General features: G+C 65.6%; 46 protein-coding genes (1 of these 46 running past the window's edge). 18 read left to right on the top strand and 28 right to left on the bottom strand.

What is annotated here, in order from left to right; translation table 11 throughout:
* Position 1: 1 nt before the first annotated feature.
* The 6 genes from SR870_RS01290 to SR870_RS01265 all read right to left on the bottom strand — a co-directional run bounded on the left by SR870_RS01290 (position 2) and on the right by SR870_RS01265 (position 8,781).
* Positions 2 to 775 carry a glucose 1-dehydrogenase gene (locus tag SR870_RS01290; protein WP_322516250.1) on the bottom strand — a complete coding sequence of 258 codons (774 nt, stop codon included), beginning with the start codon at positions 773 to 775 and terminating at the stop codon, positions 2 to 4.
* Between the two features lie 236 nt (positions 776 to 1,011).
* Complete coding sequence (gene pimD / locus SR870_RS01285) at positions 1,012 to 2,154, bottom strand: pimeloyl-CoA dehydrogenase small subunit (protein ID WP_322516249.1); 1,143 nt, start codon at positions 2,152 to 2,154, stop codon at positions 1,012 to 1,014.
* Between the two features lie 131 nt (positions 2,155 to 2,285).
* A complete protein-coding gene (gene pimC / locus SR870_RS01280) occupies positions 2,286 to 3,476 on the bottom strand; it encodes a pimeloyl-CoA dehydrogenase large subunit (protein WP_322516248.1) in 1,191 nt (396 codons plus the stop codon).
* A 152-nt stretch (positions 3,477 to 3,628) separates the two neighbouring features.
* Positions 3,629 to 4,816 (bottom strand): acetyl-CoA C-acyltransferase, encoded by a 1,188-nt coding sequence (locus SR870_RS01275; protein WP_322516247.1) that lies wholly within the window; start codon positions 4,814 to 4,816, stop codon positions 3,629 to 3,631.
* Entirely contained in the window at positions 4,813 to 6,498 is a 1,686-nt protein-coding gene (gene pimA, locus SR870_RS01270) for a dicarboxylate--CoA ligase PimA (protein WP_322516246.1), read from the bottom strand. Before pimA ends, SR870_RS01275 begins: the two co-directional genes overlap by 4 nt.
* A gap of 183 nt (positions 6,499 to 6,681) precedes the next feature.
* The gene (locus SR870_RS01265; RefSeq protein ID WP_322516245.1) at positions 6,682 to 8,781 is read right to left on the bottom strand and encodes a 3-hydroxyacyl-CoA dehydrogenase NAD-binding domain-containing protein; all 2,100 of its coding nucleotides are present in this window, start codon (positions 8,779 to 8,781) and stop codon (positions 6,682 to 6,684) included.
* Between the two features lie 141 nt (positions 8,782 to 8,922).
* Between SR870_RS01265 and SR870_RS01260 the strand changes: the two genes are divergently transcribed.
* From SR870_RS01260 to SR870_RS01225, 8 genes are all read left to right on the top strand, one after another.
* Positions 8,923 to 9,801, top strand: a complete 879-nt coding sequence (locus tag SR870_RS01260; protein WP_322516244.1) for an IclR family transcriptional regulator — start codon at positions 8,923 to 8,925, stop codon at positions 9,799 to 9,801.
* A 63-nt stretch (positions 9,802 to 9,864) separates the two neighbouring features.
* Positions 9,865 to 10,662 carry an ABC transporter ATP-binding protein gene (locus SR870_RS01255; RefSeq protein ID WP_322516243.1) on the top strand — a complete coding sequence of 266 codons (798 nt, stop codon included), beginning with the start codon at positions 9,865 to 9,867 and terminating at the stop codon, positions 10,660 to 10,662.
* On the top strand, positions 10,659 to 11,372 hold the full coding sequence (locus SR870_RS01250; RefSeq protein ID WP_322516242.1) for an ABC transporter ATP-binding protein: 714 nt from the start codon (positions 10,659 to 10,661) through the stop codon (positions 11,370 to 11,372). Before SR870_RS01255 ends, SR870_RS01250 begins: the two co-directional genes overlap by 4 nt.
* An 11-nt stretch (positions 11,373 to 11,383) precedes the next feature.
* Entirely contained in the window at positions 11,384 to 12,262 is an 879-nt protein-coding gene (locus SR870_RS01245; protein ID WP_322516241.1) for a branched-chain amino acid ABC transporter permease, read from the top strand.
* A gap of 2 nt (positions 12,263 to 12,264) precedes the next feature.
* Positions 12,265 to 13,275, top strand: coding sequence for a branched-chain amino acid ABC transporter permease (locus SR870_RS01240; protein WP_322516240.1), 1,011 nt, complete (start codon positions 12,265 to 12,267; stop codon positions 13,273 to 13,275).
* A gap of 225 nt (positions 13,276 to 13,500) precedes the next feature.
* Positions 13,501 to 14,742 (top strand): ABC transporter substrate-binding protein, encoded by a 1,242-nt coding sequence (locus SR870_RS01235; RefSeq protein ID WP_322516239.1) that lies wholly within the window; start codon positions 13,501 to 13,503, stop codon positions 14,740 to 14,742.
* A gap of 159 nt (positions 14,743 to 14,901) precedes the next feature.
* Complete coding sequence (locus SR870_RS01230) at positions 14,902 to 16,134, top strand: ABC transporter substrate-binding protein (protein ID WP_322516238.1); 1,233 nt, start codon at positions 14,902 to 14,904, stop codon at positions 16,132 to 16,134.
* Between the two features lie 347 nt (positions 16,135 to 16,481).
* Positions 16,482 to 17,711: an ABC transporter substrate-binding protein gene (locus SR870_RS01225; protein ID WP_322516237.1), complete on the top strand. Its 1,230-nt coding sequence runs from the start codon at positions 16,482 to 16,484 to the stop codon at positions 17,709 to 17,711.
* Positions 17,712 to 17,900: 189 nt separating this feature from the next.
* On the opposite strand, the gene SR870_RS01220 is transcribed toward SR870_RS01225, so the two are convergent.
* Positions 17,901 to 18,401: a ferritin-like domain-containing protein gene (locus SR870_RS01220; RefSeq protein ID WP_322516236.1), complete on the bottom strand. Its 501-nt coding sequence runs from the start codon at positions 18,399 to 18,401 to the stop codon at positions 17,901 to 17,903.
* Between the two features lie 250 nt (positions 18,402 to 18,651).
* On the opposite strand from SR870_RS01220, the gene SR870_RS01215 reads away from it, so the two are divergent.
* Complete coding sequence (locus SR870_RS01215; protein WP_416221114.1) at positions 18,652 to 19,683, top strand: transporter; 1,032 nt, start codon at positions 18,652 to 18,654, stop codon at positions 19,681 to 19,683.
* Between the two features lie 70 nt (positions 19,684 to 19,753).
* On the top strand, positions 19,754 to 21,043 hold the full coding sequence (locus SR870_RS01210) for a carbohydrate porin (protein WP_322516235.1): 1,290 nt from the start codon (positions 19,754 to 19,756) through the stop codon (positions 21,041 to 21,043).
* Between the two features lie 28 nt (positions 21,044 to 21,071).
* Here SR870_RS01210 and SR870_RS01205 read toward each other — a convergent pair whose 3' ends face one another.
* Positions 21,072 to 22,244, bottom strand: a complete 1,173-nt coding sequence (locus SR870_RS01205) for a M20 aminoacylase family protein (protein ID WP_322516234.1) — start codon at positions 22,242 to 22,244, stop codon at positions 21,072 to 21,074.
* Between the two features lie 149 nt (positions 22,245 to 22,393).
* Between SR870_RS01205 and SR870_RS01200 the strand changes: the two genes are divergently transcribed.
* From SR870_RS01200 to SR870_RS01185, 4 genes are all read left to right on the top strand, one after another.
* Positions 22,394 to 24,013 (top strand): GMC family oxidoreductase, encoded by a 1,620-nt coding sequence (locus SR870_RS01200; RefSeq protein WP_322516233.1) that lies wholly within the window; start codon positions 22,394 to 22,396, stop codon positions 24,011 to 24,013.
* 267 nt (positions 24,014 to 24,280) lie between these two features.
* Positions 24,281 to 24,808, top strand: a complete 528-nt coding sequence (locus SR870_RS01195; protein ID WP_322516232.1) for a hypothetical protein — start codon at positions 24,281 to 24,283, stop codon at positions 24,806 to 24,808.
* Positions 24,809 to 24,822: 14 nt separating this feature from the next.
* Positions 24,823 to 25,428, top strand: a complete 606-nt coding sequence (locus tag SR870_RS01190; protein ID WP_322516231.1) for a hypothetical protein — start codon at positions 24,823 to 24,825, stop codon at positions 25,426 to 25,428.
* Positions 25,425 to 26,054 (top strand): hypothetical protein, encoded by a 630-nt coding sequence (locus tag SR870_RS01185; RefSeq protein ID WP_322516230.1) that lies wholly within the window; start codon positions 25,425 to 25,427, stop codon positions 26,052 to 26,054. The genes SR870_RS01190 and SR870_RS01185 overlap by 4 nt, the downstream gene beginning before the upstream one ends.
* Here SR870_RS01185 and SR870_RS01180 read toward each other — a convergent pair.
* From SR870_RS01180 to SR870_RS01170, 3 genes are read right to left on the bottom strand one after another with little or no spacing between them, the layout of a single operon-like run.
* Entirely contained in the window at positions 26,049 to 26,822 is a 774-nt protein-coding gene (locus SR870_RS01180) for an ABC transporter ATP-binding protein (protein ID WP_322516229.1), read from the bottom strand. The genes SR870_RS01185 and SR870_RS01180 overlap by 6 nt on opposite strands.
* A complete protein-coding gene (locus tag SR870_RS01175; protein ID WP_322516228.1) occupies positions 26,819 to 27,904 on the bottom strand; it encodes an iron ABC transporter permease in 1,086 nt (361 codons plus the stop codon). The genes SR870_RS01180 and SR870_RS01175 overlap by 4 nt, the downstream gene beginning before the upstream one ends.
* Positions 27,901 to 28,956, bottom strand: a complete 1,056-nt coding sequence (locus SR870_RS01170; protein ID WP_322516227.1) for an ABC transporter substrate-binding protein — start codon at positions 28,954 to 28,956, stop codon at positions 27,901 to 27,903. Before SR870_RS01170 ends, SR870_RS01175 begins: the two co-directional genes overlap by 4 nt.
* A 701-nt stretch (positions 28,957 to 29,657) precedes the next feature.
* Between SR870_RS01170 and SR870_RS01165 the strand changes: the two genes are divergently transcribed.
* Complete coding sequence (locus tag SR870_RS01165; RefSeq protein WP_322516226.1) at positions 29,658 to 31,667, top strand: TonB-dependent receptor; 2,010 nt, start codon at positions 29,658 to 29,660, stop codon at positions 31,665 to 31,667.
* Positions 31,668 to 31,783: 116 nt separating this feature from the next.
* Here SR870_RS01165 and SR870_RS01160 read toward each other — a convergent pair whose 3' ends face one another.
* The 3 genes from SR870_RS01160 to SR870_RS01150 form a co-directional block, all read right to left on the bottom strand.
* Complete coding sequence (locus tag SR870_RS01160; protein WP_322516225.1) at positions 31,784 to 32,626, bottom strand: universal stress protein; 843 nt, start codon at positions 32,624 to 32,626, stop codon at positions 31,784 to 31,786.
* A 147-nt stretch (positions 32,627 to 32,773) separates the two neighbouring features.
* A complete protein-coding gene (hpnO, locus tag SR870_RS01155) occupies positions 32,774 to 34,165 on the bottom strand; it encodes an aminobacteriohopanetriol synthase HpnO (protein WP_322516224.1) in 1,392 nt (463 codons plus the stop codon).
* 277 nt (positions 34,166 to 34,442) lie between these two features.
* Positions 34,443 to 37,049 (bottom strand): MMPL family transporter, encoded by a 2,607-nt coding sequence (locus tag SR870_RS01150; protein WP_322516223.1) that lies wholly within the window; start codon positions 37,047 to 37,049, stop codon positions 34,443 to 34,445.
* 298 nt (positions 37,050 to 37,347) lie between these two features.
* Between SR870_RS01150 and ispH the strand changes: the two genes are divergently transcribed.
* Positions 37,348 to 38,292, top strand: a complete 945-nt coding sequence (ispH, locus tag SR870_RS01145) for a 4-hydroxy-3-methylbut-2-enyl diphosphate reductase (RefSeq protein WP_322516222.1) — start codon at positions 37,348 to 37,350, stop codon at positions 38,290 to 38,292.
* A 55-nt stretch (positions 38,293 to 38,347) separates the two neighbouring features.
* A complete protein-coding gene (gene hpnH, locus SR870_RS01140) occupies positions 38,348 to 39,514 on the top strand; it encodes an adenosyl-hopene transferase HpnH (protein WP_322516221.1) in 1,167 nt (388 codons plus the stop codon).
* A gap of 162 nt (positions 39,515 to 39,676) precedes the next feature.
* Here the strand turns inward: hpnH and SR870_RS01135 are convergent, their stop codons facing one another.
* The 7 genes from SR870_RS01135 to SR870_RS01105 form a co-directional block, all read right to left on the bottom strand.
* Complete coding sequence (locus SR870_RS01135; protein ID WP_322516220.1) at positions 39,677 to 40,699, bottom strand: S41 family peptidase; 1,023 nt, start codon at positions 40,697 to 40,699, stop codon at positions 39,677 to 39,679.
* 321 nt (positions 40,700 to 41,020) lie between these two features.
* Positions 41,021 to 41,779, bottom strand: a complete 759-nt coding sequence (locus tag SR870_RS01130) for a phosphorylase (protein WP_322516219.1) — start codon at positions 41,777 to 41,779, stop codon at positions 41,021 to 41,023.
* On the bottom strand, positions 41,776 to 43,740 hold the full coding sequence (gene shc, locus SR870_RS01125; protein ID WP_322516218.1) for a squalene--hopene cyclase: 1,965 nt from the start codon (positions 43,738 to 43,740) through the stop codon (positions 41,776 to 41,778). The genes SR870_RS01130 and shc overlap by 4 nt, the downstream gene beginning before the upstream one ends.
* 40 nt (positions 43,741 to 43,780) lie before the next feature.
* Positions 43,781 to 45,037, bottom strand: coding sequence for a hydroxysqualene dehydroxylase HpnE (gene hpnE / locus SR870_RS01120; RefSeq protein WP_322516217.1), 1,257 nt, complete (start codon positions 45,035 to 45,037; stop codon positions 43,781 to 43,783).
* Positions 45,037 to 45,876: a presqualene diphosphate synthase HpnD gene (gene hpnD / locus SR870_RS01115; protein ID WP_322516216.1), complete on the bottom strand. Its 840-nt coding sequence runs from the start codon at positions 45,874 to 45,876 to the stop codon at positions 45,037 to 45,039. Before hpnD ends, hpnE begins: the two co-directional genes overlap by 1 nt.
* Complete coding sequence (gene hpnC / locus SR870_RS01110) at positions 45,873 to 46,751, bottom strand: squalene synthase HpnC (protein WP_322518374.1); 879 nt, start codon at positions 46,749 to 46,751, stop codon at positions 45,873 to 45,875. The genes hpnD and hpnC overlap by 4 nt, the downstream gene beginning before the upstream one ends.
* Before the next feature lie 237 nt (positions 46,752 to 46,988).
* A complete protein-coding gene (locus tag SR870_RS01105; RefSeq protein WP_322516215.1) occupies positions 46,989 to 47,231 on the bottom strand; it encodes a hypothetical protein in 243 nt (80 codons plus the stop codon).
* Between the two features lie 409 nt (positions 47,232 to 47,640).
* On the opposite strand from SR870_RS01105, the gene SR870_RS01100 reads away from it, so the two are divergent.
* Complete coding sequence (locus tag SR870_RS01100) at positions 47,641 to 48,138, top strand: hypothetical protein (protein WP_322516214.1); 498 nt, start codon at positions 47,641 to 47,643, stop codon at positions 48,136 to 48,138.
* Positions 48,139 to 48,224: 86 nt separating this feature from the next.
* Here SR870_RS01100 and SR870_RS01095 read toward each other — a convergent pair whose 3' ends face one another.
* From SR870_RS01095 to SR870_RS01065, 7 genes are all read right to left on the bottom strand, one after another.
* A complete protein-coding gene (locus SR870_RS01095; protein ID WP_322516213.1) occupies positions 48,225 to 50,591 on the bottom strand; it encodes an efflux RND transporter permease subunit in 2,367 nt (788 codons plus the stop codon).
* Between the two features lie 200 nt (positions 50,592 to 50,791).
* On the bottom strand, positions 50,792 to 51,571 hold the full coding sequence (gene eutC / locus SR870_RS01090; RefSeq protein ID WP_322516212.1) for an ethanolamine ammonia-lyase subunit EutC: 780 nt from the start codon (positions 51,569 to 51,571) through the stop codon (positions 50,792 to 50,794).
* 56 nt (positions 51,572 to 51,627) lie between these two features.
* A complete protein-coding gene (gene hpnP / locus SR870_RS01085) occupies positions 51,628 to 53,211 on the bottom strand; it encodes a hopanoid C-2 methylase (protein ID WP_322516211.1) in 1,584 nt (527 codons plus the stop codon).
* 253 nt (positions 53,212 to 53,464) lie between these two features.
* On the bottom strand, positions 53,465 to 54,847 hold the full coding sequence (locus SR870_RS01080) for an ethanolamine ammonia-lyase subunit EutB (RefSeq protein WP_322516210.1): 1,383 nt from the start codon (positions 54,845 to 54,847) through the stop codon (positions 53,465 to 53,467).
* Positions 54,848 to 54,916: 69 nt separating this feature from the next.
* Complete coding sequence (locus tag SR870_RS01075) at positions 54,917 to 56,620, bottom strand: HAMP domain-containing methyl-accepting chemotaxis protein (protein WP_322516209.1); 1,704 nt, start codon at positions 56,618 to 56,620, stop codon at positions 54,917 to 54,919.
* Between the two features lie 61 nt (positions 56,621 to 56,681).
* Entirely contained in the window at positions 56,682 to 57,137 is a 456-nt protein-coding gene (locus tag SR870_RS01070) for a cache domain-containing protein (RefSeq protein ID WP_322516208.1), read from the bottom strand.
* A 175-nt stretch (positions 57,138 to 57,312) separates the two neighbouring features.
* A protein-coding gene (locus tag SR870_RS01065; RefSeq protein ID WP_322516207.1) for a transglutaminase family protein crosses the window boundary here: on the bottom strand, positions 57,313 to 57,671 show its 3' end. It continues 520 nt past the right edge of the window; only the last 359 of its 879 coding nucleotides appear in the window; the start codon falls outside the window, past its right edge; the stop codon is at positions 57,313 to 57,315.

Here is a 57,671-nt window from a genome sequence, read left to right as displayed (position 1 = left end):
ACTACACCGACGCCGTCGTCACGCCGCCGTCGATGACGATGGTCTGGCCGGTCATGAAGGTCGAGGCGTCGGAGCCCAGATACGCGACGGCGCCGGCGATTTCGTGGGGTTCGCCGATGCGGCGCAGCGGGGTCGAGGCGGTGCGGCGCTTGAGATTGGCTTCGTCTTCCCACAGCGCGCGGGCGAAGTCGGTCTTGACCAGGCCGGGCGCAATGCAATTGACCCGTACGCCCTTCTCGCCCCATTCGCCGGCGAGGCTGCGGCACAGCGCGAAGTCGGCGGCCTTCGAGATGCCGTAGGCGCCGATGACGGTGGAGCCACGCAGACCGCCGATCGACGACACGATCACCACCGAGCCGCCGCCGCGCTCCGCCATCTGCGGGATCGCGCGGGCGCACAGCCAGATGTTGCTCTTGACGTTACTGGCCATGATCTTGTCGAACGCCTCGTCGGCGATGTCGAGCAGCGGGCCGTAGTAAGGATTGACCGCGGCGTTGCAGACCAGGATGTCGACCTTGCCGTATTTGGCGTTGGCGCCGTCGATCAGCGCCTCGACCTCTGGCTTGCGCGAGATGTTGCAGGCGATCACATGGGCGTCACCGCCGTCCTTGCGGATGCCGTCGGCGACCTCCTCGCAGGCATCGGCCTTGCGGCTGGAGATCACGACTTTCGCCCCGAGCTTCGCCAGCAATTCCGCCGACGCCCGCCCGATGCCGCGCGACGAGCCGGTGATCACCGCGACCTTGCCGGTGAGATCGAACGGGTTGGCGGTCATGTTAGCGCTCTCCCTAAGGTTGTTATTTGCGGTTATTCCGCATTCTGGCCGTCATGCGCGGGCTTGACCCGCGCATCCATCTCTTCCGAAGAAGATGGATTGCCGGGTCAAGCCCGGCAATGACGTTGATACAAGTCATTCCGGGGCTCGCGCTACGCGCGCCCCGGAATGACGAAAGTGAGAGATTCCGGGTTCGCTCACTGCGTGAGCGCCCCGGAATGACTCGTTGAGAGCGTTCAGATCAGCCCGCCGGCCTCGCTGACGCGGGCGAGGTGGTGGTCGGTGTCGCCGAAGGTCTGCTCGATCATGGTCAGCCGCTTGAAGTAGTGGCCGATCTTGGCTTCCATCGTCATGCCGATGCCGCCGTGGAGCTGGATCGACTGCTGGCCGACGAACTTGGCCGACTTGCCGATCTGCACCTTGGCGGCGGCGATGGCGTTGGCGCGTTCTTTCGCGTCGTCGAAATCCGCCGCCATGGTGGCGAACATCGCCATCGAGCGGGCCTGTTCGGCGGCGACGAACATGTCGGCGGCGCGATGCTGCAGCACCTGGAAGCTGCCGATCGGCACGCCGAACTGCTTGCGGGTCTTGATGTACTCGACCGTGGTGGTGAGCGATTCATCCATCGCGCCGACCGCTTCCGCGCACAGCGCCGAGCGGGCGTCGTCGACGACCTGCTCGACCAGCGGCAGGCCATTGGCGGGATCGCCGATCACCGCATCGGCGCCGATCTCGACGCCGGTGAATGTGATATCCGCGGCGCGCTGGCCGTCCTGGGTCGGGTAGCCCTTGCGCGACACGCCCTTGGCATCGGCCGGCACCAAAAACACACCGACGCCGTTGCGGTCACGCTGCGCGCCGTTCGTGCGCGCGGTGACCACCAGCGTATCGGCGGCCTCGCCGTTCAGCACCACGAACTTCTCGCCGTCGATGATCCAGCCGTCGCCTCTCTTCTTGGCGGTGGTGGTGACGTCGCCGAGATCCCAGCGCGAGTTCTTCTCGAGCTGCGCGAACGCGAAGGTCTTGCTGCCGTCGATGATGCCGGGCAAATGCGCGGCCTTCTGCGCGGCCGATCCGGCGCGGCGCAGGAAGCCGCCGGCGATGATCACGGTCGGCAGATACGGCTCGATCACCAGCGAATGGCCGAGCGCTTCCATCACGATCATGGTCTCGACCGCGCCGGCGCCGAAGCCGCCGTCTTCCTCCGAGAACGGCAGGCCGAGCAGACCCTGCTCGGCGAACTTGCCCCAGATCTCGCGGCTCCAGCCGTCCTTCTCCTTGGCGTATTTCTTGCGGCTGTCGAAATCGTACGAGGTCTTCAGCAGACCCTCGACGCTCTCCTTGAGCAGCCGCTGCTCCTCCGACAAATCAAAATCCATGGTGATGCTTCCTTGAATAGCAAAATCGAGCGGGCGTCATTGCGAGGAGCGAAGCGACGAAGCAATCCAGCTTCGAGGCGTGGATCTGGATTGCTTCGCTTCGCTCGCAATGACGGAGAGCGTGCCGGCCCTTACAGCCCGAGCACCGCCTTGGTGATGATGTTGCGCTGGATCTCGTTCGAGCCGCCGTAGATCGACACCTTGCGGTTGTTGAAGTAGCTCGGCGCGATCTGCGCGGTCCAGTCCATCGTCTCGTTGCTGTCGTCGTCACCGTGCACGTCGTAGGGCGCGGCGAACGGGCCGATCACTTCCATCAACAGCTCGGTGGTCGCCTGCTGGATCTCGGAGCCCTTGATCTTCAGCACCGACGACGCCGGGTTGGGCTTGCCCTTGCCGTGCTTGCCCTCGTCGGCGACGACGCGGAGCTGCGTCAGTTCCAGCGCCTTCAGCTCGATCTCGACCGCGGCCAGCTTGTCGCGGAACTTCGGGTCCTCGATCACCGGCTTGCCGCCGGATTCGACCGACGCCGCCAGCTCCTTGATGCGGCGGATGCGCTCCTTCGACATGCCGACGCGGGCGATGCCGGTGCGCTCGTTGCCGAGCAGGAACTTGGCGTAGTCCCAGCCCTTGTTCTCCTCACCGACCAGATTCTCCAGCGGCACCTCGACGTCATCGAAGAACACTTCGTTGACTTCCTTGCCGCCGTCGATGGTCTGGATCGGGCGCACCGTGATGCCCTTGGTCTTCATGTCGACCAGGATGAAGGAGATGCCCGACTGCTTCTTGGCGGCGGGGTCGGTGCGGCACAGGCAGAAGATCCAGTCGGCGTATTGCGCCAGCGTGGTCCAGGTCTTCTGGCCGTTGATGATCCACTTGTCGCCGCGCTTCTCGGCCTTGGTCTTGAGCGAGGCGAGATCGGAGCCGGAGCCGGGCTCGGAGAAGCCCTGGCACCACCAATCCTCGACGCTGGCGATGCGCGGCAGGAAGCGCTTCTTCTGCTCCTCGCTGCCGAAGGTGTAGATCACCGGGCCCACCATCGAGACGCCGAAGGCGAGCGGCTGCGGCGCCGGCGCGGCCTGCAGCTCCTCGTTGAAGATGTAGTGCTGCACCGAGCTCCAGCCGGTGCCGCCATATTCCTTCGGCCAGTGCGTGACGCCCCAGCCCTTCTTGTGGAGGATGCGATACCACTCCACCATGTCGTCCTTGGAGGGATGCCGGCCCTCGACCAGCTTCTGCCGCGTCTTCGCCGGCACGTTGTCCTTGAAGAACTGCCGCACCTCGTCGCGAAACGCGATTTCTTCCTTGCTGAAATTCAGATCCATCGGATCCTCCTTGTGAATACCAATGCCGTTCGCCTTGTCATTCCGGGGCGCGCGGAGCGCGAACCCGGAATCTCGAGCTGTTCATCCGGCCTGAATCTCGGGATTCCGGGTTCGCGAGCTGCGCTCGCGCCCCGGAATGACGGTGTTAGTCGTTAGTGCACGATCTCGAACAATCCCGCCGAGCCCATGCCGCCACCGACGCACATGGTGACGACCGCGTATTTCGCCTTGCGGCGGCGGCCTTCGATCAGCGCGTGGCCGGTCAGGCGGGCGCCCGACATGCCGTAGGGATGGCCGACCGAGATCGCGCCGCCGTTGACGTTGAGCTTCTCCGGATCGATGCCGAGCTTGTCGCGGCAGTACAGCACCTGCACGGCGAAGGCTTCGTTCAGTTCCCAGACACCGATGTCGTCGACCGTCAGGCCATGGCGCTTCAAGAGGCGCGGCACCGCGAACACCGGGCCGATGCCCATCTCGTCCGGCTCGCAGCCGTGCGAGACCATGCCGCGGAAGATGCCGAGCGGCTTCAGGCCCTTCGCCGCCGCGGTCTTGTCGCTCATGATCACCGTGGCGGAGGCGCCGTCGGAGAGCTGGCTGGCGTTGCCGGCGGTGATGGTGAAGCCGTCGCCACGCACCGCCTTCAGGCCGGCGAGGCCTTCGGCCGAGGTCTCGGGCCGCGGGCCTTCGTCCTGCGACAGCGTGATGTCCTTGAACGACACCTCGCCGGTGGCCTTGTCGACGACACCCATCTTGGTCGCGATCGGGGCGATCTCGTCACTGAACTTGCCGCCCTGCTGCGCCGCCGCGGTGCGGCGCTGGCTCTCCAGCGAGTACTCGTCCTGGCGCTCGCGCGAGATGCCGTAGCGCTTGGCCACGGTTTCGGCGGTGTCGAGCATCGCCATGTAGACGTCGCCCTTGATCGCCTGCAGCGCCGGATCGACGGCGTGGAAGCCGTTCATCTTGTCGTTCTGCACCAGGCTGATCGACTCGCCGCCGCCGCCGACCGCGATCTCGACGCCGTCGAACAGCACCGAGCGCGCCGCGAGTGCAATCGCCTGCAGGCCGGAGGCGCACTGCCGGTCGATCGTGGTGCCGGCGGTGGTCACCGGCAGGCCGGCGCGGAGCAGCGCCTTGCGGGCGATGTTGCCGCCGGTGGCGCCCTGCTGCATCGCCGCGCCCATCACCACGTCCTCGACCTCCTTCGGGTCGATGCCGGCGCGCTTGACCGCGTGCTCGATGGCATGGCCGAGCAAGGTTGCGCCCTCGGTGGCGTTGAGGGCGCCGCGATACGCCTTGCCGATCGGCGTGCGCGCGGTGGAAACGATTACGGCGTCGGTCATGGGCGGACTCCCTGTGCGGTTTGCTGTTGGCTCTGGTTGGTGGATTTGGGTAGCTGATTGCGCAATTCGTGGCGCGAGAGTTTGCCGACCGGCGTGCGCGGCAATTCGTCGACGAATTCGACCGCGGCCGGCAGTTCGTGCTTGCCGAGCTTGCCTTTGAGGAAATCGCGTAGTTCCTCGACGCTGAACGGCTTCGCGCCGTCGCGCAGCTTGACGAACGCCTTCGCCGCCTCGCCGCGATAATCGTCGGGGATGCCGATCACGATCACTTCCTGCACCGCGGGATGTTCATAGATCGCCTGTTCGATCATCTGCGGATAGACGTTGAAGCCTCCGGAGATGATCATGTCCTTCTTGCGGTCGACCAGGAAGAAATAGCCGTCGGCGTCCATATAGCCGATATCGCCGGTGAGAAAACGGTCGCCGACGAACGACTCTGCGGTTTCCTCAGGCCTGTTCCAGTAGCCCTGGGTGACGTTCGGGCCGCGGACGCGGATCTCGCCGACCTCGCCGGGCGGCAGAACCTTCTTCGGATCGGCCAGCGCGACGACGTCGAGTTCGATCCCCGGCAGCATCAACCCGATCGAACCGGGCTTGTCCGGCCCGTCCGGCGGATGGCCGGTGCCGGGCGAGCAAGTCTCGGTCATGCCCCAGCCGCTCTTGAGTTTGAGATTGGTCTTGCGCTCGAACAATCGCGCGACCTCGACCGGCAGCGGCGCGCCGCCGGAGCCGGCCATCGTCAGCGACGACAGATCGCGGCTCTCCAGCGACGGATCGTTGGCGAGCGCGATCCACATCGTCGGCACGCCCGGGAATACGGTGGCGCGCTTCTCCTCGATGTCGCGGAACACCGCGCCGACGTCGAAGCGCTGATGCAGCGAGATCAGGTCGCCCTGCTTCAGGCAGCGCAGCAGGATCACGGTGAGCGCGTAGATGTGAAACAGCGGCAGCACGCAGATCACGCGATGCACGACGCCGTCGCCGCCGCGCACCAGGCCCCAGACGTCGTAGATCGACACCGCCGAGGTGAGATTGGCGTGGGTCAGCATCGCGCCCTTCGGCAGGCCGGTGGTGCCGCCGGTGTATTGCAGAAGCGCGATGTCGTCGGGCGAGATTTGGGGCCAGTTCGCAGGCTGCGGCGCATCCTTGAGGAAGTCGGCATAGCGGATCACGCGGGGATCTTCCGGCAGCGGCGCCAGCGGCGTGGCGGACTCGCCCCATGCCGCGTCGGCGCAGACGATCAGGCGATCGAGCAGGCCCTTGGCGAGAAATTTCAGCGCCATCGGCAGCAAGGCTGCGGAATCGGTGGTGATCAGCACGCGCGCGCCGGAATCGCTGAGCTTGTGCGACAGCGCGCGCTCGCCGTCGAGCGGCGACAGATGCACCACGCGGGCGCCGGCCTTCAGCGCGCCAAAGAAATTGATCGGATGATCCGGCGTGTTGCCGAGGAACAGCGCGACCGAAGCGCCGGGGCCGTAGCCGGCGCGTAGCAACGCCGAAGCGGCGGTGTCGGCGCGTTCCTTCAGCCCGGCGTAAGTTATCTGCCGATCGCGGAATTCCAGCGCCGGCCGCGCCGCGTAGTCCGCAGCCGCCTTTGCCAGCAGATCGGGCAACGTGCCCTTCGCGATCTCCGCATCCCAGCGAACGCCGGGCGGGTAGTACTGCTCACCGGGATGGGTCATGTGGTCACATTCACGATTGGAATGATACTATCTACTCGTCGCTCCGGAGCGCGGATGACGCGGCGTGGTCGGCTCCCCTCCCCCTTGCGGGGAGGGGTCGGGGGTGGGGGGCAACGAGGCGTAGCGCCCGTGGCTACCCCCCACCCCGACCCTCCCCCGCAAGGGGGGAGGGAGAAGAAAAAATCACGCCGCCGCCTTGTTGGGCTGCCCGAGCGAGGCGAAGGTCTTGCCTTCGGCGGCGAGGCGCTGCAGCAGCGGCGCCGGCTCCAGCGACGGGTCGTTGGTGGCCTTGGCGTAGTAAGCTAGACGCTCGGCGATGTGCTTCAGGCCGACGCCGTCGGCGTAGTGCATCGGGCCGCCGCGATAGATCGGCCAGCCGTAGCCGTACAGCCAGACCACGTCGATGTCGCTCGGCCGCGCCGCGATGTTCTCCTCGAGGATGCGCGCGCCCTCGTTGATCATCGGATACATCATGCGCTCGAGGATCTCGTCATCGCTGACCTCGCGGCGCTTGAGGCCGAGCTTGGTCAGCGTGTCGTTGATCAGCGTTTCGACTTCGGGATCCGGCAGCGGCGAACGCGAACCGGATTCGTATTTGTAGTAGCCCTTGCCGGTCTTCTGGCCGAAGCGCCCGGCCTCGCACAGCGCGTCGGCGATTTCCGACTTGATGCCGCGGTCCTTGCGCGAGCGCCAGCCGATGTCCAGGCCGGCGAGATCGCCCATTGCGAACGGGCCCATCGGCATTCCGAATTTGGTGACGACGGCGTCGACCTGCTGCGGCAGCGCGCCTTCGAACAGCAGCTTCTCCGACTGCTTGGAGCGGGCCGCGAGCATGCGGTTACCGACGAAGCCGTCGCAGACGCCGACCACGACCGGGACCTTGGCGATCTTCTTGGCGATCGACACCGCTGTGAGCAGCGCGTCGGGCGCGGTCTTGGCGCCGCGCACGATCTCGCACAGCTTCATCACGTTGGCGGGCGAGAAGAAGTGCATGCCGAGCACGTCCTGCGGCCGCTTGGTGGTCGCCGCGATGTCGTCGACGTTGAGATAGGAGGTGTTCGAGGCCAGCACCGCGCCCGGCTTGGCGTAGGCGTCGAGCGCGGTGAACACTTCCTTCTTCACCGCCATGGTCTCGAACACCGCCTCGATGATCAGGTCGGCGTCCTTGACGTTTTCGAGGCCGACCATGCCGGTGATCAGGCCCATCCGCTTGGCCGGCGCATCCGCCGGGATGCCGCCGCGCGCCGCGGTAGCTTCGTAGTTCTTCTGCATGATGCCCATGCCGCGATCGAGCTGCTCCTTGCCGGTCTCGATCAGCGTCACCGGAATGCCGGCATTGGCGAACGACATCGCGATGCCGCCGCCCATGGTGCCGGCGCCGATGATCGCGACGCGCGACACCGGGCGCGGCTTGGTGCCGTCCGGCACGCCGTCGACCTTGGCGGCCTCGCGCTCGGCGAAGAAGGCGTAGCGCTGCGCCTTGGACTGGTCGCTGACCACGAGCTTGAGGAAGCCCTCGCGCTCCTTCTTCAGACCTTCCTCGAACGGCAGGTCGATCGCGGCGCCGATCGCGTCGGCGCAGGCGAACGGCGCTTCGAGTCCCCTCGCCTTCTTGGTCATCGCCGCCACCGCATTGGTGAAGATCGAACGATCGGCCTTGGCCGCGGCGAGCTTGCTGTCGTCGTCGCGCAGCCGGCGCGTCGGCCGCTTCTCGGCCAGCACCTTTCGCGCGAAGGCTTCGCCGCCTGCGACGCGGTCTTCGACGATCTCCTCGATCAGGCCGTGCTTCAGCGCTTCAGCGGCACCGATCGGATTGCCGCCGACGATCATCTGCACCGCGAGCTCGGGGCCGACCGCGCGCGGCAGCCGCTGGGTGCCGCCGGCGCCCGGCAGCAGGCCGAGCTTGACTTCGGGCAGGCCGAGCTTGGCCTCTTTCACCGCAACGCGGAAATGGCAGCCGAGCGCGACTTCGAGGCCGCCGCCGAGCGCGGTGCCGTGAATCGCCGCGATGGTCGGCTTCGGCGAATTCTCCAGCGCGGCGATGACGTCGTTGAGCGCCGGCGGCTGCGGCGGCTTGCCGAATTCGGTGATGTCGGCGCCGGCGATGAAGGTGCGCCCCGCACACGTCAATACGATCGCCTGCACTTCGGGATCGGCGACCGCCGCGTTGACGTTCTCCAGAATGCCGCGGCGAACAGCCGCACTGAGCGCGTTGACCGGCGGACTATTGACGGTGACGATCGCGATCGCATCATGGCGTTCGCGCGTGACGACTTCGCTCATTGCATTCTCCTCGGGCTACGTTTCTTGATTGATCTAAATCTATTTCGCAGTGCGAAATTTAGTTTCACATCTTGACAGCGAGGGATATTTTGAAGAGCGTCGCTTGTCAACGACGACCATAATCAATCAAACGTGCCGGGAATGAAACGTCCGCCGAAAAAAGCCGCGACCGATCGCAGTTTCGTCGTCGCGCTGTCGCGCGGCCTCGAAGTCTTGCGCGCGTTCGGCCCCAATGACGGCCTGCTCGGCAACCAGGAGATCGCGGCGCGCACCAAATTGCCGAAGCCGACGATTTCGCGGCTGACCTACACGCTCACCAAGCTCGGCTACCTCACCCAGGTGCCGCGATTCGAGAAGTATCAGCTCGCGCCGGCGGCGATGTCGCTCGGTTATGCGGCGCTCGCCAATCTCGGCGTCCGTCACCTGTCGCAGCCGTTTCGCGACGAATTGATGCAGCAGACCGGCGGCGCGGTCGCGGTCGGCGCGCGCGACCGGATCAGCATGATCTATGTCGGCCAGGCGCGCTCCAGCCTCACCGTCGGCGTGCAACTCGACGTCGGCTCGCGCATTCCGATCGCGACCACCGCGATGGGGCGCGCTTACTTGAGTGCGCTGCAAGGTGATGAACGCATGTCCTTGCTGCGCGACATGCGCGAGCACTACGGCAGTCGCTGGCCGCGCATCAAGGAAGGAATCGAGCGTTCCGAGGAGATGGTCGCAAAGTACGGCTTTGCCATTTCGGCCGGCGAGTGGCAGGACGACGTGCACGCCGCGGGAGTCGCTCTGACGTTGAACGACGGTACGGGCCCTTACGCATTCAATTGTGGAGCGCCTGCATTCCGCTTCACGGAAGATCGTCTGCTCAACGACATTGGACCTCGTCTCGTGGCGATGGTAAGGAAAATCGAAGCGGCGCTCGGCGGGACAGCGGCGCCGCAATCAAGAAGACCAGACAAATCCGACAACAAGAAAACTAAGTCAGGAGGGAAAGTTGCGCGTGTCGTCGAGGGGATCAGGTAGCATCCGTCGTCGCGAAGCGTCGCCGATGATCATGCTTGGCAGCCCGTTTCAGGGCAGCAGCAAATGATGCAGGCACATTCGGGACAAACCGCGTCACCGCTGCTCGCGGTGCGCGACGTCAGCGTCGTGTTCGGCGGCATCGTCGCCTTGAACGGCATTTCATTCGACATGTTGAAGGGCCAGATCCTCGGACTGATCGGCCCGAACGGCGCGGGCAAGACCACGCTGTTCAACTGCCTGTCGCGGCTATATCAGCCGAGCAAGGGTGACATCCTGCTCGAAGGCGACAGCATCCTCACCCGTCCGCCGCACCGCATCGCGGAAGTCGGCATCGGCCGCACCTTCCAGAACGTCGCGCTGTTTCCGAATCTGACGGTGCTGGACAACGTCCGCGTCGGCACGCATTCGCGCACCAACAGCGACATCGTCTCGGACTCGCTGCGCCTGCCCTGGATCCGCAACGGTGAAAAGGCGATGAACAAGCGCGTCCACGACATCCTCGACTATCTCGAACTGGGCAGCGTCGCCCACACCGTGGTGTCGGGCCTGCCGTTCGGCACCCAGAAGCGCGTCGAACTGGCGCGCGCGCTCGCCGCCGAGCCGAAGATCCTGCTGCTCGACGAGCCGGCCGGCGGTCTCAATCACGAGGAGGTCTACATCCTCGGCGACCTGATCCGGAAGATCCGCGACGACCGCGGCATCACCGTGCTTCTCGTCGAACACCACATGGGTCTGGTGATGTCGATCGCCGACCATGTCGTCGCGCTGAATTTCGGCCGCAAGCTCGCAGAGGGAACGCCCACGCAGGTGCAGAACGACCCGGATGTGATCAAGGCCTATCTGGGGAGCAAGGACCAATGACGGCGATGCTCAACGTTCGCGACCTGCACGCCTATTACGGCCAGGTCCAGGCGCTGCACGGCCTCGAATTCGATCTGCAGGAAGGCAGCCTCACCACCCTGCTCGGCGCCAACGGCGCCGGCAAGACCACGACGCTGCGCGCGATCTGCAACATGGTCCGCTCGACCGGCTCGATCGAATTCGAAGGCAACAAGCTGTCCAGCCGCTCGACCGAATCGATCGTCCGGCTCGGCATCGCGCATGTGCCGCAGGGCCGCGGCACCTTCACCACGCTCAGTGTGCACGAGAACCTCGAGCTCGGTGCGATCAGCCGCAAGGACCGCAAGGCGATCCCCGGCGACATCGAGCGGATGTACGCGCACTTCCCGGTACTGAAGCAGCGCCACACCCAGCAGGCCGGCACCCTCTCCGGCGGCGAACAGCAGATGCTCGCGGTCGCCCGCGCGCTGATGCTGCGGCCGCGGCTGATGCTGCTCGACGAACCGTCGTTCGGTCTCGCCCCGCTGGTGGTGCGCGATCTGTTCAAGATCCTCGGCAAGATCAATCGCGAGGACAAGGTCACCATCCTGGTGGTCGAGCAGAACGCGCAGCTCGCGCTGGAGCTCGCCGACAAGGCCTACGTGATCGAGACGGGACGCATCGTGATGTCGGGCAAGGCGGACGACATCGCCAACAACGAAGACGTCCGCAAATCGTATCTCGGATACTGAGGAGACCGGCCATGGAACTTCTGCTGAATCAGGTCCTGGCAGGTATCGCCACGGGCGCCATCTACGCATGTATGGCGCTGGCCGTGGTGATGATCTATCAGGCGATCGACCACCTCAACTTCGCCCAGGGCGAAATGGCGATGTTCTCGACCTTCATCGCCTGGCAGATGCTGCAGTGGGGCGTGCCGTATTGGGGCGCCTTCGTGCTGACGCTGGCGCTGTCCTTCGCGGGCGGCATCGTCATCGAGCGGGCTCTGTTCAAACCGCTCGGCAACGCGCCGGTGCTGACCCACGTCGCGGGCTTCATCGCGCTGTTCGCGATCGTCAATTCGGTCGCGGGCCTGACCTGGGACTTCACCATCAAGCAGTTCCCGTCGCCGTTCGGCTCGTCGCCCTTCCTCGGCAGCCAGCTGATCTCGACCCACCAGGCCGGCATGATCGGCGTCACGCTGGTGCTGCTGCTGCTGCTGTACTTCTTCTTCCAGTTCACCCGGATCGGTCTGGCGATGCGGGCGGCGGCGGCGCAGCCTGAATCCGCACGTCTCGTCGGCGTCAACACCTCCTGGATGGTGGCGCTGGGCTGGGGCATGGCGGCGGCGATCGGTTCGATCGCCGGCATGCTGATCGCCCCGGTGGTGTTCCTCGAGCCCAACATGATGGGCGGCGTACTGATCTACGGATTCGCCGCGGCGGTGCTCGGCGGTCTGACGAGCCCGCTCGGCGCCGTGGTCGGCGGCTTCCTGGTCGGCATCTTCGAGAATCTCGCCGGAACCTACATCCCGGGCGTCGGCAACGAACTGAAACTGCCGATCGCGCTGGCGCTGATCATCACCGTCCTGGTCGTCAAACCCACCGGCCTGTTCGGCCGTTCCATCGTCAAGCGAGTCTGATCATGAGCGCCTTGCAGGAAATCGTCGAAACCCCGCCGATCGAGACCACGCCGAAGAAGTACATGGCGCTGGGCACTTACGCCTCGGTCGTGGTGGTGATCTTGCTGTGCGCCGCACCGCTGATCGCCAAGAACTTCGTCATCTTCCAGATGACGATGGTCCTGATCTACGCCATCGCCGTTCTGGCGCTGAACATCCTCACCGGCGGCAGCGGCCAGTTCTCGCTCGGCCAGAGCGCGTTCTACGCGCTCGGCGCCTACACCTCCGCGATCCTGATGGAGACCTTCGGCGTCAACTACGCTTTGACGCTGCCGGTCGCCGGCGGGATCTGCTTCATCGCGGGCTATTTGTTCGGCCTGCCGGCGTTGCGGCTCTCCGGCATCTATCTGGCGCTCGCGACCTTCGCGCTCGCCACCGCGATGCCGCAACTGCTGAAGCTGCACTACTTCGAAGCGTGGACCGGCGGCGTGCAGGGCCTGGTGATCACCAAGCCCGACGCGCCGTTCGGCCTGCCGCTGTCGCAGGACATGTGGCTGTACTACTTCGTGCTCGTCGTCTCGATGCTGATCTACGTCGCCTCGGTGAACCTGCTGAAGTCGCGCTCGGGCCGCGCCATGATGGCGATCCGCGACAACGAGATCGCGGCGTCGGCGATGGGCGTCGACGTGGCGCTGTACAAGACGCTGGCGTTCGGCGTCTCGGCCGGCATCACCGGCGTCGCCGGCGGACTCGGCGCCATCGCGGTGCAGTTCGTGGCGCCGGACAGCTACACCATCCAGCTCGCCATCGCGCTGTTCCTCGGCATGGTGGTCGGCGGCGTCGGCTGGCTGCCGGGCTCGATCGTCGGCGCGGCGTTCATCGTGTTCGTGCCGAACATCGCCGAGCACTTCTCCAAGGGCCTGTCCGGCGCGGTGTTCGGCCTGATCCTGGTGCTGATCATCTTCGTGCTGCCGCACGGTTCGCGGCAGATCGCCTACACGGTGCAGGGCTGGGTCCACAAACTCAGAAAATGATCCGTCTCGCGTGACGGACGCGACAGCCTCGGCCCCCTGCGGAGCTTCCGCAGGGGGCTTTTTCTTGCGATCCGCTTCGGCCGTCTCGTGCCCGCATCGGCCGCGGCGCCGCCGCCCGCCGGTGACGCGGGGCTGCCCCACGATCGGATGACGGGTCGGGTCGCACGATCCGGCGTATGCAGGGCGGATTCCGCCGCGCGATGCGGCCCGATGCGAGACCCGACCATGCTTTCCAATGCCTTCCGGCGCGCGCCGTTCACCGCGATGCTCGCCGTTGTTTCAGCCTTTGCCTCCCTCGCCGCTGCGCCGTCCGCACTGGCCCAGAAGAGCTACGATCCCGGCGCAAGCGACACCGCGATCCGGATCGGCAATCTGATGCCCTATTCGGGCCCGGCCTCGGCCTATGCCATCGTCGGTCGGATCGAGCAGGCTTATTTCCGGATGATCAACGACCAGGGCGGCATCAACGGTCGCAGGATCGAGTTCATTTCCTATGACGACGCCTACAGCCCGGCCAAGGCGGTCGAGCAGACGCGCAAGCTGGTCGAGAGCGACGAGGTGCTGCTGATGTTCAGTCCGATGGGCACGCCCTCGAACGCCGCGATCCAGAAATATCTCAACACCAGGCGCGTGCCGCAATTGTTCGCCGCCAGCGGCGCGACGCGGTTCGGCGACCCGAACGGCTTTCCCTGGACGATGGGCTGGCAACCGCCCTACCAGGTCGAGGGCCGCGTCTATGCCAAATACATCCTCGCCAACAAGCCCGAACCTCGGATCGCGGTGCTGTATCAGAACGACGATCTCGGACGCGACCTGCTGAAGGGCTTGAAGGACGGCCTCGGCGACCTGACATCGCTGATCGTCGCCGAGGAGAGCTACGAAGTCGCCGAGCCCTCGGCCAACAATCACATCGCCCGGCTGAAGGCCTCGGGCGCCGACGTGTTCGTCAGCATCACCACCCCGAAATTCGCCGCGCAGAGTATTCGCAAGGCCGCCGAGATGGCGTGGCGGCCGCTCTATCTGCAGGCGCTGGTGTCGGCCTCGATCGGCGCGGTGTTGCGGCCGGCGGGACTCGACAACGCACAGGGACTGGTCTCGGCGGCCTACAACAAGGACGCCGCAGACCCGCAATGGATCGGCGATCCGGGCATGAAGCGGTTCCATGCCTTCCTCGATGCCTACGCGCCGGACGTCAATCGCGGCGACAATTCGGTGGTGTACGCCTACGGTGCGGCGCAGTGCCTCGTCGAAGTCCTGCGCCGCGCCGGCGACAACCTGACGCGCGCCAATGTGATGCGCGAAGCCGCCAATCTCGACGGCTACGCGCCCGACACGCTGCTGCCGGGCATCACGATCAGCACCGCTCCAAACGACTTTCATCCCATCGAACAGCTTCGAATGATGCGTTTCGAAGGCGACCACTGGCGACTGTTCGGACCGGTGATCGACGGCGATCTGCGCAACTGATCCGCCGCATAATCCGCGACACGGGATATTCGCGACGGGGAGCCGGCGACGATGTCGCCGCTACCGACTATTGCTGCACGCGCGAGAAACGTGTTCAATTCGTTTCGAACTCAACGAAGTTCGAACAAGAAAAAACCCACGACCAAGGAGCCTTCTGCAATGCAAACTTCGCTTTCGCGCGCGCTCGTCTTTTCAGCAGCCGCCGCGGTCAGCCTCGCAGCGTTCAACGGCGCGGCCTTCGCTCAAAAGAAATACGATACCGGCGCCTCCGATACCGAGATCAAGATCGGCAACATCATGCCCTATTCGGGCCCGGCGTCGGCCTACGGCACGATCGGCAAGACCGAAGAAGCCTACTTCCGGATGGTGAACGACAACGGCGGCATCAACGGCCGCAAGGTCAATTTCATCAGCTACGACGACGCCTATTCGCCGCCGAAGGCGGTCGAACAGGTCCGCAAGCTGGTCGAGAGCGACGAAGTGCTGGCGGTGTTCAACCCGCTCGGCACGCCCTCCAACACTGCGGTCCAGAAGTACCTCAACGTCAAGAAGGTGCCGCAACTGTTCGTCGCCACCGGCGCCACCAAGTGGAACGACGCGAAGAACTTCCCCTGGACGATCGGCTGGCAGCCGTCCTACCAGAGCGAAGCGCAGATTTACGCCAAGTATCTGTTGAAGGAGAAGCCGAACGCCAAGATCGGCATCCTTTATCAGAACGACGATTTCGGCAAAGACTATCTCAAGGGCACCAAGGACGGCCTCGGCGCCAAGGCCGCCTCGATGATCATCGCCGAAGAAACCTACGAAATCTCGGCGCCGACCATCGACAGCAACGTCGTCAAGCTGAAGTCGGCCAATCCCGACGTCGTGCTGGTCTACACCACGCCCAAATTCGCCGCCCAGACCATCAAGAAGATCGCCGAGCTGAGCTGGAAGCCGATGGTGATCCTCACCAACGTCTCGGCTTCGGTCGGCAGCGTGATGCAGCCTGCCGGCTTCGAAAACGCGCAGGGCGTGCTGTCGGCGAACTACGCGAAGGATCCGACCGACCAGCAGTGGGCGGACAATCCGCAGTTCAAAAAGTGGCATGCCTTCGTCGAAAAATACATGCCCGGCTCCAACAAGAACGACAGCAACATGGTCTACGGCTACGGCGCCGCCCAGACCCTGCACAAGGTGCTCGAGATGTGCGGCGACGACCTGACCCGCGCCAACCTGATGAAGCAGGCCGCCAGCCTGAAGGACTTCGAGCCCGACACGCTGCTGCCCGGCGTCAAGATCAACACCTCGGCGACCGACTTCGCGCCGATCAGCCAGCTCCAGATGATGCGCTTCAAGGGCGACAGGTGGGAGCTGTTCGGAGAAATCATCTCCGGCGACATCACGCAGTAAGAACGGGCGGCCGGACGCAGGTCCGGCCACTCTCCCGATCCAGACGATCACCCCGGCAACGCAGTTGCCGGGGTTTTTGTTTGCCCACTCGCGACCCGCCGCCCTGCTTCCGTGCTGCAACATCACACGACCGAGCGCCGCAGTCGGGCGGTCGGCCGAGCAGCGGACCTCGGCGTGCACCGCACCACGGATAGTCGTTACTTCGCACTGCAGCAAGTCGACCTGTGGCTTTCACGCAAGGGCTTTTCCTTGCTGCTAACCGCCGAAAGGTGTTGAATGTCCGCAGGAGCCACCAAGAGCTCCGCGATCAAACACAACAATCACACATCAAGAAAAGGGAGTCCGAAATGCCTTCACTCCGTTCGCACGCGGCTGCCATCTCGGCTGCGCTCGCGGTGACACTCGCAGCCTCGAGCGGCGCGCTCGCGCAGAAGAAATACGACACCGGCGCCAGCGACACCGAAATCAAGATCGGCAACATCATGCCCTACAGCGGACCCGCCTCCGCCTACGGCGTGATCGGCAGGACCGAGGCCGCGTACTTCAAGATGATCAACGACAAGGGTGGCATCAACGGCCGCAAGATCAACTTCATCACCTACGACGACGCCTATTCGCCGCCGAAGACCGTCGAACAGGCACGCAAGCTGGTCGAGAGCGACGAAGTGCTGCTGATCTTCAACTCGCTCGGCACGCCGCCGAATTCGGCGATCCACAAATACATGAACAGCAAGAAGGTGCCTCAACTGTTCGTCGCCACCGGCGCGACCAAGTGGAACGATCCGAAGGACTTCCCCTGGACGATGGGATGGCAGCCCAACTACCAGAGCGAGACCCAGATCTACGCCAAGTACATCATGAAGGAGATGCCCAACGCCAAGATCGCCGTGCTGTATCAGAACGACGATTACGGCAAGGACTATCTCAAGGGCCTCGAGGACGGGCTCGGCGCCAAGGGCGCTTCGATGATCGTGATGAAGGAGAGCTACGAGGTCTCCTCGCCGACGATCGACAACCAGATCGTCAAGCTGAAATCGACCGGCGCCGACGTCTTCGTCAACATCACCACACCGAAGTTCGCCGCCCAGGCGATCAAGAAGCTGGCCGAGATCGGCTGGAAGCCGACCCACTTCCTGAACAACGTCTCCGCCTCGGTCGGCAGCGTCATCAAGCCGGCCGGCTACGACAATGCGCAGGGCATCATCTCGGCGGCCTACATGAAGGACGTCTCCGACACGCAGTGGAAGGACGACCCCGGCATGAAGGAGTTCCTAGCCTTCATGGACAAGGAGTTTCCGGAAGGCAACAAGCTCGACAGCGGCACCATCGTCGGCTACGGCGTGGCGCAGACGCTGGTCGAAGTTCTGAAGAAGAGCGGCGACGATCTCACCCGCGCCAACGTGATGAAGCAGGCCGCGAGCCTGAAGGACTTCCGAACCGAAGCGCTGCTGCCCGGCATCAAGATCAACACCTCGGCGACCGACTTCGCGCCGATCAGCCAGTTGCAACTGATGCGGTTCAAGGGCGAGAAGTGGGAGCTGTTCGGCGACGTGATCAGCGCCGACGTCGGCGGCTGAGCCTCTCATCCACAAGGCTCGTGCTGTAGGCGCACGTTCCACACCATCGTGATGCCCGGCCTTGCGCCGGGCATCTACGTCTTCAGCCTCTGCATCGAACAACGTCGTCATGACCGGGACGAGCCCGGCCATGACGACGTCGTTAGGTTGACGGCAGCCGAACAGACGAAGGCCGGTTCGGTCGAACCGTCAGGCCGCCGCGGCGAGATTGACAGCGCTCTCGGCGAGCTTGGTCAGGGTCACGTCGGTGGTCTTTTCCTGCTGCAGCGTCTGGTCGAGCAGCTTGGCGGCGTCCTTCATGCCGAGCTGGGTCGCCCACTGCTTCAGCGTGCCGTAGCGCGAGATCTCGTAGTGCTCGACGGCCTGCGCGGCGGCGAGCAGCCCGGCGTCGAGCGCCTCGCTGCCCTTGTAGTCGCTCATGATCTCCTTGCCCTCGTCGAGGATGCCCATGATCGCGTCGCAGGTCTTGCCGCGCGCCGGCTTGTCGAGCAGCTCGAAGATCTGTTCCAGCCGCTCGATCTGACCTTCGGTCTCGCCTTCGTGCTTCTCGAACGCAGCGCGCAGCTTGTCCGACGTCGCGGCCTTGGCCATCTTCGGCAGCGCCTTCAGAATCTGCTTTTCGGCGTAGTAGATGTCCTTGAGGGTGTCGAGGAAGAGATCGTTGAGATTCTTGTCTTTGGCGGCAGCCATGGTGGTCTCCGGTTGGTGTGCGTGATCTCAGACCTGCGCCCAACGCGGCCTTCGATTGATTGTTCCTGACGATCCCCGGGTGTCATCCAGATTTCAAATCGGTCCGGCAAGGTCATCAGTCACGCGAGACACCTTCCGATGAACTTCCAGACATACCGAACGACGATGCGCATCCCGGCCCCGTGCGCCGCGGGCGGTGCCGTCGACGTCGGGCACATGCCGGGGCCTGCGGCACGATCAGGGCCGGCCGGTGCGTGCTGACGAACGCGCGACGCCGCCGTCGCCCACCACCACGGACCCCCAGCGCCACAGCGCAGCGATTCCCGGACTGGTATGGGGATTCAGGATCGGTCCCGACGGAACCCCGCAATTGCTGCCGGACGACGCACCGCTCGACTTCGAGCCCGGCGGTTGCCACTGGCTGCACTTCAACCTCGCCGATAAGCGCTCACAGCAATCGCTGGCCGAAATGGAACTGCCTGCGCCGGCTCGGGCGCTGCTGCAGTCCAAGGACACCTATCAGCAGATGCACAGCCTCGACGGCTGCGTCTACGGCGTGATCGCCGATCTGATGCGCGACATCGCCGACGCCACCGAGGACACCGGCTTCCTGCGCTTCGTGATGACCGAACGGCTGCTGATTACTGGCCGCTATCAGGCTCTATGCGCGGTCGACACCGCCCGGCGCGCGCTCGAAGGCGGGCATCGGGTCGAGAGCTGTGCGGCGCTGTTCGAGATCATCGTCCACAATGTCGCCGATGCGATGGAGAGGATCGCCGACGACGTCTTCGAGACGCTCGACAGGATCGAGGAGAAGCTGCTGTCGGACGACACCGACGATTTGCGCCAGGGGCTCGGGCGGGTGCGGCGGACCTGCGTCCGGCTGCACCGCCACCTGTCCGGCCTGCGCATCGTGCTGCACCGGTTCGACCGCAACGACAGCGCCGCCCTGAAGCCGGCGCTGCGGCCGCGCGCCGGCAAGCTGGCGCAACGGCTCGACGGGCTCGACCATTCGGTGGTCGAGATGCGCGAACGCAGCCGGCTGCTGCAGGAAGAGCTGCATCTGAAGATCGAGGAACAGGGCAACAGCAGCCTGCGGGTGCTGTCGATGCTCACCGCCTTGCTGATGCCGCCGACGCTGGTCAGCGGCATGTTCGGCATGAACCTGCGCGGTCTGCCTTTCGCCGAAGGCGACGGCGGATTCGTCCTGGCGCTGCTGGCGATGGCGGTGTCGTCGCTCGCGGCCTGGCTGTTCATGAAGCGTATCGGCCTGATCAGGTAGCCAGCGCATGTGCCCGTCAGTCACGCGAACGCCGCGGCTCGCGGTCATTGCGATCGCGCTACTAGCGGGATTGGGGGCACCGGTCGCCGGCAACGCGGCGGATCCGGCGGTCACGCCGGCCGCAGATCACCGCCAGACGCTGGCCGATTGGGGGGTCCAGTTCAGCGCCACCTATATCGGCGAAACGCTGGCCGATGTGTCCGGTGGCATGAGGCGCGGGGCGATCTACGCGGGTCGTCTCGATCTCGGCACCACCATCGATCTCGACCGGCTGCTCGGCTGGCGCGGCGCCACCTTTCACGCCAATATGTTCCAGATCCACGGCAACGGCCTGTCGCGCAACTATGTCGGCAATCTGCTGCTGGTGAGCGGGATCGAGTCGCTGCCGGCGACCCGGCTCTACGAGGCATGGATCGAACAATCGCTGCTCGGCGGCGCGTTGTCGATCAAGGCCGGGCAGCAATCGGCCGACACCGAATTCATCGACAGCCGCTACCTCGACATGTTCGTCAACGCGGCGCTGGGCTGGCCCGGTCTCACCGGTGCCGTGCTGCCGAGCGGCGGCCCATCGCCGCCCTTGGCGGTGCCCGGCATCCGCATCAAGGCGCAGCTCGGCGACAATCTCACTGCCTCGGTCGCGGTGTTCGACGGCGACGCGGCGCCGCCCGGTCCCGGCGATCCGCAGATCCGGAATCCGAACGGGCTGCTGTTTCGCGTGCACGACCCGGCCTGGCTGATCGGGCAAGTGAAATACGGCTTCGGCAACGGCAACGGCATGCCCTCCGGACTCACCGCCGGCGCGTGGTATCATTTCGGCGAATTCGACAGCCAGCGCTTCACCGCGCAGGGCGTCTCGATCGTCGATCCTGCCGGCTCAGGGTTGCCGGCCAGGTTGCGCGGCGATCAGGGCGTGTTCGCGGTGATCGAGCAGCCGCTGGCGCACAGCGCCGCCGATCCGGCCAAAGGCACGGGCTTCGTGGCGCGCGTGCTGGCGAGCCCGTCGGACCGCAACCTGGTCAGCTTCTACGTCGATGCGGCGTTGCTGTTTACCGGCTTCAGCCGTTCGCGCCCGGACGACAAGTTCGGCGTGGCCATCAGCTACGCGCGGATCTCGGATGCGGCGCGCGGGCTCGATCGCGACCTGCGGCGCTGGAGCGGCGTCGCATCGCCGATCCGCGACTTCGAGGCCGTGATCGAGCTGACATATCTGGCGCAGATCACCGGCAACTTCGCACTGCAGCCGGTGATCGAATATGTGATGCATCCGGCCGGCGGCGCGACCGATCCGTTCGATCCCGCCGGGACCCGGCGGATCAGGGACGCCTTGGTCCTCGGCATCCGCACCACGCTGAGCTACTGACCCGCCGCGGCGGAGCCGAGCGACGTCGTCACGCCGCGAGTTGGCTCTCGACCAGCTTGATCCAGTACGAGGTGCCGTAGACGATGGCGTCGTCGTTGAAATTATAGGCCGGGTGATGCAGCCCGGCGCTGTCGCCATTGCCGAGGAAGATGAAGGCGCCCGGCCGCGCTTCCAGCATATAGGCGAAATCCTCGGCGCCCATCAGCGGCGGCATCGACGTCACGTTGGACTCGCCGGCGATGTCGCGGGCGATCCGCTGCGCCACCTCGGTCTGCTCGGCGTGGTTGACCACCACCGGATAGCCGCGCTCGTAGACGATGTCGATCTTGGCGCCGGTCGACTGCGCGACGCCGGCCGCGACCTCGTGGATCCGCTTCTCGACCAGATCGCGAACCTCGGCCTTCAGGGTTCGGACGGTGCCTTTCAGCTCGGCGATCTGCGGGATGACGTTGCGGGCGTTGCCGGCGTGGAATTCGCAGATCGAGACCACCGCCGATTCCAGCGGATCGACCGTGCGCGACACGATCGACTGCAGCGCGGTGACGAGCTGCGCGCCGACCAGCACCGAATCGACGCACATATGCGGCCGGGCGGCGTGGCCGCCGACGCCCTCGATCCGGATGTCGACCGAATCGGTCGAGGCCATGATCGCGCCCGGGCTGATGGCGAAGGAGCCGACCGGGATGCCGGGGCCGTTGTGCATGCCGTAGACCTGTTCGATGCCGAAACGGTCCATCAGCCCGTCCTTGAGCATCGCCGCGGCGCCGGCGCCGCCCTCCTCGGCCGGCTGGAAGATCACCACCGCACTGCCTGCGAAATTGCGGGTCTCGGCGAGATAACGCGCGGCGCCGAGCAGCATCGCGGTGTGGCCGTCATGGCCGCAGGCGTGCATCTTGCCGGACACTTTCGAGGCATAGGGCAGCCCGGTCTCCTCCTCGATCGGCAGCGCGTCCATGTCGGCGCGCAGCCCGATCACCTTGAGGTCGCCGCCATTCGCCGGCTTGCGGCCGCGGATCACGCCGACCACGCCGGTGCGGCCGAGGCCGGTCACGACCTCGTCGCAGCCGAACTCGCGCAGGCGTTGGGCGACGAACTCGGCGGTGCGGTCGACGTCGTACATCAGCTCGGGGTGCTGATGGATGTCGTGGCGCCAGGCCATGATGTCGGGTTGCAGGTCGGCGACGCGGTTGATCACTGGCATGGGGCTGACGGGCTCCGAACGGCGGTTTCGTTATCCTGATACGGCAGGCTAGCCGGCCTGCCGCTCCGCAGCAACTGTACAGCGCCCCCGCGTGGGGCTAAGCGTCTGCGCAATCAAGAAATCGTGGACGCAGCAGCGGGACGGAACGGATGACGGCGCGGATCGAGGGCGAATTCGACTATATCGTCGTGGGCGCGGGCACCGCCGGCTGCATCGTTGCCAACCGGCTCTCGGCCGACCCGAATTGCCGGGTCTTGCTGCTGGAAGCCGGCGGCCGCGACAACTGGATCTGGTTTCACATCCCGGTCGGCTATCTGTTCGCGATCGGCAATCCGCGCTCCGACTGGATGTTCAAGACCGAGCCGGAGCCCGGCCTCAACGGTCGGTCCTTGGCCTATCCGCGCGGCAAGGTGATCGGCGGCTCCTCGGCCATCAACGCCATGATCTCGATGCGCGGCCAGGCCGCCGATTACGACCATTGGCGGCAACTGGGCCTTGCCGGATGGGGCTGGGACGACGTCCGCCAGGCGTTCCGCAGGCTCGAGGATCATTTCCTCGGCGACAGCGAGCATCACGGCGCGGGCGGCGGCTGGCGGATCGAGGCGGCGCGGCTGTCCTGGCCGATCCTCGACGCGGTGGCGGACGCTGCCGGCGAGATGGGCATCCCGCGCAGCGCCGATTTCAACACCGGCGACAATGAAGGCGTCGGCTATTTCCACGTCAACCAGAAGCGCGGCCGGCGTTGGTCGTCGGCGCGCGGCTTCCTCAAGCCGGCGCTGCACCGCCAGAACCTGCGGCTCGAAACCGGCGTGCTCACCGACAGCGTGATCGTCGAGAACGGCCGCGCGGTGGGCGTGCGCTTCCTGCAGGGCGGCGTGCCGGTCGAGGCGCGAGCGCGGCGCGAGGTGGTGCTGTGCGCCGGATCGATCGGCTCGGTGCAGGTGCTGCAGCGCTCCGGCATCGGCCCGGCGGAATGGCTGACGCCGCTCGGCATCGCGCCGCTGCTCGACCGCCCCGGCGTCGGACGCAACCTGCAGGATCATCTGCAGCAGCGTGCGATCTATCGCGTGACCGGCGGCCGCACCCTGAACGAGATCTATCATTCGCTGCCGCGCCGCGCCTGGATGGGTATGGACTACGCGCTGCGCCGGCGCGGGCCGCTGACGATGGCGCCGTCGCAGCTCGGCATCTTCACCCGCTCCGATCCGCATCAGGAGCGCGCCAACATTCAGTTCCACGTCCAGCCGCTGTCGCTGGACAAATTCGGCGATCCGCTGCACCGCTTTCCGGCGATCACCGTCAGCGCCTGCAACCTGCGCCCGACCTCGCGCGGCGAGATCAGGATCAAGTCGACCGCGCTCGACGCAGCCCCCTCGATCGCGCCGCATTATCTGGAGACCGACGACGACCGCCGCGTCGCCGCCGACGCGATCCGCTGTACGCGGCGGCTGATGCAGCAGCAGGCGCTGGCGCGGTTTCAACCCGAGGAGTATCTGCCCGGCCGCGCGGTGGGGGACGACGACGCAGCGCTGGCGAAGGCCGCCGGCGACATCGGCACCACGATCTTCCACCCCGTCGGCACCGCCAAGATGGGGCTCGCCAGCGATCCGATGGCTGTGGTCGACGACCGGCTGCGGCTGCACGGCCTCGCAGGCCTGCGCGTCGTCGACGCCTCGGTGATGCCGACAATCACCTCGGGCAACACCAATACGCCGACCGCGATGATCGCCGAGAAGGGCGCGACGATGATCATCGAGGACGGCAAGTAGTGCGCGGCCGCCGCACGGACGACGGACCGCCGACCCGGACTCGGCCCGGCGGACCACCGCTGCATGGCGCGGCGCGATCTTCCGACTATTCTAAACTCCCCGAAGAAACACGTCAGGCTATGAAGTTACGCGGATCGGCGGCGGTCGCCGCACGCTCCGCGTGAGCGCCGGAAATTGCTGCACCCTGGCATTGCTGCTACGCAGCCGCACTCCGCGTCGTCGCCGATCGGCCTCGCCGCCTCCGCTGCTGAGCAAAGTACAATTGATATGACCATAACCGTCGAGACACGCCCCACGCTCACCGTGGAAGGCGAAGAGGATCTCATCCAAATCCCCTACGACGCGGTCGCCGCGTATCACGGACAGGCCGCACTGGCGATGCTGGCGGTGACGTTTCAGGCGCTGCGCCTGATGCTGCCGGCGTTGTCGCCGCAGCGGCCGCCGCGCCGCGCCGACCTCGTCGTGGTCAGCGGTCATCCGGGCCCCGGCGTGCGCGATACCTTCGAGTTCGTCACCCGCGCGGTGACGCGCGGCGTCTACACGATCGACCGGACGCTGCCAGCGGCGCGGCTGTGTCCAGGCGTGGACATGTCGTATAGCTGGCGGCTGTCGGCAGGTGATCGCAGCGTCGGCGCCGCGCTACGCGCCGGCGTGGTGCCGGAGCGGTTCTTCGAACTGATCGCCCGCGGCGGCGCTCGCAGCGACGAAGAGAACGTCGAGTTGTCGGCGCTGAAGCGATGCGTTGCCGACGATGTTCTGGCCGCTTCGCCGGACGCGCTGTTCGATCGGCTTTGATCGGTAGGCGCGCGATGAAAACCGTCATTCGATTCTCCTGCGGCCACAAGACCTCGTCGGCGGCCTGGGCCGAACGGCTCGCCGGTCTCGACTGCACCGTCCGCGACGTCGATCTCTACGCGCTCGACGCGGCCCTGCTCGCCGGCGCAGATGCGCTGCTTATCGGCATGCACATGGACCAGCGTTTCCTGAAGGCCAATGCGGGGCTGCTCGACGACCACGTGACGGCCGGCGGCCGCATCGCGATCAGCGGCCATGTCGCACACCCGTTCATGGCCGGCCTCGGCCCGGTGCAGCCACTGGACGGTGGCGGCATCGCCGACCTGACAATATCGCGCGCCACGGCGCATCCGATCTGGGACGGCGTTGCGCTCGACGACCTCACCTTCCGACGCGGCGTCGCAGGCTTCTATGGTCATGCCTGGCATGCGCCTCCGAAGGACGCAATTGTGATCCACACGCTCGGCCCGGCACATCGCCCGCTCGACTTCATCTATCCGCTCGGACGCGGCGCCGTGCTGCTGCACGGCGGCAACGATCTGTGGAGCTTCGGTGGCGACGACACCACGCGGCGCCTGCTGCCACAGCTCATCAATTGGCTGGTGGAGGCGCGCCGATGACCGTGGCAGTGCTCGACGGTGGTACTTACTATCATCACGAGACGATCTTTGGGGAGCGTTTCCGCGATCGTTTCGACCAAGTGATCTATGCACCGGCGTTGACCGCCGACGACCTCGCCGAGCCGACACTGCTGATCGTGCCGGACCGGCTGAACCCCGATCTGTTGCGTCGGCATCGGCCGCTGCTGATGGACTTCCTCGCACGCGGGCGAACGCTCGTGGTGCTCGGCGAATGCGAGGCGGAGACCTGGGCGCCGGGTGTGCGCAGCGCGCCGCGCCCGACCAATTTCTGGTGGTGGCTGGACCCTGCGCAGAAGCCGCCGCATCAGTTCGTCGCGCCCGAACACGAAATGTTCGGCTACATCGCGCCGGACTCGACGGTCTGGCACATCCACGGCGTGCTGTTTCCGCCCGAGGGCGCGGTGCCGCTCGTCACCGTGCCCGCCGACCGCGACGGCCGCGACCACGGCGGCGCGCTGCTTTACGACGACCGGGTGACGACGCCAGGCAGGATGATCATCTCGACACTCGACCCGTTCTATCACCACGGCAGCCGCTTTATGCCGGCGACGACGCGATTCCTCGACGGCTTCCTGCGCTGGGCGCAGGAAACTGCGCGATCATGATCGCGGCGCGCCCGCTGGGTCGGCGGCCACCATCCGGTGCACCGGCACGGTCGCCTCGATCGTCTCGCCGTCCGCGACGACCGTGATACGGCGCACGGGCACGCCGTAGAGACGGCCCAGATTGGCCTCGTCGAGCGTCGTCGCCGCGGGGCCGAACACCGGCGTTCCCGCCATCATCAGCACCTTGTCGGCCACCGCCAGCGCGTGATCGGGATGATGGGTGGTGAACACCACGGTCATGCCGTCGTCGCGCACCAGCCGCCGGATCAGCCGCAGCACCACACCCTGATTGGCGAGATCGAGCGCCGAGGCCGGCTCGTCGAGGAGTAGCACGCGGCAGTCGCTCGCCAGCGCACGGGCGAACAGCACGAGCTGGCGCTGGCCGCCGCTCAGCCGATCGTAGCGACGCTCGGCGAAATCGGCGAGGCCGACCGCGGCGAGGCACTCCTCCGCGCGGGCGAGATCGCGCCGGCCGGGCGCGCCGAAGCGGCCGAGATAGCGACTGCGGCCGAGCAGCACCATGTCGATCACCCGGTAGGCGACGTCGGCGCGCAGGGCTTGCGGCACCACGCCGACGACGCCGTCGACGGCGATCCGGCCCTGCTTCAGCGTCAGCGTCGCGCCCATCGCGCGCAACAGCGTGGTCTTGCCGCAGCCGTTGGGCCCGAGAATCGCCGTCGCCTCGCCCTCCGCGACCGCGAAGGAGAGATCGCGGAACAGCCATTGCTCCGGCCGAAACCAATGCCCGACGCTCTCGACTCGGATCATGCGCCGGCTCCTCGCGCGTGGCGGCGGAGCAGCCAGGCGAACACCGGCGTGCCGACGATCGCCGTGACGATGCCGACCGGGATCTCCGCCGCCGTAAGGTCGCGGGCCAACGTGTCTGCCGCCATCAGGAAGGCTGCGCCCGCCACGGCCGACACCGGCAGCAGCCGACGGTGATCGGCGCCGACCAGCATGCGGGCGAGATTGGGGATGACGAGGCCGACCCAGCCGATCGCGCCCGAGACCGCCACCTGGGCCGAAATCGCAAGGCAAGTCGCGGCGAGCAGGATCACCCGATCGCGCCGCGGATCGACGCCGAGCGAGAGCGCTTCCTCATCGCCGAGTGACAGCACATTGACACGCCAGCGCATCGCCAACATCACGCTGCCGCCGACTGCGGTGCAAGCGGCGAGGAGAGCGAGGTTCGGCCAGCTCGCCGCCGCGAAACTGCCGAGCAGCCAGAACACGATGCCGGGCAGCTTCACCTCGGGATCGGCGATGAAGGTGACGAACCCGACCAGCGCGCCGCAAAACGAACCGACCACGACGCCGGCGAGCACCAGCGTCAGCACCGGTGAGACGCCGTCGCCTCGATGGACGAGCAGCACCGCGGCGAGCGCAAGCGCCGCGCCTGCGAAGGCTCCGAGGTGAACCGGCAGGCCGAAGCCGAACAGCAGAATGGCGACGACGCCGCCGAGCGAGGCGCCGGACGCCACACCGATCGTCTGCGGGCCGACCAGCGGATTACGGAAGATCCCCTGCAACACCGCGCCGGAGAGCGCGAGCCCGGCCCCGGCGATGCCGGCCATCAGAATCCGCGGCAGCCGCACCGTGGTGATGACGATCCGCTCGGTCGGCGTCCAACTCACTGCAGCCCATCCGGACGGGAGCCAGTCGGCTGGGACGAGACCGACGCGGGCGAGCAATTCGTGGAGCAGGATGCCGAACACATGCGCGGCCGGCACCTGATAACGACCGGCCGACAAGCACAGCAGCGCCGTCGCGACCGGCAGCGCTGCGAGTGCGGCGATCGCGACGACGGGACCGCCATGGCGGGTGGCGACGGCAGCGTCGAGCGTAGTCATCGCGACGCCGCGAACCGCGCGTAGCCGGCCGATCCGCCATTCTGCCGCGCATGCAGGATGGCGTCGATCTCGGCATCGACGAGCGGGTGGCCGTAGAGAAATGCGTACCAGTCACGCATCTCGGCGCGCAAATCGATGGCGACGCGGTCGGGATGCAGCAGGTCGGCGAGCCAGACCCAGGCGAGCGCCGATTCGTGACTCGGCGGATCCCAGCGATAGCCGCCGAGCGGCACGCGGAAAACCCGCCGCTCCCGCACGGCCTTGATGCCCTGCAGACGCGGATCGCCGTAGAGGTCGGACGGCATCGCGGTGTCGAAATTGCCGAGCAGGATGACGTCGGGATTCCAGACCAGCAACTGCTCGAGCGTCACGCTGCGACTGCCGCCGATCTCCGCGGCCGCGTTGCGGCCACCTGCGGTCCTGATCACGAAATCCGAATAGGAATCGCGCCCGGCGGCGGAGAACGAATCCGACGCGCGCGTGAGATGCAGGACGCGAGGCCGCTCGGTGTCGGCCAAGCCGCCGAGCGCGGCAGCGAGCGCTTGCTGGCGCTGCCGCTGGCGCGCGACGATCGCGGCGGCGCGCGTTTCCTGGCCGGCGAGCCGGCCCATCATCAGAATGGCGCCATCGACGTCGTCCTGACCGCCGTAGCGCAGTCCCAGCACGGTCAGTCCGGCGCGGTCGAGCATCGCGATCGGCTCGTCACCCGAGGTCGCCCACTGCAGCACGGCGTCGGGATGCAGGGCCATGATCGCCTCGACGTTCGGCACCACGCCGGCACCACGCGTGATGCCGGTCGCGATCCTCTCGAAGGACGGGAAGATGCGGCCGAGAATGCCGGACTGCATCGCGGTCGCCGAGGCCGGGTTCATGCCGGCGACATGCGCGGACGAGCGGTCGATCGCCATATAGGTCGACGGCGCCGGCATCGGCAGGAACACCACGCGCTGCGCCGGCGTCGTGACGGCGACGGTCCGGCCGCGCTGATCGGTCAGATCGGTCGCGTGCACCGGACCGAAAGCGACGAATGCAACGACGACATCGATCGCCACCGCAATCGCCCGTGTTCTCCAACGCAACAATGGCGGCATGAGTTCGACGACCTCGACTCGCAAGCAATGAGCCGCGTGGCGGCACACATGACGCTTACATAGGGGACCGCGGTGAGGAAACGCAAAAGCAAAACAATGCCCCCGGGCTGGAAGTGCGGGTCGGAGAATAGAATCGTTCAACGCATGAACTGATTTGGTTGTGCGCCCTGCTAATCGCACCCCCGCAGCACGGGTTGTTATTGTAATGCCTCGAAGCTTACGCGCGGATGATGGTGGATGACCCGAAAGCTAACGTGGAGATGGTGGTGGACGACATTGTGAGACGATAAGGACCTTACTCACAGATCGAGAGTCGGGGGAGGTAGCTGATGATTGAAAGAACATTCACGTGGGAATCCGGGAGACGCAGATTTCTCGCGTCGACGTGCTGCGGATTGAGCGTCGCGCTGGCCTGCGTGATCACGGCCGGATCGAGCGTCGACACTCGGGCTCAAAGCGCGGACACGTCATCGGAGCGCGGCCGCCACGTCTTGCCGGAGGTGCGCGTCGAAGCGGCGAGTTCATCGCGGCCGCAGCGTGCGTCACGTTCGAACACGGGTCAGGCGACGCGGCGAACGTCGGCACGTGCTCCCAAGCCGGAACAGACTCCCCAGGCCGCGGCGGTCCGCTCCGACACGAGCAACGACAATTCTCTCAAGCCGATGGGCGGCAAGCTGCCGGAGCCCGGCATTCCGCATCCGGCGCAGCAGAGCATCACGGTCGTCGATCGCGCTCAGATCGAGCAGACCAGCCCGACCAGCCTGCTCGACATCCTCCAGAACGTTCCCGGCGTGTCGATCGCCCGCGCCGGCGGCATCGGCGGTCAGATCTATCTGCGCGGCTTCTCGTCCAACAATTGGCGCTCGCCGATGTACATCGACGGCGACCGCTTCCGCGGCCGCAACACGTTGCAGCTCAATTACTTCGCGCCCGAGGAGATCGAGCGCGTCGAGGTGATTCGCGGACCCGGCTCGGTCGTCTACGGATCGGAGGCGATGACCGGCCTGGTCAACGTCGTCACGCGGCGACCGGAGGTCGATCCGTTCGGGCCCTGGCGGATCGCGCACGGCGGCTTCTCGGCCGGCTACAGTTCGGTCGACAACGGTTTCAGCACCTATGAATGGGCGCAGGCCGCGGGCCTGGGCTTCGACGTGCTCGGCGGCGTCAGCTATCGCAAGGGCGGCAACTACCACACGCCGAGCGGCGCGGCGCTCAACAGCGACTACGAGAGCATCGGCGGCAATCTGCGGCTGGGCTGGTCGCCGACCTCCAACCAGCGTTTCGAACTGACGCTGCGCGACTATTGGGAAGAGGACGGCCGCGCCGGCGGCGTCGGCGGGGCCCCGGGCTGGCCTTACATGCAGGTCCGCCAGCAGCCGAACCAGGTGCACATGGCGAAATTGTCCTACGCCGGCGACTTCACCGATCAGTTGGTTCAGCACGTCGAAGGCTCGTTCTACGCCAACTATTTCGACACCAAGGTCGCGACCGTGAACACCGCCACCGCAGGGGTCGTCACCAGTTCGGTCAGTCACGTCGGCGGCCCCCTGGTGATCGGCGGCCGGGCCCAGGGTGTGATCCCGTGGGAGCCGGCGCCGTGGGGGCTCGTGAAGACGACGTTCGGGATCGACGGCTTCCAGGAATGGCGCCCAGGCAGCACGTCGTGGTCGGTGCGGCAAACGGCTACGACCACGACGATCTCGCCCGAAACGCAGACCGCGCCGGACAACACCCAGGCCAATGTCGGCGCCTTCATGCTGCACGAGTGGACACCGCTCAAGCTGCTGACGCTGTCGGCCGGCGGCCGGTACGACTGGTTCAACACGACGTCCGAGCTATCTCCTGTCAGCTCCGCGAACGCGCTCGCGGTGCTTCGACGGAACGCGGACGTCACCGCCACCGCGCCGACCGGCAGCTTCGGCGCCACCGTCCACGTGACGCCGATTCTCGACCTGCTCGCCTCGGTCGGCACCTCGTATCGCTATCCGACCAATTCCGAGCTGTTCGCCTTCTCGGCCACCACGATTCCGAATCCGGAACTGAAGCCGGAGACCGGCCTCACCTACGAGGGCGGCTTCCAGCTCAACTTCCCGACCGCCACCGTCAAGGTGACGGCGTTCGACAGCCACTACGCGAACTTCCTGCAGACGGTGTTCGTCAAATACAACGGCTCCTCGATGACCCAGCGGCAGAACGTCGGCCACGCCACGGTGAACGGCGTCGAGGCCGAGTGGCGCTGGCAGGCGACGCAGTCGTTCAACCTGTACGGCAACGCCGCCTGGCTGCAGGCGACCAACACCGACACAGGCGCGCCGCTGCCGTTCATCGCGCCGTGGAAGGGACGTGTCGGGGTGCAATACGCGCCGCTCGGCTCCGGCTACTCGCTGGGCGCGGCGGTCGACTGGGCCGGAGCAAAGACCCGCATCAGCCCCACCGAGGAGTTCCCGACCGGCGGCTATGCGGTCCCGAGCATCTACGCGTCGTTCGATCTCGGCGTGCTGATCTCGCGCCGCCTCGGCGACACCAAGGTGCATCTCAGCCTGCAGAACATCTTCGACACCTCCTATGTGAGCGCGGCGACCTACGTGAACAGGTCCTACGCCCAGTCGATGTACAATCCGCTGCTGGAGCCCGGCCGCAATTTCACCGCCCGGCTCACGCACACATTCTGACAGCGCGAACGCGTCCGGCCCGCCGCGCGGGCCGGACGCGTTCGCGGACGGTAGATCGGTCTGTTTCTGAACTATTCACAAGCAGCGCAGGAAGGTTGCGCGCAACTCGCCTTCCCTCAATGCGCGATCAGCGTCGGGATCGTCACTGTGCTCAGCAGCGACCGCGTCACGCCGCCGAACAACAATTCGCGTTTCGGCGAGTGGCTGTAGGCGCCGAGCACCATCAGGTCGGACTGATCGTCGGCGGCGAAGCGGCGGATCACCTCCGCGACCGGCGTCCCCTTGGAGTGCAATTGTTCGACGCGCACCTTCACACCGTGACGGCTGAGAAAATGCGCAATGCCGGCGCCGGGTTCGTGGCCATGCAGCGGGTTCTTCTCGGCATCGACGACGACGACGGCCACCGACGCCGCAGCTCGCAGGATCGGCAGCGAATCGGTGATCGCGCGCCGGGCTTCCCTGCTCGCATTCCAGGCCAACAGCACGTTGGTCGCGACCGGCCCGTCGCGCCAGCCCTCGGGGATGATGAGATGGGGAACCCCGGACGACAGCAGCATTTTTTCCGGCGACCATCCCGAGGGCAGCCCGCCCGGCGCAGGGTGGCCGACCAGAACGAGATCCGTATGCAGGCAATGCAACTGTGCCAGATTGCCGACTTCGTCGTCGCGGATGACGCGAAACTCGAACGAAGGCGAGTCGCGGCCCGCCAGCGCCTCGAAGCGCTGGCTTGCGTCGGACAGCGCCTTGCGTTCGGCGAGACCGTGTCGTTCAAGCATCTCCCGGATCGCGCCGCCGCCCTGGATGAAAGAACTGGAGCGGTCGTTCTGCCACGCATTCGGCATCACGAAAGCACCGATCAGATGCGCACCGTGCTGCACGGCCAGCCGCGCGGCATAGCGAAGCCGCGCCTCGCAGACAGCCGTCGGATCAACGAAGACGACCAGTGATTTGAGTGACATTCTGCTCGCCGTTGTTGGAGGCCGGTCGTCCAGCGACGCCCGAGCCGAGACTAGGCCTAACAGGTCGCGAGTGACTTGCTTCAAGTCAAGCGGTGCGCCGCCTGCATGCGGCGCCCTGACGCGGCGACGGACCGGGCGAGCTTCAGATCACGCCGACTTGCGGACCGCGTTGTCGACCAGCGTCTTGCCGAGCGACCAGATCGCGCCGGGGACCTTGTGGCTGGCGGCGATGGTCTCGTCGAAACCGCGCTCGATCCACTTGCAGTCGTCCTCGGTGATCGTCAGCGGCGGCAGCAGCTTGATGGTGTGCAGGCCGTGGCCCGCGACCTGGGTCAGGATCTTGTGATCCTTGAACAGCGGCACGGTGATGAGCTGACAGAACAGGCCCTTGTTGGCGGTCTCCAGCATGGTCCACGACGCCTTCAGCCGCAGCGATTTCGGCGGACCGAACTCGACGCCGATCATCAGCCCCTTGCCGCGGACTTCCTTGAGCATCTCGTAGCCCGGGACCATGCGGGTCAGCGCCAGCCGCAGCTCGGCGCCGCGCTTGGCGGCGGCCTCGATCAGCTTCTCGTGCTTCATCACGTCGAGCGTGGCGATGCCAGCGGCCATCGCCAGATCGTTCTTGGCGAAGGTCGAGCCGTGCACCACGGCGCGATCCATCCGGTTGAAGATCTTGTCGAAGATCGCCTTGCGCGTCAGCACCGCGCCGACCGGCACATGGCCGCCGCTCAATGCCTTCGATAGCAGCACCATGTCGGGCTCGACGTTCCAGTGCTCGACCGCGAGGAAGCGGCCTGTGCGGCCCATGCCGGTCTGGATTTCATCGGCGACCAACAGCGTGCCGTAGCGCTTGCACAGCGCCGCCGCGCCCGGCAGGAATTCGTCGGTGGGCATGTTGACGCCCTTGCCCTGGATCGGCTCGACGATGAAGGCCGCGATCTCGCGGGTCGACAGCACCTTCTCCAGCGCGGCGAGATCGTTGAACGGGATCGTGGTGACGCCGGGCAGCAGCGGCCCGAAGCCGCCCTGAAAATTCTGGTCGTCGGTCAGCGACAGCGCGCCGTAGGTCAGGCCGTGATAGCTGTGGTCGCAATTGACGATGCCGGTACGGCCGGTCGCCACGCGCGCGAACTTGATCGCCGCCTCGACGCACTCGGCACCCGAATTGGCGAAGAACACCTTGTCGAGATACGGCACCAGCTCCAGCAGGCGCTCGGCGAGGACGCCGGCCAGCGTCGAGACGTCGAGCTGCACCAGATTGGGCAGCTCGCTGTCGAGCACGCTCTTCAGCGCGTCGCGCAGCACCGGATGATTGCGGCCGAGTGCGAACACGCCGAAACCGCTGAGCAGGTCGAGATAGCGCGCACCATCACGATCGAACAGATACTGCCCGCTGCCCTTCTGGAACCCGACGTCGTAGCCGATCGTCTTGAGCACGCGCACGAGCTGCTCGTTGAGATGGCGCGTATGCATTGCACTGCGCTGCGACTCGCGGTCGGCGAACAGCTCGGCGACTTCAATCTGAGGGTATGGCATCGGCTACTTACGTCGGTTGTTGAGTGCATCGTCAACCCAAAACGCGGGTTGCGTCGCTTTGACCCGTACGTCCCGGCAAGGGCATACAGCCCCCGCGCGAAACCTGTGGCAGTGCCGAGATGAACGCCGGCCCAACGCCCTGCCCGCAAGCGGTATAGTCCGATCCGCCATCCGGGCGCCAGTCCCGCCTCGGCAGGGCAGAATCCCGAACTCAGGCGGGATTCGTCGCCAAGGTCGGCAGACCCGCCCCTCTCGGGGCGGCGCAGCGCCTCGCCGCTCAGAGGTCTGTATCGCCGGTCTCGTCGACATGCCGCGGCTTGCCCATCAGCGCGGGCTGGAACAGCAGCACCGCGCCCAGCGTCGTCAGCAGCGACAGCGCCAGCAGCTTGCCCATGCTGGCGGTGCCGGGGTGGCTCGATAGCCACAGGCTGCCGAACGCGGTTGCGGTCGTCAGCGCGCTGAAGAAGATCGCCCGCGTCAGCGCCGATTGCAGCAGATTGGTGCGACCCGCCCGCCAGGCAACCACATAGTAGATCTTGAATGCGACGCCGATCCCGAGCAGCAGCGGCAGCGCGACGATATTGGCGAAATTGAGCGGCAAGCCGATCAGCGCGCAGATTTCCAGCGTCACCGCGCCCGCGACCAGCAGCGGAACCAGCGTCAGCAGCACGTCCGAGATGCGCCGCAGCGCGAGCCACAGCAGCACCGAGATCGACAGCAACGCCCAAAGGCCGGCCTGGATGAAGGACGCAACGATGGTGTCGCCGGACTTCAGGATCGACACCGGCCCGCCGAGCGCAGTCGGCTCGGCCTGCAGCACCGCCGCCGCGAATTTGCGCAGCGTCTCGTTGTCGTTCGGATCGCCGGTCGGCAGCACTTCGACGCGGACCTGGCCGTCCTTGGTCTTCCACGACGACACGATGTCCTGGGGCAGATTGTCCAGCGTCACCGGCTGCGCCTGCAGCAGGCTGCGGAGCTGATTGAAGGCGAGCTTGAGCGGCGTCACGAACACCGCCTGCGCCCGGTCGCGGGTCGCCTCATCGGCGCCGGCGAGCGCGCCGAGCGCGGTGGCGAGCCGCCGGGCAGCCTCGGCGCCCGGTCCGGTGGCGTCGCCGGCGGTCCTGCGCAGCGCTTCCGCCGAACTGTTCAGCGACTCGATGTTCTCCTGATCGGTCGGCGGAGCATCGACCTGTTCCGGATTCAGCGCCGGCTCCAGCACCTTGGCGCCTGCCTCGATCAGCTTCAGCTTCGCCGGCTGGTCGTCGGGCACGAAGGTGTCGAGCGACAGCGTTCGGGACACCTCGGGCAGCTTCGCCAGCTTGGCCTGGATGTCCTTGGCGGCCTGTTCCGACGGGGCCAGCACATTGATGGCATTGGCGCCGGTGTTCGGATCCTTGCGCAGGTCGAGGAAGGTCGCGATCGACTCCACCTTCGGGCTGCGCAGATTGATCGGGTTGAAGTCGAAGTGCATGTAGTAGAGCAGCGGCAGACCGGCCAATGCGACGCCGATCGTGCCGGCGATGATGCCGACGCGGTGAACCTCCAGGAAGCGATCGACCGGCGCCAGAAACGCATAGCCCAGCGGCTCCTTCTCGCCGGGCGGATTGAGCAGCTTGATCAGCGCCGGCAGCACCGTGATGCTGGAGATGAAAGCGATCGCCATGCCGGCGCCGGCGATCTCGCCGAGCTCTGAGATTCCCTTGTAGGAGGTCGGCAGAAACGACAGGAAACCGGCGGTCGTCGACATCGCGGCCAGCGACAGCGGCACCGCAGAATACTCCGCCGCCTGCGCCAGCGCCTTGTCGAGGTCGTTGGTCTTGTGGCGCTCGGATCGATAGCGGACGCTGAATTGAATGCCGAAATCGACGCCGAGGCCGACGAACAGGACCGCGAAGGCGATCGACAGCAGATTGAGCGTGTCGACCAGCATCAATCCGACCGCGGTGGTGATCGCCAGACCGATGAAGAGATTGGCAGCGACGGCGAAGATGATCTTCGACGAGTGCAGCGCCAGCCACAGGATGAGCAGCACCACCACGACAGTGCCGATGCCGTTGACGACGGCGCCTTCCTTGACGGTGGAGAATTCCTCGTTGGCGATCGGCACCGGGCCGGTCAGCCGCACCCTGGCGCCGAACTGCTGCGCCAGGTTGAGTTCGGCGGCCGCTGCGCGGATCGCGTCAGTCGCGGCGCGCCCTGGCTCGAGTTCGGTGAAGTCGAGGATCGGCTTCACTTCGATGAAGGCACGCTTGTCGCCGTCGGTCAGCGGCTCGGGGCTGCTGAGACCGCGCCAGGAAAAGAAAGCCGCACGCTTGGCGAGGACGTCCTCGACGGTCTGGCCGATCGTATTGAACGGTGCGGCAGCACCATCGAGCGAGATCTGCCCCCGTTTCACGCCGAGCAGGCCGGTTTCGAGGGCCGCAGTGAGACCCCGAATGCTGGGATCGCCGGCCATGATCTCGATCAGCGGAACCGCCGACTGGAACTGGCCCGTCACCTTGGCGACCTCCTCGGTCGGCAGGAACAGCAGTCCGTTCCGGTCGAAGAATTCGCCCCCACCGAGCCGCTTGACCGAGTCGAAGTTCTTGTGATTGCTCGATAATTTTTCTGTCAGCGCGGCTGTCGCGGCGTTCGCGAATTCGGGCGTCGGGGCCTCGACCACCGCCAGGATCAATCTTTCCTGATCAAACGCCTTCTCGAAAGCGATATCGCGCTTCCGCCAATCGAGGTCGGACGAGATCAAATGATTGATATCGGTGTTGATCCCGAAGTTCTGGTAAGTATAGAAGCCGCTGGCGATCGCGAGAAATACGCCGATCAGCACAGTAAAAGACGCGAAACGGGTGCTGGCTTTCACAACGGAAACGATGGCACTTTTCAGCACATTTGCTCTTTCTATTGCGATCGGCTTGCCTAGAATGCGTCGGCTCCGCCGGGTATCGAGTCGATCGAACTGGTTTCTACCTTCCAGCGACCAAAGACTGCGAAATAACCCAAGAGGCCCGCGGGGTGTCGTGGCCGGAAGTAATCTCACTGGGCTGGATTGCCAAGGGCGTTTTGCACGCCGCCCATGGGAACTCTGCGACCCTTGCTCTTGCGGGTGTCCTCATACCAGCTAGATCATGGTACGGGAATTGCCCATAATGCGTCAGGAGACGGAACAATCATGAGTGTGGTGCCCTTTGTCTGACGTTCGCCCTCTCGAAGTCTTTCTTGCCCAGCCACGTGGTTTTTGTGCCGGCGTCGTCCGCGCGATCGAGATCGTCGAACGCGCGCTCGAGAAGTACGGCCCGCCGGTCTATGTTCGGCACGAAATCGTGCACAACAAATATGTGGTGGAGAGTCTGAAGGCGAAAGGCGCGATCTTCGTGGAGGAGCTCTCCGAGGTGCCGCCGAAGGCCGTGACCGTGTTCAGCGCGCACGGCGTCGCCCGCAGCATCGAGGAAGAGGCGGCCGCTCGCGGCCTGCCGGTGCTGAATGCGACCTGCCCGCTGGTCACCAAGGTGCACAACCAGGGCAAGCGCTACACCGCCAAGGGCCGCACCCTGATCCTGATCGGACACGCCGGCCATCCCGAGGTCGAGGGAACCATGGGCCAGGTGCCCGGCCCGGTGCTGCTGGTGCAGAATCTGGACGACGTCGCAGCGCTGACGCTGCCGTCGGACACCCCGGTCGCCTACATCACCCAGACCACGCTCAGCGTCGACGACACCAAGGACATCATCGCTGCGCTTTCGAAACGATTCTCGGATATCCAGGGTCCGGATACACGCGATATCTGCTATGCGACCCAGAACAGACAGTCTGCGGTGCGGGCCATGAGCAAGCTGGTCGATCTGATCCTGGTGGTCGGCGCCAACAACAGTTCCAACTCCAACCGGCTCCGGGAAATCGGCACCGAAGCCGGAATTCCGAGTTATCTGATCTCGGACGGCAGCGAACTCAACCCCGAATGGCTCGCAGGCAAGAAGGCCGTCGGCATCACCGCCGGCGCGTCCGCCCCGGAAGTGCTGGTCGACGACGTGATCGAAGCGCTGCGCCGGATCGTCCCGGTCACCGTGTCGGTGCTGCCGGGCCGCGAGGAGAACATCGAGTTCGTTTTGCCGGCGGAGCTGGCCACGGCCTGACCAGGAAGATCCAGATCCGCATGTTGATGATTTGCACGAAAGAGAAGCACACGTAATGGCAATACCGTTTCACAAAGAGCTGGTGATCGGCGGCTATCTGCTCAAGCAGAAGCTGCTGGGCCGCAAGCGCTACCCGCTGGTGCTGATGCTGGAGCCGCTGTTCCGCTGCAACCTCGCCTGCGTCGGCTGCGGCAAGATCGACTATCCCGACGCCATCCTGGATCGCCGCATGAGTGCACAGGAATGCTGGGACGCGGCCGAAGAATGCGGCGCGCCGATGGTGGCGATCCCCGGCGGCGAGCCGCTGATCCATCGCGAGATCGGTGAGATCGTGCGTGGCCTGGTGGCGCGCAAGAAATTCGTGTCGCTGTGCACCAACGCGTTGCTGCTCGAGAAGAAGCTGCATCTGTTCGAGCCCTCGCCCTATCTGTTCTTCTCGGTGCATCTCGACGGCCTCAAGGAGCACCACGACAAGGCGGTGTCGCAGCCCGGCACGTTCGACCGCGCGCTGAAGGCGATCAAGGCGGCCAGGGCCAAGGGCTTCACCGTCAACGTCAATGCGACGATCTTCGACAACCATCCGGCCGAAGAGATCGCCAAATTCCTCGACCTCACCGCGGAGCTGGGCGTCGGCGTCTCGATGTCACCGGGCTACGCCTACGAGCGGGCGCCGGATCAGGAACACTTCCTGAACCGCACCAACACCAAGAACCTGTTTCGCAAGGTGTTCGAACTCGGCAAGGGCAAGAAGTGGAACTTCATGCATTCCGGCCTGTTCCTGGACTTCCTGGCCGGCAACCAGTCGTTCGAATGCACCCCCTGGGGCATGCCCGCGCGCAACATCTTCGGCTGGCAGAAGCCCTGCTATCTGCTCGGTGAAGGCTATACCAAGACCTTCAAGGAGCTGATGGAGACCACCGACTGGGATTCCTACGGCACCGGGAAATACGAGAAGTGCGCCGACTGCATGGCGCATTGCGGCTACGAGCCGACCGCCGCGACGGCGTCGCTCAACAATCCGCTGAAGGCGGCGTGGGTCGCGCTGCGCGGGATCCGGACCTCGGGGCCGATGGCGCCCGAGATCGATCTGTCGAACCAGCGTCCGGCTCAGTACATCTTCACCGAGCAGGTCCAGAAGACGTTGTCAGAGATCCGCCGCGACGAGGCCGCAGCGGCCGCCGCCAAGCATCAGCCGCAACCGCAGGCCTCCACCGCGGCCTGAGCTGCAGTCATCGGTTCACTCAAGAAGAAACGCGGCCATCGAGCCGCGTTTTTTGTCGGCAATTGATGATCTGAATTTATCGAAAATTCGTTTCGCGAATGGCGAACGTTCTTTCGAGACGCGGCACCGCAGAGATGCGACCCGCAGGCCGACACCGTTCTGTCACTGCGCCGTTGGTGGAGCGGGTTGGCCCTTCGCCATCGCGACGGCAACTTCCTTGGTGGCTTCGAGCGTAGCCTGAACGTCGGGCCGCACACCGATCCCGCCCCAATTGCCGTGCGTAACCGGGTTTTCCGCCCTTCCAGTCGGCACGACCACGAACAGATCGGAACCAAGGTCTTTCAGACCGCCCGGGTTTGCTCCGCCGCGGGTTCTTTCGCCGATGACAGTCGCGCAATGGAGCGCTTGCGCATCGTAGGCAAATTCCTCTCCCGCCGAATAGGTCTTCGGCCCAACCAGGACATAGACGGGCTTGCCGATATAGTTCACCGGAGTCGGAGAACTCCAGAACGATTCCGTTCTGAACGTCGACATCCCCCGATTTCGCCAGATCAGATCGTTGATATGAACACGCTTGGCCGGGTCGAGCAGGAAACTGATCAGGTAGGCCACGGATGCCGGATGTCCGCCGCCATTGTCCCGCATATCGATGATGAGCGCCGCAGTATCAACCAAACCGCGCATGGCTTCGTCAGCAGCGGGCCTGAAAATCTCGGGCGGAACAAACCGCGCCAAGTGAATGTATCCGACATTTCCCTCCAGCCGCTTCACTTCGAAACCGGCATCCTGCGGCGCGGCAGGCGGAGGCTGACTGCCGAACGGCGAGCCAAAGATCACCCGCATATGGGTATCCTTGGTGATCGCGCGGAGTTGTTCGGTCAGTTGCTGCGCGAACGTCGCTGGATCGGTGACGCCAGCATAGACGTCGTCTCTCAATGCCTTCTCCACGGCATCCGCCGCCTGCACTCCCAAATGGGGGAAAACATAGCCTTCCCGCAATTCGAGCGCGATGCCGCCGATCACCTTACTTACGGTTGTCCGATCCAATGACGAGTGCTTGGCGCTAACGGAAACCAGCTCGGCATTTGCGGTGGATGCCACCGTGACGATCGCGGCAATGGTCGCGACGCACGAAATGAGGAAGGACGACCGCGGAGACAGCATCTGGATCTTTCTGCTGTTCACAAACTCACCGCAGTGAGCGCCCGTTCCGGGGCCAATTTATGACGCCGTTATCGGCATTGGGCCATACCCGACCCTCACAATTCGAAAAGCACCGATGAGCCGCAGTCAGCCAATGCCGCACACGCGTCTCGCCAAACGGCCTTTCAAGATCTGCAATCCGAGGCGATCGAGGGGGATCCCGTGTCGGCGACAATCGATCACCGAACCGCGAGGCCAAGCCGCGCCTTACACCCGACCGAAGTCGCTGGCGCGGTCCGGCCTTGGATCTGACAAAGCTGCGGCCTGCTCAGTGGACTTCCTGATCAGGTCCAGAAGACGCTGTCAGAGATCCGCCGCGACGAGGCCGCCGCTGCTGCTGCCGCCGCCGCCGCCAATCACGGCGTCAAGCACGAAGCTGCGGCAGCCGCGCAGGCTGCGGAGCGCCCGATTGAAGTCGATTCCGGTCGAGACCAGCGACCGGATCGACGTCGGGTGACGCGCCAGCCCACTCAGAACCTTGCGCAGGTCGATATCGCCGTTCGGCTTGATCGCGGTGGACACCATCTGCGGCAGGCTGCGGCTGGCCGGATCGCTGATCACGCGCAACGCGGCGAACGGCAGCCTGGCCGCTTCGGCGTAATCGGCGGCGATGTGGCTTTCCATGTCGACTGCGGCCGCGCCAGTCTCCAGGTGCAGCAGGGCCTTGGCGGCACGCGCCGCCACGACCTGCTCCGCCCCGACCAGACCGCCGCGCACCACGCGCTGGCGTCCAAGTCCGGCGCTTCGCAATAATTCGTCGCTCAAGGAAACTTCCGAGGCCCAGCGACGTTCACCCGCCACAACCTGGGTCGCGATCACGACATCACCGGCTTTCAGCGACGGATCGAGCCCGCCGGCGACGCCGAAGCTGATGACGCCGCGGATCGACGACGCATCGAAGCTCGCCATCATCCGGCGCAACTGCTTCGGATCGCTACTGCTGCAGATGACCGTGAGACCCGGCCCTTCAGCGATTTTCGCTTCCTGGATCAGCCCCGTCACAATCAGAACCGGTCGCGGATCTCGCTCCGCGGCCGCGTCGCCCCTAGCCCCCAGAATCACATTCCGACCCCTACGACCTTGCTGTTCGTGGCTCTCAAATTCCGGTACCGCGCCATCGCCCAGAGCGGAAAGAACTTTGAGTAGCCATGATATCGCAGATAAAACACCCGCGGAAAGCCTGTAGCGGTGTAGCGCTGCTCGTCCCACACGCCTTTTTCGGTCTGTGTGGTTTTTAGGTACTCAACCCCGCGCACCACCGCCGGATGATCGACTTCCCCGGCAGCCATCAATGCTAGCAAAGCCCATGCCGTTTGCGACGCCGTGGACGATGCACTTTCGTAGCCCCTGTAGTCGAGCCGATAGCTGACCGCGTCCTCGCCCCAGCCGCCGTCGGCGTTCTGAACCGACGCCAGCCAGTCGACCGCCTTGCGCATCGCCGGATCCTGATGGTCGACGCCGGCGGCATTCAGCGCGCACAGCACCGACCATGTTCCGTAGATGTAGTTCATGCCCCAGCGGCCGTACCACGAGCCTTCGGCGAGCTGGGTCTTGCGCAGATAGGCGACGCCTCGCGCCAGCGCCGGGCTGGTCTCCGGGGTCTCGCCGAGCTGCGCCAGCATCGAGACGCAGCGGGCGGTCACGTCCTCGGTCGGCGGGTCGAGCATCGCGCCGTGGTCCGAGAACGGGATATTGTTCAAATAATACTCGGTGTTGTTCACATCGAAGGCAGCCCAGCCGCCATCGTCGCTCTGCATCCCCTCGATCCACTCGCGGCCACGCGCGATCGCATTGTCGTAGGCGGCACTCGGCTGGTCGCGGCGGGCGCGGTCGAGCGCCATCACCACCACCGCGGTGTCGTCCAGATCGGGGTAATGCGCGTTGTTGTACTGGAACGCCCAGCCACCGGGCCGGACATTGGGGGCCTTCACCGCCCAGTCGCCCCTGAGGTCGAGCACCTGCTTCGGCACCAGCCAGTCGAGCCCGCCCCGCATCGGCCCGACCGCATCGGCGCCACCTGACTCCAGCAGCGCATGGCAGGTCAGCGCGGTGTCCCAGATCGGCGACACGCAGGGCTGGCAGTAGGCCTCGTCGTCGTGGATCACCAGCAGCAGTTCGATTCCGCGCCGGGTGATGGCACGCGGCGGATGGTCCTCGCCATAGCCGAGCACCTTGTACATCATCACGGTGTTGGCCATCGGCGGATAGATCGCGCCGAGCCCATCCTCGCCGTTCAGCCGCTCCTCGACCCAGGCGACGGCGCGACCGATGGCGTAATTGCGCAGCTTCTTCGGGATCAGCGGCTCGATCACCCGCAGCACCGCGTCGATCGAGCCGAACAGCGTGAACAGCCCCCAGCTCTGATGCGGCGCCTTGGCCGGCATGCCGATCGATTGCGGGTCCTGCAGGAACAGTTCATCGAGCCCGATATCGAGTTTGTTGACGGCGCGCGGCTTCACCGCCGCCAGCACCATCAGCGGCACGATCGTGGCGCGCGCCCAGTACGAGATCTTGTTGAGGTGGAACGGCGCCCACATCGGCAGCAGCATGATCTCGACCGGCAGGACCGGCACGCTGCGCCAGGTCAGGATGCCGAACATCGACAGCAGAAACCGCGTGAACACGTTGACGTGGATGGCGCCGCCGCGCGACAGGATCGCTTCGCGCGCCCGCGCCATATGCGGCGCGTCGATGCTGTCGCCGATCATCTTCAGGGCGAAATAGGCCTTCACCGTCGCGCTGATGTCGAACTCGCCGTCGTGCACCAGCGGCCAGCCGCCATGCGCGCCCTGGGTCCGCCGCAGATAGACGGCGATCTTGCCCTCCAGCACGGCGTCGACCGGCTCGCCGAGATAGTGCCGCAGCAGAACGTATTCGGCCGGAATGGTACAATCGGCCTCGAGCTCGAATACCCAATGGCCGTCATCGCGCCGATAGCCGAGAAGCGCGGCGCGCGCCGCATCGATCGAGGCGTCGAGCGTCCTGCCGCGCTCCGCACCCGGATTGGTATTGCCGAAATTCATTGACTTGCTAGTCTCCGTGCTTGTCGGCCGGCGCTCGCGCTCAGGCCTGACCCAGCGCCAGCACCAGGTCTGCGGCCCGGTTCCCGGACCGCACCGACCCCTCGATGGTGGCCGGCAACCCCGTATCAGTCCAATCGCCTGCGAGGAATAGGTTTTTCCACTGGGTGACCGGCCCCGGACGCAGGGCATTCTGCGCCGGTGTAGCCTCGAAGGTGGCCCGACGCTCGCGGACAATTTGCCACGGCGGGAGATTCGCCGTGATTCCAGCCACCTGACAGATTTCGGCCCAGATCGAGGCGGCGAGCTGGTCGCGCGGGGCGTCGACCAGCCGGTCGGCATTGCTGATGGTCACCGACAGCCGGTTCGGGAAGGCGAACAGCCATTCCACAACCCCGCCGATCACCCCGGTCAGCGCCGGCATCCCGGCCGGCGGCGCGTAATTGAAGTGGGCGTTGACGATCGCCCTGTAGGCCTGCGGGGTCTTCAGCCCCGGCAGCAGCGAGGCCGCTGGCCGAGGCGGCACCGCCAGCACCACCGCATCGTCCGGGCCGACCGCGACCACGTCCTCGCCGCCGAAATCCAGGCCGCCGACGCGGTCGCCGGACGGCGCCAAGGCCCGCAATTCGTGGCCGAACTGCACGCCCGGGCCACCGCGCTTCAGCAGTTCGACCGCCGGCTCGACCAGCACCGCGCTGAGGCCGTCGCGGGCGATCAGCGGACGGCAGGCATGGCCGCCGGCCAGCAGCGTCTCGCGCACGATCGCGCCCGCAAGCCCGGCCGATCCCTCGGGCGGGTCGACGTTGAGCGCCGCGAGCAGCAGCGGCTGCACCAGCCGGTCGTACAGCGGACCGCGGCACGGGATGGTGTCGCCGATCAGCTTGGTGGTCGGCGCCCACAGCAGCGGCGCCAGTCCGAGATAATCCCCGATCGAGGTGTCGGGCACGCGGCGACTGGCATCAAACAGCCACATCGGCAGCCGGCCGCTGCCGAGGTCGAGCTTCCAACGCGCATTCGATCTCACATCCATGAAATCGAACTCGGCGCGCTCCGGCCCGACCAGCCCGGCCTCGGTGCCGATCGACCGCGCATAGTCGCACGCGGCGTGGTTGCCCGACAGCAGCAGATGATTGCCATTGTCGATCACGAGATTGGTCTGCGCATCGAAATAGGAGCGGCAGCGGCCGCCGGCCTGCTGCATCGCTTCGTGGACGTGGACGGTCAGCCCCTCGCGCGCGAGCTTCGTGGCGGCCGCGAGACCGGAGATTCCAGCACCGATGACGTGAACAGTTTTGGGCATCAGACGATCGCGTATTGCAGCAGGATGGCGATCTTCGACGCCTTGCCGAGCTTGACCGGCGCGCGCGGCGGCGCGAAGCCCCGCGCGATCAGGAGTTGAAGGATCGAAAAATAGTACTTGCCCATGATCCGCGGCGCCTTGACCACCCGGCGCGGATTGCGGCTCATCACCACATCGGCGGCGTCGAAGTGCTTGAGCGCGCGCGCCACCAGCGGCGCGCAGACGTTCGGCACCGCCGGATCCGCGGCGACGGTCGTCGGATCGACGCTGGTGATGCCGGCGGCGAGCAGACCTTCGCGCGGCAGATACAGCCGGCCGAGGCCGGCATCCTCGTCGATGTCGCGCAGGATGTTGGTGAGTTGCAGCGCGCGGCCGAGATGGTGCGCCAGCAGGATGCCGTCCTGCTCGGGCAGCCCGAAGATCCGTACCGACAGCCGCCCGACCGCGCTGGCGACGCGATCGCAATACAGATCGAGCGTGGCGTCGGCCGGCGCGCGAATGTCGGCCGCGACGTCCATTTCCATGCCGTCGATGATCGCGAGAAAGTCCTCGCGCTTCAGGCCGAAGGCCCGGACCGAGCCCTGATAGTCCGCGAGCCGCGGCGGCGGGGCGCCGCGATACAGCGCGTCGATATCGTCGCGCCAGCGCTGCAGACCGGCCGCCCGCACGTCGCGCGGTTCGTCGGAATCGGCGATGTCGTCGACGTAGCGGCAGAAGCTGTAGACCTGGAACATCGCCTCGCGCTGCGGGCGCGGCAGGATGCGCATCGCGGCGTAGAACGAGCTGCCGACCGCGACGCCCTGGTGCTCGGCGGGTTCCGACGTGGCTTGCATGGTCATGCGCGCGGCGCCGGGTTCGAGACCGGCCCCTTTCCAAAGGTGCGACGGGCGATCTCCGATCCGACCGCGCCGATCGTGGAGAACAGGAATTCGATCGGCTTCGGGTGCACGCGTTCGCTGAGCGGATCGCGCAGCTTGAGCATTTCCACGATGCGATCGGCGAACGCCTGGATCACCGAGACTTCCAGGCCGAGCCGGAAATCCTTGATCTCGGCGGCGAGCGGCCGGCCTTCGCCGAGCAGCACGTCGGTGCGTTCGGCGAGCCCCTGCAGGCAGCGCAGCAGCGCCGGCGAGGATTTCAGATGGCCCAGTTCCTCGACCTTGGCGCCTGCCACATCCAGCGCGTCGCGCGGCAGGTAGACGCGATTGAGGTTCCGATAATCCTTGCCGCAATCCTGCAGGTGATTGTTGATCTGCAGCCCGGCGCACAACGCGTCCGACGCCGGCCAGGTCGAGGTGCTCTCGCCATGGACGTCGAGCATGAAGCGACCGACAGGCATCGCCGAATAGCGGCAATAATGGATCACCTCGTCCCAATCCTCGTAGCGCAGCTTGGTGACGTCCATCCGGAACGCGATCAGCACATCGAGCGCATGACGCGGCGGCATCCCCCGCTCGGCCAGCGCACGCCGCAGTTCGACCGCCTCCGGCTGGGTCGCGCCGCGGCCGAGCAGTTCGGCCTCGAGCAGATCGAGGTAATTCAGCTTGGTGGCGGCATCGAGCATCGCATGATCGGCGATGTCGTCGGCGGTGCGGACGAAATTGTAGAACGCCAGAATCAGCTCGCGATGCCGCGGATGGATGATCCACGACGCGACCGGAAAATTCTCGTCCCGGTGGGTCTTGCCGGATCGCAGTTCACTCGCAGACGTCATCGGCACCGGCCAACGCTTGTTTCGGACATGGAAGTTTCCGACTGATTTCAGGCACGGAAACGTCGCGAACGGACCTGCCCGGCATCCCGGGCAGGTCCGTTCGCGACGCCATATAAGGGAAAACCGCCGGTTAAACCAACGGTATTGACGCCGATTGTCCAGAGCCGCCACGGCCCAGGGTCACGGCATCACCGGCGAGGCGGATGTTCGGACACCCTCCCCGGCCGGCGCCGGCGATCATTGGCCGTGATTGACCAGCACCTGGTTGCAGGCGCGGCTGATCTTCGGCCGATTCTCCTTCAGGCAGGCCAGGATGGCGAAATCGCCCTGATCCATCAGCTTGCGACAGTGACGCGACACGTCGCGTGAGCAGGCGGCCTGCTCTTCTGCCGTGCCGCTGCGCTGTTGCTGCTGTTGGGCATCGGCGCCGGTCGACATCGAGACGAGCAGCAGCGTGAGCGCAACCAAAGTCTTCTGCATTTTCTTCCTTCGAGATGCTGGGGAATTCGATATCGTTCGTCGATCAACGTCAAAGCGACGCCCGGACCGGCCGTCAAGCCTCGATCGACACGAATGTGCAAGCCGCCATCTGGCCGCGCAAATGCGGCCAAATTCGCGCCAATACTGCGACAGTTGCGACGATGTTTCAAATATCGCGAAACCATGTCGCATTTCTTGGCGCAACGTTGCGCATTTGCGACAATTGAGCGAGATTCCGCGGCGTTACGCGAAGTGTCCGGCGGGCCACAACCGCCCTCCCCGATCGCGTCCGGGTTTGCGGGGAACAAACCGCAATACTATTTGATTTGAACCTGTCGTTGCGCAACGACACTAACAGGCTGATGCGGCGAAGCGTCGTTTCGGCAAGAATTTTCAGGGGTCAACAAGAATGAAACTGCTTCGGTCATCATCTTCGCTTCGTGCCTCGAAGGCGGCCGCCGTCGCGGCGGCGATGCTGCTGTCGACCTCGGCCAGCTACGCCGATGGGCCGTTCGCCGGATTCGAAGGTGCGTGGTCGGGCACCGGCACGGTTGCTCTGTCCGATGGCTCGAAGGAGCGGATTCGCTGCAAGGCGACCTACAAGGTCGGCGGCGGCGGCAAGCAGCTCGCGCAGACGCTGCGCTGCGCCAGCGACAGCTACAAGTTCGATCTGACCGCCGACGTCGCCAGCAACGGCGACCGGATCTCCGGCAATTGGAGCGAGGCCAGCCGCAACATCAACGGCAATCTGCAGGGCAAGGCCGGCGGCGGCAATATCGAAGTGTTCGTCGAGGCCGCAGGCTTCGCCGCGAGCATCTCGCTGACCACCCGTGGCAACAAGCAATCGGTCGCGATCAGCTCCAAGGGCGACATCCGCGGCGTCAACATCAGCATGACGCGCGGCTGATCTCTCTCACCTGACAATATCGAAAAACCCCTCGGACCGGCAGGTCCGAGGGGTTTTGGTTTGAGAGGCGTCGAACGGCCTCGAACTTACACCACCGGCCCCGGCTTGCCGCCGCCGCGCAGCCGCTCGGCCATGCTGATCAGCCACATCGCGGTCGGCCGCAGGATGAAGAGGTCGGCGATCAGCGCCGCCACCATCGCGAACGCGCTGAGCCAGCCGAACAACCGCAGCGACGGCAGATCCGAGAACACCGTGACGCCGAGGCCGCAGGCCAGCACCACGGTGGTCAGGATCAGCGCCGGCCCGACCAGCACGGTGGCGCGCTCGACCGCGACCGCGGCGCTGGTGCCCGGCGAGCTCTCCAGCCGCAGCCGGTTGAGAAAGTGGATCGTCGCACTGAGTCCGAGACCGAACGACACGATCAGCGCGACCGCACTGGCGAACTGCAGCCCCTCGCCGATCGCCCACAGCAGCGTGCCCGACAGCACCACCGGAAAGATCCCCGGCAGGATGCAGGCTAGCATGACCACCACCGAACGGAACGCCAGTCCAATGAACATCGCCACCAACACGAACTCGATAGTCAGGGCGTGGTTGAGCTTGGAGATCATGTCCGCGCTGTTGCGCGCCGCGATCGCCGACAGGCCGGTGACCGCGACCTCGTAGCCCGGGTGCTTCTGCCGCACGGCGTCGAGCGCCTTGTCGAGCTTCTGCACCACCGGCAGGATTTCGCTGGAATCCAGATCCGGCACGCGGCCGGACACGACCACCGCGGTCTGGTCGGCCGAGATGAACCGCCGCACCAGATGCTCTGGGATGACGTCGACATATTCCTTGAGCGTCGCGACATCGTCGGTGTGCGCCTTCTCGGCGAGCCATCGACGCAGCGTCTCCAGCGACCAGACGTTGCCGACGCCGGCCTGCTTCTCGACCATGGCGTGGACATCGGCGATGGTCTGCAGCGTCTGCGGCGAATACAGCGTCTGGCCCTTGGGGAATTCGATCAGCACGTCGATCGGATTGGCGCCGGTCAGCTTGGCGTCGAGCCGGTCGCTGGCCTGCACCGCCTGCTGCTTGTCGGGCACCTGATCGGCCAGGCGATAGCGCGGCTCGAGATTGGCGTAGATCACGCCGAGGCCGCCGACCAGCAGCAGCGCGAGCAGGCTGAACAGCCCGGGCCGGCCGACCATCCGCACCGCGATGAAGGCACAGAACCGGCGCAGCGCGTTGACGCCGAGATCGGCGCTCTGGAACTTGGCGGCGAACGCCTGTTCGTTGCGCACCAGCAGGACGCCGAACACCGGCACCAGCGACAGCACCGCGATCAGCGCGATCACGGTGGCGACGAGGCCCGCCTCGCCGAACGCGCGGATCAGATCGGAATCGGAGAACTGCAGCGCGATGAAGGAAATGCCGGCGGTGGCGTGGGTCAGCACGCAGGCCGGACCGACCACCAGCACGGCGTTGCGGAACGCGGTGTATTTGTCCTCCCCGGCGATCAACCGGTCACGCGCGGCGAATGTGAGCTGCATCGAGTCGGCGAAACTGATCACCATGATCAGCGGCGTCATCACGTTCAGGAACATGTTGAGGCTGAAGCCGGTCCAGCCGAGCACGCCGAGCGACAGCAGAATCGCGAGCAGCGGCGGAAACGCCGCGACCACCATGAACGAGATCTTGCGGAAGAACAGGATCGCGATGATGCAGCCGGCGAGAATTCCGGCGATGTTGTAGATCAGGCCGTCGCGCTCGACCGCGTTGCGAATTTCGAGCTGCATCACCGGAACGCCGGACAATTGTCGCGACAGGCCGGTGCCTTCGAGATCTTCGGCCATCACCTTGCGGATCTCGGCGATCGTCGTCGACAGCTTGTTGTTGCCCACGACCTCCGGGTCGAGCGACAGCACGATCAGCGCCAGCGAGCCGTCCTCCGACAACAGCTTGCCGCGGATGATCTCGTTGCTCTTCACCGTTTCGATGAACTTGTCGTAGGCCTCGCCTTCCGGCAGATCGTTGGGAAACAGCGCGGCCGGCAGCTTGCCGGGCTCCGGCGCCTGCCGTGCCGAAAACAGCGAGATCAGCCCGCGGGTGCCGTCGACGAGTTGCAGGTCGGTGACCAGATCGCGCAGTTTCTCGAGATTGTCGCGCGCGAGCAGATTCTTGCCTTCGACGACCACCAGCACGTCGAATTCGGACGAGGGGAAGCGCTTGGTGACCTGCTCGTATTGATGGAATTCCTTGGTGTCGGACCGGAATAGCTGGCTCAGCGAATCGTCGATCTTGATGCGCTGGATGCCGAAGATCGCGCCGACGATCAGAGCCACGAGGATCACGCAGGACAGGATCGGCGCGCGCACCGCGATCAGCCCCATCCGCTCCAGCCCGAAGGCGATGCTGACCCTGCGCCGATTCAGTTCATCGACTTCGGCATCTTTGACGTTCTTATGCAGCATGCGCTGTTCCGTTCTGACGATCACTCAATAAAGCAAGATATCGGGCACGATTGCGACATCGCCGCGCTCGGGGAACGCTCCTCCAGGACGGCATGCGATGAAATCATCGTGTGATTTACAGGCCGCGGGGATCCGCGGCTGGAGCGTCCGGGGCACAGTTCATCAGATTCGGGGCATCGAGGCGATCAGCCTCGCGCGCATCACCCTGGCCTGGCCAGCTCCGCCGGTGCCGGACCCCCATCGCCACTTTCGTCCTTCAAGGCGACGCCGGAGGCGCCGCGCTCCATCGCCTCACGCACCAGCCACGCAACCTTGAACGCGGCCTCGTCGGCGCTGATGCCGGCCGCGTGAATATTGGACACGCAGTTGCGGTCGGCGTCGGTTCGGCCCGGCTTCGGGCCCAAGGTCACATAGGCGCCGAGGCTGGCCGGCGCGGACAGGCCCGGCCGCTCCCCGATCAGCACCAGCACGATCCGTGCACCGAGCAGCGCCCCAATCTCGTCGCCGAGCGCGACCCGCGCCCCGGTCACGACCGCCGCCGGACCGACGCTGATTCCCGCCGCCGCGAGCCGCGGCAGCAGCCGCCGCACCACCTCGGCGGCCTGAGCCGTCACCGCCACCGGCGACAGCCCGTCGCCGATCACCAGAGCGAGATCGGCCGTGGACGGCCGAGCTTCGAGCATTGCGCGCGACGCCGGATCGAGCTGGCGACCGAGATCGGGCCGCGCGAGATAGTCGCGGCGCGACTGCGCCCGGCTCGACACCTGCAACGGCGTCAGGCCGAGCGCGCCGAGCTCAGCGGTGACCGCGGCGGCGTCGAACGCGGCGTGCACCGCGTCGCGCGCCCGGGCATGAGCCAGCGTGAATTCCAGCAGCGCGTCGGTGGTCAGACTGACGCCGGACCGGCCGAGCGCAACCCGCGCCGGGGTCAGGCGGCGCAGTTCGGTGAGCGCGCGCGGGGTGATTGAAGACGACGTCATGGTTCAACCTTGTCGGGGCCACAGACCGGCTGGAGGACGGACTTCACCACCAGGACCTACTCCGCCGGCATCGACGCTTCGCGCAGCCGGATCGAGTAGTTCGACGCATTGGCCTGGCCGCGCGAGGCCTCGCGGGCATAGATGATCAGGTGGTGCGCGACCACCATCACCAGCAGCAGGTTCTCGATGTCGCCGCGGATCAGCCGCTTCAGCGCAAACTTCCAGAACGCCAGCTTGTAGTCGCCACGGATGCCGATCTGCCAGATGATGTTGCGCAGCATGATCATGCCGCGCCTGATGTTCGCCTTCGAGGCGCGCTGCGGAGTATGCGGATGCAGCCGCGTCGAATAGGCATTGGCGATCTGATACTCGTAGCGCTTCAGCAGCGCTTCGGGCTCGTAGGCGCGCGCCATGCAGTCCTTCCACATCGCCACCACCTGATCGTGCGGTAGCAGGAAGTCGACATTGGATTCGCGGCCGTCGTCGTGCACCAGCCGGCCTTCGCGCTCCAGCCGGTCCCACAACGGCGTCTTCGGCAGCGCCTGCAGCAGATTGATGGTGAGCAACGGAATCTGCGACTGCTCGATGAACTGCATCAGGAATTCGCCGGTCTCCGGCGTGTCGGTGTCGAGGCCGAGGATGATGCCCGACACCACCTCGATGCCGTAGCTGGAGATCGTCCGTACCCCTTCGAGGATCGGGACCATCATGTTGTGGTCTTTTTGCATCGCTTTCAGCGCCGCCGGATCCGGCGTTTCGATGCCGCAGAAGATCGTGCAGAAATACGCATCCCGCATCAGCGACAGGATTTCGGGACGCTTGGCGATGTTCAGCGTCGCCTCGCAGGCAAGCTGCACCGCGAAGCCGGTGCGCTTCTGCCACTCCACCAGATGCGGCAGCAGGTCGAGCGCGGCCTTGCGGTTGCCGATGAAATTGTCGTCGACGAAATACACCGAGCCGCGAATGCCGCACTCGACCATGCGGTCGAGCTCGATGATGATCTGCTCCGGCGTCTTCAGCCGCGGGTTACGGCCGTACAGACCCGGGATGTCGCAGAATTCGCACTGATACGGGCAGCCCGAGGAATACTGGATGCTGCCAAGCAGATATTTGCTGCATTCCGCCAGCTCGTAGGCCGGGATCGGAAACAGCGTCATGTCGAGGCGGTCTTCGGTGGTGAGGACGATCTGCCGGTCCGGCCGCGTCACGTTGTGCGCGAGCCGGGCGATCAACTGGTCGGTGGCGTCGCCGAGTTCGCCGACATGCAGATAGTCGAAGCTCGGGTAGTGGTCCGGACAGGCGCTGACCGACGGGCCGCCGATCGCCACCGGCAGATCATAGGCGTGGGCGCGTCGGCAGATGTCGTTCATCTGCTGGCGCTGGATGTGCATGCCGCTGACGAAGACGGCCTCGGCCCAATCGAAATCGTCGTGCGTGACCGGCCGGATGTTCTCGTCGATGAAGCGGACCGACCAGTCTTCCGGCAGATAGGCGGCGATGACGAGCAGGCCCTGCGGCGGCATGAAGGCGGCAACGCCGTCCATCAGCGGGTAGGAGTTCTGGAACGTGCCGAAGGATTTTGTGTAACGCGGGAAAACGCACAGAATGCGACGGCTGGTCTGGCCGGATTCAGCTCTCATCAGACTTCCTCGGGGAACAATTTTTGGAAACCGTCTTTGATGTGTGAACCGGAGACCCGGAACGGTTCGAACGACGGGCACAATTCAAGCCGTTCGGCATAACTTCCCAACCACAAATCTGGTTCCGAGTTGATGCGAACAATACCGCTCAAGGCGCGTTAGGCCGATCTAATCATGGCAAAAACCGCGCGGCCACCGAATTCTTCGATACAGAATTCCTCGATGACGAGGCCGGCATGCCCGCTGGAGCGGGTCAGGCGATCAGTCTGGCGGCGAAATCCGGCAGCCTACCGTCGGCGGCGGTGAGGCGGAAGTCGGGCTGCGCCAGCCCGGCCCGCACCAGCCAGTCGTCGAATTCCGGCGCCCGCTTCAGGCCGAGCAGATCGCGGACATAGAGCGCGTCGTGAAACGACGTCGACTGGTAATTCAACATGACGTCGTCGGCGCCGGGCACGCCCATGATGAAGCTGACGCCAGCGGTGGCCAGCAGCGTCAGCAGCGTGTCCATGTCGTCCTGGTCGGCCTCGGCGTGGTTCGTGTAGCAGATGTCGACGCCGAGCGGCAGACCGAGCAGCTTGCCGCAGAAATGGTCCTCCAGCCCGGCGCGGATGATCTCCTTGCCGTCGTAGAGGTATTCCGGCCCGATGAAGCCGACCACGCTGTTGACCAGCAGCGGCGCAAAAGCCCGCGCCACCGCATAAGCGCGCGCCTCACACGTCTGCTGATCGACGCCGTGATGGGCGTTGGCGGATAGCGCCGAACCCTGCCCGGTCTCGAAATACATCACATTGTCGCCGATCGTGCCGCGCTTCAGCGCCAAACCGGCCTCGTGCGCCTCCTTCAGAACAGCAAGATCGATGCCGAAGCTGCGATTGGCGGCCTCGGTGCCGGCGATCGACTGGAACACCAGATCGACCGGCGCCCCCTCCTCCATCAGCTTCAGCGAGGTCGTGACGTGGGTCAGCACACAACTCTGGGTCGGGATCGCCAGCCGCGTGATCACGTCGTCGAGCAGCCGCACCAATTGAGCGAGCACCACGGGATCGTCGCTCGCCGGATTGATGCCGATGCAGGCGTCGCCGGCGCCGAGCAGCAGCCCGTCCAGCGTCGAAGCGGTGATCCCCCGGGCATCGTCGAACGGGTGGTTGGGCTGCAGCCGGACGCTCATCCGGCCCGGCAACCCGATGGTGTTGCGGAATTTGGTGACGACGCAGCACTTCTTGGCGACCAGGATCAGATCCTGGTTGCGCATCAGCTTGCTGACCGCCGCGGCCATCTCCGGGGTGACGCCACGCGCAATCGCGGCGAGCGTCGCGGAGGATGCGGCGTCCGACAGCAGCCAGTCGCGGAAGCCCCCGACGGTGAGCGAGGCAATCAGGGCAAAGCTGTCGGCGTCGTGGCTGTCCACGATCAGCCGCGTCACCTCGTCGTCCTCGTAGGGAATGACGGTCTCGTTGAGAAATTGCCGCAGCGGCACCTCGGCCAGCGCCATTCGCGCGGCGACCATCTGCTCGGCGCTGTCGGCGGCGACGCCGGCCAGCCGATCGCCGGAGCGCGGCGGCGTCGCCCTGGCGAGCAGATCGCGCAGATTGTCGAAGACGTAAGCGACGTTGCCGATCGAGTGTCTGTAGATCATGTCATCCCCGGCGAGTCCCGCCCAGTGGCAGGCGGCTCGACGAGGCCCAAGCTAGCATCGGGTGGAGCGCTACGCGACCCGGACGGTTGCGAGAAATTTTTGCACTTCGGCGCGCAAACGGCCGCTTTCGTTGGACAATGATTGCGCAGACGTCAGGACGCGGGATGATGCCATTCCGGTGTCTGCTGCGCCGCGATTGACGTCGGCAATGCTGGCGGCGACCTGGTTGGTGCCGACCGCGGCCTGGCTGACGCTGCGGGAGATTTCCTGCGTGGCTGAGCCCTGCTCCTCCACCGAAGCAGCGACGGCGGCGGCGATGTGGGCGACCCGGCCGATGGTGCCGCCGATCTCCTTGATCGCGACCACCGACTCTCGCGTCGCGGACTGGATCTCGGCGATCTGCGCGCTGATCTCGCCGGTCGCTTTCGACGTCTGCTCCGCCAGCACCTTGACCTCCTGGGCGACGACCGCGAAGCCGCGGCCGGCCTCGCCGGCGCGGGCGGCCTCGATGGTGGCATTGAGCGCCAGCAGATTGGTCTGCTCGGCAATGGTCGTGATGAGCTGGGTGACGTCGCCGATCCGGGTGGCGGCGACCGCCAACTTCGCGATCCGTGAATCGGTCTGCTCCGCCTGCGTCACCGCTTCCGCCGCGATGCTGCGCGATTCGCGGACCTGACGACCGACCTCACTGACCGACGCATTCATCTGCTCGGCGGCAGAAGCGACCGACTGAACGTTGTCGGAGGTCTCGGCGGAGGCGGTGGCGACGACGTTGGAGAGCTGCTGGGTCGATGCGCTTCCCTTGGCCAGCGCATCGGCGGATTCCTCCAGTTCGCGCGAGGCTGCTCCAACAGCCTCGATGATCTGGCCGACTGCTGTCTCGAAGCCTTCGGCCAGTTGGTGAAGTTCGGCGCGCCGGGCGGCCGCGGCCTTGCGCTCCAGCGCCTCGCGTTCGGCGTGTTCGCGTTCCGCCTTGCTGGCCGCCTGAACCTTGAACTCTTCGACGGCGCGTGCCATCCGGCCGACTTCGTCGCCACGATCCAACCCCGGCAATCGCACGTCGAAATTGCCGCTCGCCAGTTCATGCATTGCGCCGGACATCGCCACCACCGGTCGGGCGATGCTGCGGCCGATCAGGAACGACACCGCGATGCCGATCAGCGAAATCGCTGCAAGGACCGCGCCGAGCATCCACTGCTGACGATCGAGCGCGAGGACGGCCTGCGCGATCTGCCGGTCACGCGCGTCGTTACTGGACAGAATCAGGTCGCCGATAAGCGTATCGATCTGGGAGAAGCTCTTCTCAGCGCTCTTGATGAACAGCAACGCGGAGCCGGCGTCGCCATCCGCCATCTCGATCGCGTTCTTTGCCTGCTTCTGATAACCTGCGACCGCCGCTTTCAGCTTTTGCATCGCCGACCCGGCCGCATCGCCGCCGAGCATTTTTTCAACGTCGGCGAGTGCTTGCGGAATCCGGCCGATCGCCGCCGTCGCCTCCTTGGAGACCTGGGCGAGCTTGGCTTCATCGGTCTCGTTGGCCGCGGTGGCTGCGAGCCGATACAACTTCGCATGCCCGGTCCAGGCGGCGTTGTTGAGGTCCCCGGCGAGTTCCGACAGCCGCACCGGACCCGATACCAGTGCATCGACGCTTTGCTGGTTGGTTCGCAGCGCCTGCAGCGCGTAGACTCCGATGCCGAGCAGCGCAACGACCAGCAACGCGGGAGCGAGCTGGACCTTCCACGAGAGGCCGACGTTTCTGATTCCACGTCCCATCCGGACAGTCCCCGAGTCTCGGATCGTCGCCGGTTTTCGCCGGCGACGACGCAATGCCGCGCTAGAGTTTGTAGACGCCCGCGCAGACCGCGGTGTTGTCGACCCGTTCGCAGTACATTTCCTTGGGCTCGACCTTCTTGCTGACCGGATTGACGAACTTGTAGTCCTGCCAGAACGACGGCTGCTTGCCGGCGAGTTCGACGCGCTCCTTGACGTAGAGCTTGCCGTCGACGTCCTGCGCCTCGATCATGTCCTTGCCGATGAACTTGGCATTGGCGCCGTGGGCGAGCACCTTGCCGTCGAGCTGATAGACCACGACGTAAAGGTCGTCCTTCACGAACGGACCGGCCTTGTCGCTGATCAGCGGATAGGTCTTGTCGGCGCCGTCGGTCTTGATCGCAGCCACGGCTTTCTTCACCATCGTGATGGCTTCGTCCTTGCTGGCGCCGGCGGCGGCCGGAACAATCGCGATCGCCGTGGCCGCTGCGGCGACGGCCAGTAACAGTTTCTTGCGCACGTGCGGATCTCCTCCTGGATGATCAGAAGCCCGAGGTGGGCGGCGACGCCACACTCTCAGCCAATCGCGAACGCGCCGTTAAAGAAGGACCCTGGGACTAATCCGAGGTCATCACGGGTATAAAAATACTAATTGATCGACCGTCGATGGATGCAGTCGCCAGAAACCAACAGAACTACTCGACCGGAATGACGTCGACCGCGACCGACAGCTTCTGCTTGCGCGAACCAACGATCACGCCGTCGACCGGTGATACGTCGGAGAAATCACGACCGACCGCGAGCACGATGTGGTCGTTCCCGATCAGCAAGTCATTGGTCGGATCGAACCCGACCCAACCGGTCTCGTTGCCGCACCAGACCGAGACCCAGGCGTGGGTGGCATCGGCGCCCTGCAGCCGCTCCTGCCCCGGCGGCGGATAGGTCCGCAAGTAACCACTGACATAGGCGGCCGGTACGCCGAGCCCCCGCAAACCGGCGATCATCACATGCGCGAAATCCTGACAGACACCGTGCCGCTTCTCGAACACTTCGG

The sequence above is a fragment of the Rhodopseudomonas palustris genome (assembly GCF_034479375.1).
Lineage (GTDB): Bacteria > Pseudomonadota > Alphaproteobacteria > Rhizobiales > Xanthobacteraceae > Rhodopseudomonas > Rhodopseudomonas palustris_M.
Note: the sequence above shows the minus strand (reverse complement) of the source record. Positions and strands in the feature narration are given on the sequence as shown.

Excerpts from the sequence above, each read along its gene's own strand:
- SR870_RS01290 (WP_322516250.1), bottom strand. The coding sequence starts at position 775 with ATGACCGCCAACCCGTTCGATCTCACCGGCAAGGTCGCGGTGATCACC.
- pimD (WP_322516249.1), bottom strand. The coding sequence starts at position 2,154 with ATGGATTTTGATTTGTCGGAGGAGCAGCGGCTGCTCAAGGAGAGCGTC.
- pimC (WP_322516248.1), bottom strand. The coding sequence starts at position 3,476 with ATGGATCTGAATTTCAGCAAGGAAGAAATCGCGTTTCGCGACGAGGTG.
- SR870_RS01275 (WP_322516247.1), bottom strand. The coding sequence starts at position 4,816 with ATGACCGACGCCGTAATCGTTTCCACCGCGCGCACGCCGATCGGCAAG.
- pimA (WP_322516246.1), bottom strand. The coding sequence starts at position 6,498 with ATGACCCATCCCGGTGAGCAGTACTACCCGCCCGGCGTTCGCTGGGAT.
- SR870_RS01265 (WP_322516245.1), bottom strand. The coding sequence starts at position 8,781 with ATGAGCGAAGTCGTCACGCGCGAACGCCATGATGCGATCGCGATCGTC.
- SR870_RS01260 (WP_322516244.1), top strand. The coding sequence starts at position 8,923 with ATGAAACGTCCGCCGAAAAAAGCCGCGACCGATCGCAGTTTCGTCGTC.
- SR870_RS01255 (WP_322516243.1), top strand. The coding sequence starts at position 9,865 with ATGATGCAGGCACATTCGGGACAAACCGCGTCACCGCTGCTCGCGGTG.
- SR870_RS01250 (WP_322516242.1), top strand. The coding sequence starts at position 10,659 with ATGACGGCGATGCTCAACGTTCGCGACCTGCACGCCTATTACGGCCAG.
- SR870_RS01245 (WP_322516241.1), top strand. The coding sequence starts at position 11,384 with ATGGAACTTCTGCTGAATCAGGTCCTGGCAGGTATCGCCACGGGCGCC.
- SR870_RS01240 (WP_322516240.1), top strand. The coding sequence starts at position 12,265 with ATGAGCGCCTTGCAGGAAATCGTCGAAACCCCGCCGATCGAGACCACG.
- SR870_RS01235 (WP_322516239.1), top strand. The coding sequence starts at position 13,501 with ATGCTTTCCAATGCCTTCCGGCGCGCGCCGTTCACCGCGATGCTCGCC.
- SR870_RS01230 (WP_322516238.1), top strand. The coding sequence starts at position 14,902 with ATGCAAACTTCGCTTTCGCGCGCGCTCGTCTTTTCAGCAGCCGCCGCG.
- SR870_RS01225 (WP_322516237.1), top strand. The coding sequence starts at position 16,482 with ATGCCTTCACTCCGTTCGCACGCGGCTGCCATCTCGGCTGCGCTCGCG.
- SR870_RS01220 (WP_322516236.1), bottom strand. The coding sequence starts at position 18,401 with ATGGCTGCCGCCAAAGACAAGAATCTCAACGATCTCTTCCTCGACACC.
- SR870_RS01205 (WP_322516234.1), bottom strand. The coding sequence starts at position 22,244 with ATGCCAGTGATCAACCGCGTCGCCGACCTGCAACCCGACATCATGGCC.
- SR870_RS01200 (WP_322516233.1), top strand. The coding sequence starts at position 22,394 with ATGACGGCGCGGATCGAGGGCGAATTCGACTATATCGTCGTGGGCGCG.
- SR870_RS01195 (WP_322516232.1), top strand. The coding sequence starts at position 24,281 with ATGACCATAACCGTCGAGACACGCCCCACGCTCACCGTGGAAGGCGAA.
- SR870_RS01190 (WP_322516231.1), top strand. The coding sequence starts at position 24,823 with ATGAAAACCGTCATTCGATTCTCCTGCGGCCACAAGACCTCGTCGGCG.
- SR870_RS01185 (WP_322516230.1), top strand. The coding sequence starts at position 25,425 with ATGACCGTGGCAGTGCTCGACGGTGGTACTTACTATCATCACGAGACG.
- SR870_RS01180 (WP_322516229.1), bottom strand. The coding sequence starts at position 26,822 with ATGATCCGAGTCGAGAGCGTCGGGCATTGGTTTCGGCCGGAGCAATGG.
- SR870_RS01175 (WP_322516228.1), bottom strand. The coding sequence starts at position 27,904 with ATGACTACGCTCGACGCTGCCGTCGCCACCCGCCATGGCGGTCCCGTC.
- SR870_RS01165 (WP_322516226.1), top strand. The coding sequence starts at position 29,658 with ATGGGCGGCAAGCTGCCGGAGCCCGGCATTCCGCATCCGGCGCAGCAG.
- SR870_RS01160 (WP_322516225.1), bottom strand. The coding sequence starts at position 32,626 with ATGTCACTCAAATCACTGGTCGTCTTCGTTGATCCGACGGCTGTCTGC.
- hpnO (WP_322516224.1), bottom strand. The coding sequence starts at position 34,165 with ATGCCATACCCTCAGATTGAAGTCGCCGAGCTGTTCGCCGACCGCGAG.
- hpnH (WP_322516221.1), top strand. The coding sequence starts at position 38,348 with ATGGCAATACCGTTTCACAAAGAGCTGGTGATCGGCGGCTATCTGCTC.
- shc (WP_322516218.1), bottom strand. The coding sequence starts at position 43,740 with ATGAATTTCGGCAATACCAATCCGGGTGCGGAGCGCGGCAGGACGCTC.
- hpnE (WP_322516217.1), bottom strand. The coding sequence starts at position 45,037 with ATGCCCAAAACTGTTCACGTCATCGGTGCTGGAATCTCCGGTCTCGCG.
- hpnD (WP_322516216.1), bottom strand. The coding sequence starts at position 45,876 with ATGACCATGCAAGCCACGTCGGAACCCGCCGAGCACCAGGGCGTCGCG.
- hpnC (WP_322518374.1), bottom strand. The coding sequence starts at position 46,751 with ATGACGTCTGCGAGTGAACTGCGATCCGGCAAGACCCACCGGGACGAG.
- SR870_RS01105 (WP_322516215.1), bottom strand. The coding sequence starts at position 47,231 with ATGCAGAAGACTTTGGTTGCGCTCACGCTGCTGCTCGTCTCGATGTCG.
- SR870_RS01100 (WP_322516214.1), top strand. The coding sequence starts at position 47,641 with ATGAAACTGCTTCGGTCATCATCTTCGCTTCGTGCCTCGAAGGCGGCC.
- SR870_RS01095 (WP_322516213.1), bottom strand. The coding sequence starts at position 50,591 with ATGCTGCATAAGAACGTCAAAGATGCCGAAGTCGATGAACTGAATCGG.
- eutC (WP_322516212.1), bottom strand. The coding sequence starts at position 51,571 with ATGACGTCGTCTTCAATCACCCCGCGCGCGCTCACCGAACTGCGCCGC.
- hpnP (WP_322516211.1), bottom strand. The coding sequence starts at position 53,211 with ATGAGAGCTGAATCCGGCCAGACCAGCCGTCGCATTCTGTGCGTTTTC.
- SR870_RS01080 (WP_322516210.1), bottom strand. The coding sequence starts at position 54,847 with ATGATCTACAGACACTCGATCGGCAACGTCGCTTACGTCTTCGACAAT.
- SR870_RS01075 (WP_322516209.1), bottom strand. The coding sequence starts at position 56,620 with ATGGGACGTGGAATCAGAAACGTCGGCCTCTCGTGGAAGGTCCAGCTC.